We start from the raw sequence: 57,671 nt of genomic DNA on the forward strand, positions 1-57,671 counted from the left end.
TCAGAAATCGCCCAAACCGTAAAGTGGCTCATGGCCGACATGGAAAAAGCGGCCAAGCCCTTTGGCCGGGCCGTGACATCCGAGGTCATCGTCGGTTTCTGCCGCATGTGCCGCCCCTGCGAGGATGACTACAACGATGACATGCAAAGCGCCCTTTCGGCTCTTTCCGACTTGATTCACGGCGCAAAGGAGGCCTGATCCATGAGCAAGACGACACCTGACGGAATCATGTCATTATTCATGGAAGCGGCCACCAGGGTCAACAACCCGGTGCTTTAGGAGTGGAAGGCCGAAGGCAAAAAAGTGGTGGGCCACGTGTGCTCCCACGTGCCGGAGGAAGTGGTCACCGCTGCCGGGCTTTTACCATATCGCCTGCGCGGTATCGAAATCACCTCAACGGCCATAGGCGACACCTATTTCGGCCCCTTCATCTGCTCCTGTCCCAAGGCCATTCTGCAAAACGCCGGTGACGGGCGCTTAAACTTCCTGGACGGGGCGGTAATGGTGCAGGCCTGCGATTCCATGCGCAGGCTCGACGAATGCTGGCGCAAGGCCGCAGTTGAAAAAAGCGCCCACATGCCGGGCTTTTTCCACTACTTCGGCGTACCCCACAAGGTTACGGATTACAGCATCAAGTGGTTTGCCGAGGAGATCGAAAAATTCGCCGGTGAGATGGAAAAGCACTTCAACGTCGCCATCACCCCGGAGGCCCTTGAGAAGGCTGTTGCCGTACACAACGAGACAAGGAGCCTCCTGCTCAGGCTGGAGGATATCCGGTTCAAGGATGACCCGCCCCTTACGGGCAGCCAGGCAATGGCCATTGTTCTGGCCTCCACGGCCATGCCCAAGGAAACCTACAACGGGCTGTTGAAAACCCTTCTGGATCACCTCGAAGCCGCGCCCGGAATCAACCTTTCCGGCAAGCTGCGCATTCTTCTGGCAGGCTCGGTGGTGGACGATCTGGCCCTCATAGAAGCCATAGAGCACGAGGGCGCTTACGTTTCCGCCGACACCGTGTGCTTCGGAGCCCGCGCCAACCAGGGGGCGGTGGACGGGTCGGAAAGCGTCTGGCTGAGGCTCGCCCGGCATTATCTCAACGAGCAGTTCTGCCCCAGGATGTTCGGCTACACCAAGGACCGCTTCGACCTCATCCTCAAAAAATACGAGGATTCCAAGGCCGACGGCATCATTTTCCAGAACATACGGTTTTGCGACCTGCACGGCTCGGAAAACGGCCTTTTTGAAAAGCGCATGGAAAAGGGCGGGATACCGGCCATCCGAATAGAGCGGGAATACGGCTCCCTGGCCGACGAGGGGCGCGTCAGGATGCGGGTGGGGGCGTTTCTGGAAACCATAGCCAAGGGGGCTGGCAAGCAAGGAGGGCGTCATGCGTAAGGAACTCACCGAATACGGATACATAGAGGCCATCAACAGCATTCTGTCCCTGGCCCCCACGGTGGCCACCGGCACGAAAAAAGAGTACGAAAAACTCCTTGGCCGGATGCCTCACTTCAGGGACCTCATAGACGCCCTGATCAGCCTTGGCGAACCCGGAATCCTTTTCCTGGAAGCCTTTTCATCTTACACCACAATGGTTTTGAACGCCCACAAGGAGGGAAAAAAGCTATGCTTTTCCACCTTCTGCCAGTCACCCGTCATTTTTCACGCAATGGGCATAGTGCCCCAGGTGCTGGAAATACTCACGGTCTGCGGTACGCTGGTTCGCAAAAGCGCCATGGGCGAATTGATGGACGTGTGCATAGAAACGGGGTTCACCGAAACATCGTGCTCGTCCCAGCGCGGCTCCCTGGGGGCCTTTCTGGCCGGGATCGCAGAAAAGCCGGATTTCGTGTGCATCAACACGCCCGGCATCTGCGACACCAACGCGAATTCATTCTCGTTCGCTGCGGCCCACTTCAACATCCCCTTTTACCAGTTGAATTATCCGCCCACCCTCACGGACGAACGTTCGAGAACCTACCACAGGGCTGATTTCAAGAACATGATCGCTTTCCTCGAGGAGCAGACCGGAAACAAGCTGGATGTCAACCGCCTGCGCGAGCTCATGCTTGAAATGCGTAAACAAGACGAGCTCATCTGCGAGATACAGGACATGCAGCGCCTTATTCCGAGCCCGGTTCCCGGCATTTACAACCTTTTCATCTACGCCATACGCTTCACCCTGGCCGGCCTTCCCCAATGCACCAGGCTTTTGGAGGCCATGGTGAAAAAGGCCAAGGAAAACGCCAAGGCAGGCAAGCCCGGAAACGCCAGCGGCGTGGAAAACAAGCGCTGCCTCTTCATCTATATAGATCACTACGCGGCCAACCTGCCCCTGTTCAACTTCCTGGACGGCCTTGGAATAACGCATCTCGGCGGAATTCTGGACCGCTTCTACCAGGACGACGCCTTCTATTCCCAGGGCCAGGGCTACAAGACCGAAACCGAGACCCTGGATGCCATGATCGACTCCCTTGCCATGCAGAACAGCCGCCTTCCCATGGTGAAGCAGATTCGCGGCCCCTACGATTCCCCGGAAATGTGGCTGGAGGAAGTCACCAAGCTCGCCAAGGAACTCTCGGCTGATCTTACCATCTACTCAGGCACTCCGGGCTGCCGCAACACCTGGGGCATGGTGAAGCTCATCGTTTCAGACCTTGAAAAAATGGGCCTGCCGACCCATGTCATTGCAAGCGACGCCTTTGACGACCGGGTGGAGTCCTGGGAGGCCACGAGGCACCGCTTAGAGGAGTTCTTTGAGCTAAGGGGCTTGGCTTCCCCGTAGGTTGGGTGGTTCATGGCCAAAGGCCGGGGTTCACCCAACAGGAGCGCCGCGAATTATAAATGTTGGGTGAACCAGCGCTTGCGCGCTGAACCACCCAACCTACCGAAAGCACAGCGCCAACCCGTGTTGATATATCGGGATGCGTTGGGCAAGGGTAAAAAACACAAACCACAACCCTTTTGCTTTGAGGGAGAAAATATCATGATCACGGCAGGATGCGACGTAGGGTCGCTCACCAGCAAGGCCGTTGTGATGAAGGGAACCAGGATTCTGGGGCAGGCGGTAATAAGAAGCCGCACAAGGCCCGCCGAAACCGCCGAAAAGGTTCTTAATGAGGCTCTGGAAGCGGCCAAACTTTCCAGAAGCGACGTGGCGAAACTGGTCGGCACGGGCTACGGGCGCGAAAACATCACCTTCGTGGACGAGATTCATTCCGAAATAGTCTGCCACGCAACCGGCGCGCGTTACCTTGTGCCCACGGCCAACACCGTCATCGACATCGGCGGCCAGGACTGCAAGGCCATGCGGCTCGACGCGGAAGGAAACGTGGTGAAGTTCCTGGCCAACGACAAGTGCGCTGCCGGAACCGGCCGCTTCCTGGAAGTCATGGCCAAGGTCCTGAACGTGGACGTGTCCATGCTTGGCAAGCTCTCCGAGCACGCCAAGGTTCCCCTGACGCTTGCCTCCACCTGCACGGTCTGGGCCCAGGCGGACGTCATCAGCTACATCAACTCCGGCGAGTCCATCGAAGACATTGGTGCGGGAATCAACAACGCCATGGCCGGGCGCGTGGCCACCCTGGCCAACGCCGTCAGGGTGGAGCGCGAAATCTGCATGACGGGCGGAGTGGCCAAGAACACCGGCGTGGTCCGCGCCCTGGAAAAGCTGTTAGGCACCCGCATAGTGATTCCAAGGAAGGCCGACCCGCAGCTGGCCGGGGCCATTGGAGCAGCTTTGATCGCCCAAAAGAGCGCCGCCTGATCGAACACCCCCGCCCCTTTCCGCCTGAGTCCCACCAGGGGATGGAAGGGCCGCAAAAGATAACAGCCCATTGAAAAAGGGTGAAATGCACAGCCTGGATAAAAACGATGAAATGCAAGGAACGCGAGCAGCGCGGGGAGGAGTAGTACTTTTCGTACATGACGACCCGCGCTGCGAAGCGTGACGCAGCAGTTCGCGTTTTTGGACAGGCTGATAAAAGGAGCTAAACCATGCTGGTAGCAGGAATCGACGTAGGCTCCCTCACGGCCAAGGCCGTGGTGCTGGATAACGGAAAGATCGTGGCCAAGGCGGTTTCAAGGGTCACCCCCAAGCCCGCCGAAAGCGCGGAAAAAGCCCTGGAGCTGGCTATAAAGGAAAGCGGAATCAAAAAAAGCGAGATCGGCTTTTACGTGGCAACCGGCTACGGAAGAAAACAGATTCCCTTCGTTCATCAGGTGGCCAGCGAAATAGCCTGCCACGCAAGGGGAATCCACTTTCTTCTGCCCGAAGCCCGCGCAATAATCGACATAGGCGGACAGGACGCCAAGGCGGCCCGCGTCGACGAAAAAGGCGATGTTGTCCGCTACGCCTACAACGACAAGTGCGCGTCGGGAACCGGGCGTTTTCTGGAAGTCATGGCCGAGACCCTGGAAGTGGCCCTTGACGACTTCGGCGATCTCGCTCTTTCATCCGAAAACGAGGTGCGGATTTCCAACCAGTGCGTGGTTTTCGCGGAAACCGAGGTGGTGAGCCTGGTTAACCGGGGCGTGGAAACCGGGGCCATCATCAAGGGCCTTCACAACGCCCTGGCGGGCCGGGTGGCGTCTCTCGCCAAGAGCATCGGCATTGACGGCAAGGTCGCCTTCACGGGAGGGGTCGCCAAAAACAAGGGCGTGAAAAAGGCCCTAGAAATAGCCCTTGGAATAACGCTTCTCACCCCTTCCGAAGACCCCCAGTTGATGGGTGCGCTAGGGGCGGCGCTCATCGCGGCTGATGCTGCCTCGGGAAAATGACCACTTGAAAAAGGACAGAAAAGGCCGGAGGGCGACATGGGTCATCTGGTGGCACGGGACGTTTACAGGGACTTGGGCGAAAAGCTGGACAACCTCTGGGTGAGGGCCCCCCAAAAGGAGGTCTTCTTCGAGATTTTAAAGCACCTCTACAGCCCGGAGGAAGCCGAGGTCGTAATCGGGATGCCCTACACCTTCTCCACGGTGAAGCGCATCGCAAAGGCCGTTAAAATCCCCGAAGCGAAGCTCGCCGGCATCCTGGAAGGCCTTGCGTCCAAGGGGCTGGTGATGGACATTTTCTCGAACGGCGAGAAGGTTTACGTGCCCTCGCCCCTCGTTATCGGCCTTTTCGAGTTCACCATGATGCGCACGGACGGCAAGGTCGATTTCAAGCAGATGGCCTCCTTCTTCCATGATTACATGCAGGGCGACAGCGCGGTTTACGAGGCCAATTTCGGAAACGGGCAGATTACAAGCGTGATGCGGACGGTCCCCCACGGTCAAGCCATACACCCGGACACCTGCGTGGAGGTGCTGGATTACGAGAAGGCAGAGGCCCTGGTGGACGCCACCGACCGCTTCGCCATTGGCATCTGCTCCTGCCGCCACAAGAAGCATCACCTGAATGAAAAGCACTGCGACGTTCCCCTTGAAACCTGCACGTCATTCGGAATGGCGGCCGATTACATAATCCGCCACGGTTTCGGCAAGGAAGTCTCCAAGCAGCAGATGCTGGAAAACCTGAAAACCTCCCGCGAAATGGGGCTGGTGCTAAACGCCGACAACGTTCAGCGCAACATCCGCATGATCTGCCAGTGCTGCGGCTGCTGCTGCACGGTTTTGCAGGGAGTGAGCAAATTCGGCTATCCCAACACCATCGTAACCAGCCGCTTCATCGCAAAAATCGCCCAGGAGGAATGCATCGGCTGCGGAAAATGCGCAAAGGCCTGCCCCATCGGCGCGATCACCATGGAGGCGGCACCTTCCGGCGCGATGCTCAAAAGCGGCAAGAAAAAGAAGAAAGAGCCCAGGGTGAACGAGGAAATCTGCCTGGGTTGCGGGGTCTGCGCCCTGTCGTGCGACACGGCGGCACTGCGCCTGAAAAAGCGGGAACAGCGGGTGATTCAGCCCGAAACCACCTTCCACAGGCTCATGCTCCAGACCCTTGACCGGGGAACCATACAGAACCAGCTTTTCGACGACCCGTCAAGCCTCACCCACCAGGTTCTGCGGCCCATGCTGGGGGCCTTTTTCAAGCTCACGCCTGTCAAAAAGGCCCTGATGAGCGACATGCTGCGCTCAACCTTCCTCTCGGCCATGACAGCAGGGGCTAAACTTACCGGCAAGGGCTGGATGACGGAGCTTTGAACGGCCGACCACAAGCGCGAACTGCTGTGTCAAACTTCACCGGGCGCGGTGCGCACGTATCTCGATACGCTTACGCCCGCGCCCGGCTCGTTTTCCTTGCATTTCATCGCTTGTGATCGGCCTTACGCACCAGCCGGTTTCAAAGGCGATATCAAAGCGCTTGTTCAGCCTTGCTCTTTCCATTATCGAAGCCGCGTCCTGAAGGACTGAGAGCGATGAAATGCAAGGAAGGCAAGGCGGTAAGGAAGGACGCGTACTCCTGTACGCGACGCCCTTACCGGTGAAGCCTTACACAGCAGTTCGCGCTCTCAGTTCTTCAGGGGTCCCTGGCCCGTGGCTTCCAGGACCGCCTGCCATAGCCCGCCGTTGGGATTGATCTTCTTGTGTTTTCCGGCTGTTGCGTCAAGGGGAACGTGGACGAACTCGCCCTTCCAGAAGCCCGCCAGAAGCCGCGTCTTTCCGGCCATTCCCGCGTGAACGGCGTTTCTGGCCAGGGCAGAGCAGAACACCGTGTCGTTGGAGTTGGCGGGCAGGCTTCTTATCATGTAGCTGGGGTCGATGTATTTTAGGTTGATCTCGATTTTCTTTTTGGCGAAATGGGCGATGATCTCGTTTTTCAGATACCCGCCTATGTCCTGCAGCTTCTTGTTGCCGGAGGCGTCGCGGTTTTCCGGGGTGTCCGGGAAGAACCTCTGGCCAGCGCCCTCGGCCACAACGATCACCCCGTGGCCCCGGTGTGCGAGCCGCGCCTCCAGGGCCGCCAGAAGGCCGTGTTCGCCCGCCAGATCAAAGTCCGATTCCGGTATCAGGGCGAAATTTACGTCCTGCTGGGCCAGCACCGCCGTTGCGGCAATGAATCCCGCGTTCCGGCCCATGAGCTTCACGAGCCCTATTCCGTTGGGGAAGCCCTCGGCCTCGGTATGGGCGCTTCTTATGGCCGCCGTGGCCATTTCAACGGCGGTGTCGAAGCCGAAAGAGCGCTCCACCAGATAGATGTCGTTGTCTATGGTCTTGGGAATGGCCACCACGCCTATGTTGACCCCGCGCTTCTCTATCTCGTTGCAGATTTTTGTGGCGGCCATGATGGTGCCCTCGCCGCCGATTATGAAAAGAAGGCCGATGTTCTGGATTTCCAGGCAGTCCACGATCTTGCTGAAATCCTGGGCCCCCCGGCTGGAACCAAGGATGGTGCCGCCCATCTCGTGAATGGCGCGCACCCTGTCCGGCGTGAGGCTCACCAGCGGATAGCGGTATTCGGGGATGAACCCGGCAAGGCCGAATTTCACCCCGTAAACCGTGGGCACGTGGTACCTGTAGTGAAGCTCCAGGACTATTGACCGGATGATGTCGTTCAAGCCGGGGCAGAGCCCCCCGCAGGTGACGATAGCGCAGCGCAGCATGGCCGGGTTGAAGAAGATGTCTGCCCTGGGCCCGGCCTTTTCAAAGGACGCGGGAATCTTCCCGGCCCTCATGGTTTCGAGAACCTCGCCCGCGTCGATGTTCATGAGGATGCGGTCGGTATCCTTTACGAACAGTAATTCCCCGTCCTCCTTGCCGTCCCTGAAAAGGGGGGAGGGAATCTTCGCGGCCCCCAGGGTGTCGATGCCCGTGGGTATGGAGGGCTCGACAGACGGCTGGCCCGCTGTTTCCGGGTTCGGGGTTTTCACCGTGGCTTTTTTTGGCGCAGATTTGGCCTTGGGATTTTTGGTCGACGGCTGTTTCATCGGGCCTCCATAGATGTAAAAGGAACGGCCATCAGGCGCTCGCGCCGTTAAAGCGCACCTCGCCCTTACCCAGAATGTCGTGGAGATGAAGTATTCCAAGCACCTTGCGATCCTGGTCGGTCACGGCCAGAACCGTTATCAGGTGGTTTTCCATGAGGTTCAGGGCCTCCCCCGCCGGGTGGTCGGGAAGCACGGCCTTGGGGTCTATTGTCATGGCGTCGCTTGCAACGTGGCCGGCAAGGCTTTCGGATTTCAAGAGAAGCCGCCGCAAATCGCCGTCGGTAATTATACCGCAAAGGCGGAACCTGTCGTCCGTCACAAGAACCGCGCCAAGATCCATGCGATCCATTTCGGCAACCGCCTCGGTAAGTGGCGTGTCCATGGGCACCGCAGGCACCCGGTCGCCGGTGAGCATGAGCGAGGCCACCTTGGCCGAAAGGCGCTGCCCGAGCGCCCCGCCCGGGTGGAACTTCCGAAAATCCCTGGCCGTGAAGTGGTGTTTTTCGATCAGGACCACTGCGAGCGCGTCGCCCATGGCCATGAGGGCCGTGGTGCTGGACGTGGGGGCGAGGCCCAGGGGGCAGGCTTCGCGCTCGACTCCCACATCTATCACAAGGTCGCTCATGTTGGCCAGGGTGGAATCGGGCTTTCCGGTAAGGGCCGCCACCGGGCAGCCTATGCGACGAATGCTTGGGATCAGCACGTTCAGCTCGTCGGTTTCCCCGGAATTGGAGAGGGCCAGGAAAACGTCGTCCTTGCCCACCATGCCCAAATCCCCGTGAACCGCCTCCACCGGGTGAAGAAAGAGGCTGGGGGTTCCGGTGCTGTTCAAGGTGGCCACGATCTTGCGGCCCACGAGCCCCGATTTTCCGATGCCCGCCACCACCACCCTGCCCTTTGCGGCCAGAATCCACTCCACCAGGGTGACGAACTGCCCGTCCAGGCGGGCCGCCAGTCCGGCCACTCCGCTGGCCTCGGTTTCTATGACCTCCCTGGCCTTTTCCAGGATCATGTCTTTTGATTCCATAGATCAGGTAAACTCCTTCCCCTCTAACTTTGGCAGGTTCCGGTGATGAAATCAAGATTGATCAAACAGGGACCGGCCGGGCAGGGCTTGCTTCTTTTGATGACGGCGAAAAACCGGAACCTGCGACCGGGATGGCATGGGCGCGGGCATTTCGGGAAGGTTGCAGGTAGGCAATGATGAGGTTGCGTGTTTCAGATCTGCCCCGTGTGACGAGAAAACCTACCGGCTTGTAACCACCTCTTTACAACAAACGCAATATTTCGACATGGGGTTTGTCCATACGATGGGAACAAGCTCCCCGCCACTCAAACACCCCTTCCAGGTTCTTTAGGCTAACACTATTCCACTGCTGGTGCCTCGGGTTGCTCTGCGCTGTTTTTTGGCTACCTCATCAAATTCTAGTTCTACCTTTCCTGCTTTGGTGACACAAAGATTTTCACGCATACTTTCATCAAAATGCATTCGATAACGATCATACTTCTCTATAACGCCTGCTTTTTGGCAAATATAACTTAATGGATTCTCCAAGCGCTTTAAAAACACTGATGATAGGTCGCGATTATCACGTTCCAAAAGATATAGTAAGTCAAAGATACCATCGACCAAATCAACTATTGCACCTGGTGAAATCTCAGGCAATTTATGTGCTCGTTCTGCATTCATTCTTGTCAGTTGAAGTATTTCCTCAAGGATATCTCTATCAGGTCGCTGTGGTCTCTTTGTTCCATTATCATGTGTTGCCAAAATTTCAGATATCTGTTTTTCCAACTTTGGCCACCACATTTCAAATACGCTATCTAGAACTGAAGACTCCAATTTTGATTCACCTCCAGTGTTATTAATTACACCGATAAGCCTCTTAAAGTCTTCACGCATAAACCTAGTTGCCTGGAAACTTGTCAAAGGCCCTTTTACATCTGCAGTATCCAAGTTAAAAAGCAATGTACACACTCGTGATTTATCCAAGCACTTTGATAATGCACCAGATTCAAATAGTATCCACGGCTTATCAGTATTGTCCTGCGTCAGGCAAACAATTCCAATATTAGAAGTTTCCAACTCTTTACCAATTTCAGAATTCCATTTTGCCCCTTTTTCAATGTCATCAGGTGAAAAATAGGGTTTTACGTATTGCAAAGTTGCGGGGAGCCAATTGCGCAACGCCTCGCCGAGCTTCCTGCTCAAGTCACCACTCCAACTTATGAATACCTTGGTGGACATGTTTTTTTTCCTTGCGTAGGCTTGTGTTATTTAGGCAACGCCCTTGGTAAACCTCTTGTGCGTCGCACCCCGGCAACGAGTTGCCAGGGGCAACCACGGCATAGCCACGTTATAGTTAGTATATTTCTAATTGTGCTATTACCTACAATATCCCGACTATATATTGCAACCTTTTTAGAAAACTTACTGTGCATCTTATGGATTGCGGATGCGTTCCTGTAGGCAATGCTCGAAACGGGGCATTTCGACCTATATCGATTTTGCTTTGGGGGAGAGCAAGAAGGGAAATTCCGTGCCGACCGATCTTTTCCTGTGCTGTTGGGTGAAAACTCGCTTTGCGCGGAACCACCCAACCGAACTTCCGACTATGAATAGTATAAAGCACCAGACAGGTCACCCCGCGACGTTTTTGAGCACCCAGTCCAGGCCGAATTTGAGAAGGGCCGCGTCGTCGGTTTTGAGCTTCTTTTTCAGTGCGTCGGCCATGATCGAAGCGCCTCTGACATGCCTTCCTCGGCAAGGGCCTTTTCGTTTTCGGGGTCCAGCAGGGCGCACTGCTCTGCAAGGCTTTTGCTGCGGCCCAAAGCAAGACGCATTGCTATCGATTCCGCGACAACGCTGTCCAGGCTGGTATACCCGCCATTTTTCACAAGAGCCCCCAACTGCGCCACTGTTTCGTCATCCAGGCTTACCAGTATTTGTGTGGTTCCCATTCGGAGCCTCCTATCATTTCCATCCTACAGGCTCAATGAAAAAACCCATGATTCAAATTATAATGCCTGTAAGAAAAACAAGCAAGGCGGTCGCCACCAAGCAGGACAGCGGTAACTGGCCAAATATAACGCTGATATTTCCAATCATATCAAAAACCGGGCAGCCTGTCACCATTTCAGAATCCACTCCAGGCCGAACTTCAAAAGAGCCGCGTCGTCGGTCTTGAGCTTCTTTTTTTGGGCCTTATCGACGGAAAATCTTTTAAGAAAGGTGCTCTCGAACACGAAGGCCCGGAATTCGTCGATGTTGTAGGAGGCCATGAAGGCCATTTTCGCCCGCTTGTCAAAGGCTCCGGCGATTTTTGGGGGGGCCGATGAAAACCATCGCAGGAAATCCGCCCAGAGTCCGGTCATCTCGTAGTAAATCACCGCGTTCTGGTTATTGAGCCACTTTTCGACGGACCATTCCCTTTTTTCATGCCGTCCCTCGCAGAAATCCGGCGGGCGGAAAAGGTTTACCGGGGTGGATTTTCCGGTGGCCTCGTCAAAATCCATACCGTGCTCGGTGGGAAAGCTGCGGCAGGCCCAGGGCCGGTCCGGGTAGACCCCGCAGCCCTTTTCCGTCAGAAAGGGGCAGGTTTTTTCCGCGTTTTCGGCCATTGAGAGCAAAACCGACGGAAAGGATTCGCCGGGGCGAAGAACGATGTCGGCGTGGCGGTCGAGAAACTCGCCGGAGCTTATGCCGAGGTTTTTCCGAAGCCGTATGACATCGTATGGATAAAGGAAAAGATTGAGGTTCCTGCAGCAGAGGTTGAAGCAGGTTAATTCCGGCCTGCATTCAAAGCAGAAGGTGTCGCCGGGTTTCAATATTTTGCCGCCCCGGTTTTCCAGGTCTTGTTCGGAAATCTCCTTCATGGCTCCTCCAAGGGCGGGGCGAACATGGCTATGGTTTCGGCCACGCTCAGGCGAATTCTTCCGCTAAACGAAAGGGATGAGCGCAAATCCTTCTCCAGGGCCGCCAGACGGCGGTAAAATGGCGTGCGGTCAAGGGCGGGCTCTTGGGCTGCGGACGACCGCCGCCCGAAAATTTCGCAGCCCGGACCCTGTTGAACGATGCCGTGGGGAAGGGTCATTTTCCAGCTCAGCCCGTGCAGGCGGCAGATCATGGGCCGGTGCGCGTAGGCCGCGCAGCGCCCGTCAAAATTCAGTGGGCACCAGGCCCGAAAGGGGCCTTCTGTGTCGTTATGGATTTTCAGCGCCTCAAGCACATCCTGCGCCTTTTGAGCCGAAAGGCTTCTGGCATTTTCCGGCAGGCGGCAAAATCCGTCGTAAATGGCCAGAACCTCGGCCAGGGTGTGATGGTGAAACCAGGTCAAGCAACAGTTGTCTTCGCAGCCGGTGCAGGCAAAGCCCGTATCCGACGACGCCTTTTCGTAGGCCGCGTCCATTTCGGCAAAAAGGCCCCAAAGGGCGGCCCGGAATTCCGGCGGCTCCATTTTCGACAGGGCGGGGATATCCATTCAGCCCTCTCAGAAGCGCGGAGTGGGGAAAAAGAGCGATTTGTAGAGGTCCAGGGCGTAGCGGTCGGTCATTGAGGCTACGAGATCGCACACGCTCCGGCGGTCCGGCACGGCCTTTTCCGGTTCGGAAGAAAGCTCCAGATCGGCCAGGCAGCGCCTGAACTGGGCCACGTTTTCCCTGTCCAGAAGGTACAGGAATAGCTCCACCAGAATTTTTTTGGCCTTCACGAATTCGCTGTGGACCTTTGGGGAGCGGTACACGTTGTCGTAAAGAAAGCTGCGAAGCATCAGCATGGCCTCATCCACCGGCTTGGAAAACCTGAGGCAAAACGCGCCGGATTCCTCGCGTGACGTGAAAACAAGGTCGTGGATCATGGTGGTGACCCGCACGGAATGGCTGCTGCCAAGGGTTTCCACGCACCGGAGGGGAATCTGGTCAGGGCTTATAACCCTGCTTCGCACTGCGTCGTCCAGATCGTGGTTGAGATAGGCCATGACGTCGCTAAGCCTCACCACCGCGCCTTCCAGGGTGTGCGGCATTTCGCAGGCGTCCGTGGGCAGAATCGTACCGAAGCCCTTGGAGTGCTTCAGGATTCCGTCCCGCACCTCATATGACAGGTTGAGCCCCGCCCCCCGGTGCTCCAGAAGGTCCACCACCCGAAGGCTCTGCTCGTTGTGGGCGAAATCCTCCGAGAAGATTTCCTTCAAAGCCATTTCCCCGCCGTGGCCGAAGGGCGTGTGGCCAAGGTCGTGGCCCATGGCTATGGCCTCGGTTAAGTCCTCGTTCAGGCGCATGGCCCGCGCTATGGTGCGGGCTATCTCGGAAACCTCCAGGGTATGCGTGAGGCGCGTGCGGTAATGGTCGCCAAGGGGTGAAAGAAAGACCTGGGTCTTGTGCTTCAGCCTTCTAAATGCGTTGGAATAGACTATGCGATCGCGGTCGCGCTGAAAGGCTGTGCGCAGGAGGCAGGGCTCCTCGTGGCGTTTCCGGCCCTTTGAGTCGGCGCTGGCGCAGGCGAAGGGCGAGAGAAATGTCTTTTCCCTGGCCTCGAAATCCTCACGAATGGTCATCAAACACTGTCTCCCGATATACATTCATGTCCAATGCTACGGATTGCATACGGGGCGCTTTTTGTAAAGCGGGATTTCTTTACTTGGCGCGCGGAAAAGGTTATGGTGAACTGAACCTCACTTACGACAGATGATCAATATCAATGGACTCGCACGTCTACATCTTCGGAACACTGACCGACGTTCTTACGGGCGAAACCCTCACGGACACCCACGACGAACGTTATCGCCAGGAGCTCGCCCGCTTTCTTCTTGACGAAAAAGGATACCGGAAAGAAGGCCTTGAGCCCCGCGTCAGCATCCGTCTCGAAAACCTTGGGCGCTGCGCCGAGGTCCTGGTGGACATCGCGGCCAGGATGGACGGGCACATTCTCATGATCCTTCGCTACGGGCCGGGCTCCCTGGTCACCCGCGAACGCCCCGCCATTGCCGCCTCCCGCCTGGTTGCCCCGTATCAGGTCCCTGTGGTGGTGGTGACGAACGGAGAGGATGCGGAGATCATTGACGGACGAACGGGAAAAATTACGGGAAGCGGGCTTCCGGCCATTCCGTCAAGGGATGAACTGGCGGCCCTGGCGCAGGTTTTCATCCCCGTCCCCGTCAGTGAAAAACAGAAAGACGCCGAACGCAGGATACTTTTCACCTACGAGGCGGTGGGGGCGTGCAATTGTGATGACGGCGGCTGTAAAATCTGACCCGAAGGAGACGATCATGCTTCTTTCCCTGGGTGAAAAACTCGCCATGAACAACCCCATCCGGGCAGCCATCCAGCGCCATTACGAGGCTCGGCAGTTCCTCAAACTTGGCGGGCCGACAAAAGGCGCGAGAGCCCTTGAAATGGGCTGCGGCCAGGGAGTGGGTGCGGAAATCATTTTTGATGTTTTCGGTGCCGGAAAGGTTGACGCCTTTGATCTCGACCCGGACATGGTGGCCCGCGCACGGCGAAGACTTGCCCGCTTCGGGGACCGGGTGCGCCTTTTCACCGGCGACGCGGAGCGCATGGAGGCCGCAGACGCAAGCTACGACGCCGTGTTCGATTTCGGCATCATCCACCATGTTCCGGGCTGGAAAATGGCCGTGGCAGAGGCCTTCCGGGTGTTGAAGCCAGGCGGGCGGTTCTACACCGAGGAGGTTTACAGGCCCTTTACGGCCAATTTTCTGGTAAGGGCCGTTGCCGAGCATCCCCAAGAGGCCGAATTCACACACGACGAATACGGAAAAGCCCTTTCAGCGGCGGGCTTCAAAATAATCGGGCAGGAGCGCCTACTGTCCCTTTTCGGCTGGTTCGTGGCGCAAAAACCATGAACGGGGATTCAAAGGATGCCGGGTAAACTTTTCAGCGCGGAAGAAAGCGCCGGTCACGGCCATTTCATGGGCATGGCCATCAAACTCGCCGAAGAGGCGCTCGACCGGGGGGAGTTTCCGGTGGGCTGCGTACTGGTGCACGAAGGGCGCGTCGTGGCGGACGGACGCCGGGACGGCACCTCCTCCTGCCTTGCCAACGAGGTAGACCACGCCGAAATGGTGGCTCTTCGCAAGGTGGAGCCTCTTCTTGCACGAGGCCATGTTACAGCACCCGGTATTATCTGCTATTCCACCCTTGAACCCTGCCTTATGTGCTATGCATCGCTTCTGATTCACGGAATCACGAGAATGGTGTATGCTTACGAAGATGCAATGGGCGGCGGATGCGCCTGTGACCTCACGGTTCTGCCTCCTCTTTACAGCGGCATCAGCCCCGTGATCGCGCAGGGTGTCATGAGGCGCGAAAGCCTTGCCCTGTTTCAAAAATTCTGGTCGGACGAAAAAAATTCCTATCTTAAAGACTCCTTCCTGTGCCGCTACACCATGAATTTGCCACACTGACCCTGATGTCGATTTTCCCCTTTGGTGAAAATTTCAAAACTGCATCATTCCGTTCAAAAAGCTCTCACGGAAGTTTCGGATGACAAGCCGCCACAATCGGGCCTTTGTTTCATCCTGAAAATGCGCCGAATGGCGGGCGGGTTCCAATTCAATACACATCGTGCAATTCGAATTAGATTCCATTCATTACGGGGAGAAGGGTTTAGTTCCATTTTTCAAACTCCAGAACCGTTGGAGGAAGATTGCAGTATTTCTCCCTTCGGCCAGATTCTTTTAAAAAATGGAAAAAAACCATGCCCCGCTTAATATCGACTCGGATTTTTCCATTTCAGTCAGGCTTACGAAATTACCGTTTTATTTCCAAACAATGATTGAAAATTGTTGATTTACTGTTGACAATTCATTGCCGCAACGATTAATAATATATGGATGAAATGTTTTTCCCGGTTAATCTTATGTTCGGCAAACACATCATACTAGAAAGGAACCTTCCGATGGCGAAGACCCTCACTGAAATGGCTGCGGAAATCATTGCGGCAAAGGCGGCCCGCTCCGACATGAACCAGGACGCCCTTAACGACGCCCTTAACGCCACTTTCAACGCCCTTGCGCAACTGCGGAACAAGGAAGAATCCCAGGATCAGACCGAAACCGTTTCAGACGCCTCCGACGAGGAGATGGACGCCCTGGTGGAACTGCGCAAGACCCCCAAGCGCTCCATCCGCAAGAACAAGGTGATCTGCCTGGAATGCGGCCAGGAGTTCAAGCAGCTCACCAACGGGCATCTCAAGGAACATGGCCTGACCACCAAGGAATACCGCAAGAAGTGGGGCTTCACCGCCCGCCAGCCCCTAAGCTCCCAGAATCTTTCCGCCAAGCGCAGGAAGAGCGCCGAGGAGCGCGGCCTGGGCGAAAAGCTCAAGCTGGCCCGCCAGCAGAAGGCGGCAAACGCGGAATCCACCGGGAAAAAAGGCGGCAGGAAAAAGGCCTCCAAAAAATCCGAGTGATCCGGGTTTCAGCAGATCAATAGATCAAAAAACCTGTCCGGGGCTTCCCGGACAGGTTTTTTACTGCGCTCCAATTGTCCGCATCGTTGACAGAAAACGGGTATTTAAGGTATTAACGCGCCATGCAGGAATTATCGCAATACACCTTCAAGAATGAGGAGCCCTCCTGGTACGACAGGCCGAGGATTCTTGTGGGCCTGGTCCTGGCGCTCTCGTTCCTGTTTCATTTTTCCATTCTGGGTCTTCTTGCAAGCCTCTACACCAAGCCCGATTACCGGTCCATCTGGTGGGTTCCGACCCTTTTGGGCATTTTGAGCCTGACGCTTGTGGTGCGCCTCTGCCTTCATCTCTACCGGAATCATCTCCCCAAATCCATCGACAGTTAACTCACTGACTTTGCTGTGCGGGCGTTCGTGAGAAACGACCCTTGCCAGCCCCTTGGGCGGCTATTTCCCCAAAACGCTTTCGCCCGGCTGTACCACGCCTTTCGGCACGGGCAGCGTTCTTTCGCCTCCCAGGATATAGCCTCCGGCCAGCACCAGCGTCCCGCCGGTCATGAACGGCGCGTCATTTACAAGGAAGCGCACCGCACCCGTTACGTCGTCAAGGCCTCCCGTGCGGTTCAAAAGGGTGTGATCGAGTATCGCCCGCCTTTCATCCTCGGTCAGAATATCCCATCCCCTGGTTTCGGGACCGTGGCGGGTATCAAAAAAACCCAGCATGATCTCGTTGACCCGAACTTCCGGCGCTCCCATCCTGGCCCATGTGCGGGTGAGAACCGAAATCCCCGCGTTGGCGGAGGAATACCCCTCCGCGAATACCGGGGCCGCCGGGCCGCTGCGCCCCACTATTCCCGCGATGGACGAGACGTTCACGACACAGGCGTTTTCGCTTTTCCTCAAATGCGGAAGCGCAGCCTCGAAGGCCCACCGTTTGGCCCGAAGCGTTGTGGCGAACTCCAGGTCCCACTGCTCCTCGGTGTAGGGGCCGTGGACAGCGGGCCAGCCGCCTCGCTCGATGTTGTTGACGAGAACGTTGAGCCCCCCGAAACGCCTTGCAACGGAGTCCACTGTTTCCGCTATTTTTGCGGTCTCCCTCAGATCGGCCCGAAGGATGAGGAAGTCGTCCGTAACCGCCTTCAGGTCCCGTTCGAGGGCAGGAAGGAAACTTTCCCAGTCGTGCCAGATAACGGCCACCTTCGCGCCGCTCCGGGCCAGATCGAGCGCAATAGCCTTGCCCACGCCTTTTACGCCCCCAAGCACAAGGGCTCTTCCGCCTTGCATCTCCATAAACCGAAGCCCTCTATTAGGTTGACTTTATTCGGCAATTCGTGAGAGTCGGAGGATATTTCAAAAGGCTATCCCATATGGCTCGTTCAGTCAATGCCGGAAGGCCCGGCAAGGTCTTAAAAGCGCGGCGCGAAACAAAAAATCACCTTGACAAACCCCCGGTCCGATGGTTAATAGGGCTTTCTAGTTTTTCTGAATAGGTATTCAGTAAGCGTTATTAATTGAATGAACGTTGTTACGCGGCGGTAATGCCCGCGTTTTGATAGGACAGACCCATAAAAATTCTGGTCGGCGCCCATCCTGGCGGCCCAAAGCGGCTGGCGGGTTTCGTGAGTCAGCCAATAGGCTCATGGCGGATTTGACAGGGATTTCAAAAGGGTTTGTCCAAGGTTTTCGACCCCGGCGGGTATGCAGGCCCGCATGGGAAGGATGCGTATTTCAGGAATTTTCGTGTTGAAGGCGGGTGGGGCAACCTCCGCCGGAAGCATAACCAACAGCCGTAGCGAGCTATTGCGCGCGGCGAAAACCTCAAGGAGGAAGACCGTATGCCGAGTTTTGTCATTTATGAAAAATGCGACGGGTGCAAGGGCGGCGACAAGACCGCGTGCATGTACATCTGCCCCAACGACCTCATGGTGCTTGATCCCACCGCCATGAAGGCCTACAATCAGGAGCCCGATCAGTGCTGGGAATGCTTCTCCTGCGTAAAGATCTGCCCCCAGCAGGCCATCGAAGTTCGCGGCTATGTCGATTTCGTGCCCATGGGCTCCAACATCATGCCCCTTATGAGCTCCGAAGACGTGCTGTGGACCTGCAAGTTCAGAAACGGTCTCGTCAAGAGGTTCAAGTTCCCCATCCGCACCACCCCTGAAGGCCAGGCCAACGCCTATGCATCCCTCGTGGGCAAGGACATCGAATCCCAGCTTCTTTCCAACGAAGAGGCCGAGGGTTACGCCATTCCCCGCCCCAAGGCACTGGTGTAACGAGAGCGTGGCCGCCTTGGCGGCTTTCGGTTAAAAAGGTAAAAGACACCATTTTATATAGATTTCCCTGCGAACGAGGAGGATTACGCTATGGCTATTCCGAACAAACCCCTTGGCGAGCTCAAGGCTGACATCAATCCGGCTGTTGAAGAGCGCGAAGTGGACGTTCTCATCGTCGGCGGCGGCATGGCCGCCTGCGGCTCCGCTTTTGAAGTAAAAAAATGGAGCAAGGATCTCAAGGTTCTTCTTATCGACAAGGCCGCTCTCGAGCGCTCCGGCGCAGTGGCCCAGGGCCTTTCCGCCATCAACACCTACATCGGCGAAAACGCTCCCGACGACTACGTCCGCATGGTCCGCAACGACCTTATGGGCCTTGTTCGCGAAGACCTCATTTTCGACCTGGGCTGCCACGTTGACGACTCCGTCCATCTTTTCGAAGAATGGGGCCTCCCGGTCTGGAAAAAAGACGAAGCCGGCAAGAACCTGGACGGCAACAAGGGCCGCAAGATGGGCACCTTGAAGTCCGGCGCCAAGCCCGTCCGCACGGGCAAGTGGCAGATCATGATCAACGGCGAGTCCTACAAGCGCATCGTGTCCGAAGCCGCCAAGCTGGCCCTCGGCATGGACAACATCCTTGAGCGCGTTTTCATCGTCGAGCTTCTGCTTGACAAGAACGTCGAAAACCAAGTTGCAGGCGCTGTGGGCTTCTCCGTCCGCGAAAACAAAGTGTACATCATCAAGGCCAAGACCATGATGGTTGCATGCGGCGGCGCGGTCAACATCTACATGCCGCGTTCACAGTACGAAGGCAAGGGCCGCGCATGGTACCCCGTGTGGAACTCCGGCTCCACCTACTATCTGTGCGCCAAGGTGGGTGCGGAACTTTCCATGATGGAAAACCGTTTCACCCCGGCTCGCTTCAAGGACGGTTACGGCCCCGTGGGCGCGTGGTTCCTCCTGTTCAAGGCCAAGACCTTGAACGGCTTGGGCGAAAACTTCGCGGCCTCCGATGCAGCCAAGGCGGAGCTTGCCAAGTTTGCTCCCTACGGCACCGCAGCGGTCACCCCCACCTGTCTGCGTAACCACCTCATGCTGTTCGAAATGAAGGCTGGCCGTGGCCCCATCATGATGGACACCGTCACCGCCCTGGCCGATCTCGGCAAGACCATGGACAAGAAAGAGCTCAAGCATCTGGAAGCAGAAGCCTGGGAAGACTTCCTGGACATGACCTGCGGACAGGCCAACCTGTGGTGCGCCCAGGACTGCGAGCCCGAGAAGAAGAACTCCGAAGTCATGCCCACCGAACCTTACCTTCTGGGTTCCCACTCCGGTTGCTGCGGCCTGTGGGTCTCCGGTCCGGACTTCGACTGGGTCCCCGCTTCCTACAAGTGGGGCGACAAGGGCAAAGTGTACAACCGCATGACCACCGTCAAGGGTCTTTTCACCTCCGGTGACGGCGTCGGCTGCTCCGGCCACAAGTTCTCCTCCGGCTCCCATGCCGAAGGCCGCATGGCCATCAAGCAGTGCGTGCGTTACGCCTTTGATCATGCCGATTTCAAGCCCGAACTGGCCCTGACCAAGGAAGAGATCGTCGACCTGGTTTACAAGCCGGTCAAGCTGTACAACCAGTTCTGCGGCTACACCACCGCCCAGGACATCAACCCCAACTACATCAAGCCCGCCGGCATGGCCATGCGGCTGATGAAGGCCACCAACGAATACGGCGGCGGCTGGGCCACCTATTACCAGACCTCCTCCAAGGCCCTTGAGATCGTCATGGGTCTTCTGGAAGGAATGCGGGAAGACGCCGAGAAGATGGGCGCCGGCGACCTGCACGAACTCATGAGGGCCTGGGAAATGATCCACCGCATCTGGACCGTCGAGGCTCATCTTCGTCACATCCAGTTCCGTAAGGAAACCCGCTACCCCGGCTTCTACTATCAGGCCGACTATCCGGGCCAGGATGACGCCAACTGGTTCTGCTTCGTCAATTCCAAGTTCGATCCCAAGGCCAAAGCATGGGATACCTTCAAGAAGGAATACATCAAGCTCATCCCGTAACATCGGGGTGCGTTACGGCGTAAGGCCTTCATAGCAAGCCTCCAGGCGCCGTCAAAAGCGCCTGGAGGTTTTTATTGATGGAGCTTGAAAAATATCGGTCAAACATGCGCAACATGATGTGGCGTCTATTTTCTATACCCACACCATGCAGGCATTTTGGAAACATCACCGAATTTTTTTAAGGCGACATCCCCATTGAAGTTTGCGTGAATGGTCCGCTTTGCGCTTGGCACATGCCTTCCGGGCATGGGCGGGAACAAAAATCGATAGAGCGCACGAAAGACGTGTGCAAGGCGCAAAGCGGACCTTTTGCGGGACCGGGCAAAAGGTTTTACATTTTTCCAGCAAGGCATACGGCGCGGTTCCAGCGGGATCGCGCCGTAATGCTATAGGCGGATGGAGGAATTCCATGTCACACCACAACGAAGCGGCGAGCGCAGGCATCCTGGTTGTGGGAGGCGGCATCAGCGGACTCACTGCGGCCCTGGAAGCCGCCGAAGTCGGCCACGATGTCATCCTGGTGGAGAGCCAGCCTTCCCTTGGTGGGCGCGTGTCCCAGCTCAACCAGTATTTTCCCAAGCTCTGCCCGCCCACCTGCGGGCTTGAGATCAATTTCCGGCGGATAAAGGACAATCCCAGGATCAAGGTTTTAACCATGTCCAGCGTGTCCGGCGTTTCCGGCGAACCTGGCGCTTACACCGTAACGGTGAAAACGGCTCCCAGGTATGTGAACGAAAACTGCACCTGCTGCGGCGATTGCGCCAAGGCGTGCCTGACCGAAGTTTCCAACGATTTCAATTTCGGCATGGATTGCACAAAGGCCGCCTATCTGCCGCACCCCATGGCCTTTCCCCAGCGCTACGTGATCAGCCCCAAGCTCATCGGCACCGAAGACGCCAAGCGCGTCGCGGACGCCTGCCAGTACAACGCGGTTGATCTGGCCATGCAGGAAACCACCCGGGAAATCAAGGTGGGCTCCATTATCTGGGCCACCGGCTGGAAGCCTTACGACGCCAAAAAAATCGACAACTTGGGTTTTGGCCAGTACGACAACATCGTCACCAACATGATGATGGAGCGCATGGCCTCGGAATCCGGACCCACGGCGGGCAAAATTGTCCGCCCCTCGGACGGCACGGGTCCCGAAAGCGTCATTTTCGTGCAGTGCGCGGGCTCCCGCGACCGCAACCACCTTCCCTACTGCTCCTACATCTGCTGCATGGCCTCCCTAAAGCAGGCCACGTACATCCGCGAGCAGTATCCGGACGCCAAAATCACCATTTTCTATATCGACATGCGCGCGCCCGGCAACCGTTACGAGAAATTCTACAAGAAGATAAAGGCTGACAAGAACGTCTTCTTCGTAAAGGGCAAGGTTGCCGAGGTCTGCGAGGATCCGGCCACCAAAGACATTGTTGTGACGGCTGAAAACGCTGTTACGGGCGAGAAGATCAGGGAATCCGCCCAGCTCGTGGTCCTGGCCACCGGCATGCAGCCAACCGCCTCGGAATGCGCTCCCCCAGCTTCCGTGTGCGTTTCCGAGGAAGGGTTCATCGTCAACGATTTCGCCCGGGGTGGAATGTTTGCTGCGGGATGCGCGGCCAAACCCGCCGACGTGGTGTCGTCCAACCAGAACGCCACCGGCATGGCTTTGAAGGCCATTCAGACCCTGGCGAAGGCGTAGAGGAGGGAAACCCCATGACTAAGAAATTCGGTTTTTACATATGTTCGGGCTGCGGCATCGGCGACGCCGTCAATTGCAAGGAATTGATCGAAAACGTCCCGGAGGAGGAAGGCTACTCCAACTGCCACGTCCACCCTGCCTTTTGCGGCAAGGAAGGCGTTGACATAATCAAAAAGGACATCGCCGAAAAGGGCGTCAACGTGGTTGTAATCGGCGCCTGCTCCCGCCGGGTCAACTCCGATGTCTTCAAGTTCGACGGCTGCATCGTGGAAAGGGTCAACCTTCGGGAGCAGGTGGCCTGGGTCCACGGCAAGAGCGAAGGCGAAATCAACCACACCCAGATGATGGCGGAGGATTATCTCCGCATGGGCATGGTGAAGGGCGAAAAGATCGCCCTTCCCGAACCCTACAAGCTGGAGACCTTCTCCCGTAAGCTTTTGGTCATCGGCGGCGGCGTCACCGGCATGAGCGCGGCCCTGGACGCCGCGAAAACCGGTTACGAAGTTTGCATCGTGGAAAAGGAAGACGATCTGGGCGGCTGGGCAAGGAACGTAAGGAAGAGCCTGCCCACGGCCTACCCCTATCGTGAGACCACTTCAGGCCTCTCCGACGCCCTGGTGGCCAAGGTCAGGGCCGAAAAGCGGATCACCGTCAAGACGGCCTCCGTGGTTGCGCGCATCGCGGGCCAGCCCGGCGACTTCACCGTCACCATCAAAAAGCCCGGCGAGAAGATAGAGTTCGACGTTCCGTTCCCTCTGCCGACCGAGATGAAATGTGACGCAGCCGGCAAGGAACTGGATGCAGACGCCCTTCGGGTCAAGTACAACGAGTACAACGAAGGCAGGGTTGACATTTTAAAGTTCGACCCCAACGGCGAGAAGTTCGGCGCGGTGATCCTGGCTGCAGGATGGCGTCCGTACGAGCCCGCCGACGGCGAGTTCGCCAACCTGGGTTTCGGCAAAATCGCGGATGTTGTCACCAACGCGGCTTTCGAGAAAATGGCCAAGGCCGGAAAAATCGTGCGCCCCTCCGATGGCGCTCCGGCCAAGAACGTCGTTTTCATTCAAAATCCAGACGGAGCCGACGATTCCGACTTTCCCTACGCTTCGGCGGTAACGAGCCTGGTTTCACTGAAACAGGCCGGATACGTCACCGACGACTACGCGGACGGAAAGGCTTACATCTTCTATCAGCACATGCGCACACCGGGCCTTTGGGAGAATTACTACGAGGCGGCCCAGCAGAACCCGGCTCTTTTCATGTCAAAGGGTACCATAACCGGCGTGGAGAAAAGCGGAAACAGCCTGGTGGTTTCGGCCTCCGACACCCTTTTGGGCCCGAACGTCTCCGTGAAGGCCGATCTGGTGGTCCTGGCCTGCGGCATGGTTCCCGAAACCAAGTTCGACCCGGTGGTGAACCTCGCCTACCGCCAGGGACCCGGTTTCCGTGACATCGGGCTTTTCGACGGCTACTGCGATTCCAACTTCATCTGCTTTCCCTACGAAACCCAGCGCACCGGCATTTACGCGGCGGGCGGCATCCGCCGGGCCATGACCATGGAAGAGAGCATGGAAGACGCGACCGGAGCGGCCCTCAAAGCCATCCAGTGCGTGGAGTCGGTCAATCGAGGCGTGGCGGTTCATCCCCGCTCCGGCGACATGACCTTCCCCGACTTCTTCTTCCAGCGCTGCACCCAGTGCAAACGCTGCACCGAGGAATGCCCCTTCGGAGCCCTGGACGACGACGAAAAGGGCACCCCGAAGCCGAACCCGACGCGGTGCCGCCGCTGCGGAACCTGCATGGGCGCGTGCCCGGAACGCATCATCGGATTCGCCGATTACAGCATCGATTCCATCGGATCAATGGTCAAGTCCATTGGCGTTCCCAACGCCGACGAGTACGACGATCCGCCACTTCGCATCCTGGTCCTGATCTGCGAGAACGACGCCTACCCTGCCCTGGACATGGCCGGCCAGCTTCGCCTCAATTACAACCATCAGGTGCGCTTCGTGCCCGTAAGGTGCCTTGGCTCCGTGAACCTGGTATGGATCAAGGATGCGCTTTCCAAGGGCATGGACGGCGTCATGCTTCTGGGCTGCAAGCACGGCGACGACTACCAGTGTCATTTTGTCAAGGGCTCCGAGCTTGCCTCGGTGCGCATGATGAAAATCGGCGACGCGCTCCAGAGCCTGGCCCTGGAACCCGAACGTGTGGCACAGTACGAAGTGGCCATCGACGACTACAACAAGGTCCCCAAGATCATCAACGACTTTGTTGAGCAGGTGGAGGCTCTTGGGCCGAACCCGTTCAAGGGATTCTAGTTTAAGCCTGTCCAAAAACGCCTGCCACGGGGCGATGAACCCCGTGGCAGGATCAGCGTTTTTTGAAGGCGGTTTTCGACGGGTTACAAGAGTAAGGGTTTTGAACGGGCAAATCATCAGTCATAGCCCCAAGGAGAAAACAACATGAGCAACCAAGTGCTCGAACCGGATGTCGATTTTATCAGGGAAATCTCCCGCCGGGGCGGGGATACCCTGAAAAAATGCTACCAGTGCGCAACATGCTCAGTGGCCTGCCCCATTTCGCCGGACAACAAGCCCTTTCCCCGCAAGGAAATGATTGCGGCAAGCTGGGGACTTTCCGACAGGCTCACCGCAGACGTCGACGTGTGGCTCTGCCACCAGTGCGGCGACTGCTCGGCCAGGTGCCCCCGTGGGGCGAAACCCGGTGACGTTCTGGGCGCAATCCGTTCCTACGCCATTGAGAAGTATTCCAAGCCCTCATGGCTGGCAAAGGCCGTGAACGACCCCAAGAAACTTCCCACCCTCATCGGCATTCCGGTGGCGCTGTTTATAGTCATGGGCCTCATCGTCGGGCCGATACTCATGAAGATACTGGGCCCCATCCTGGACATCTTCTTCAAAAAGGCGGGCGATGCTTCAGCCAGCACCGTGAAACTTCTGGACTTCACCCCGGAACTTTTCCACGGCCACATCGCCCATGCGCAGTTTTTCTCGTCATGGCTCGTGGACATGATATTCGTCCCCACCATGACTTTCGCTGTGGTGGTTTTCGTCCTGGCCATGCGCAGTTTCGTGAAGGACATGCACGAAACCGCAGTGCGCGAGGGCAAGGTTGCCAACGCTGAATTTTCCTGGATCGGGCTCGCCAAGGCACTGCCCCGCGTGGTTCTTCCGATACTGAAGCACGAGAAGTTCACCGAGTGCTCGGAAAACCGCGTCCGCTCCACAAGCCACATGATGGTGCTTTACGGATTCATCGGCCTGTTCATAGTGACCGGCATCTTTTTCGTGGTGCTTTACGGCTCCATGCTTTTAACCGGTTATGAAGAAGCACTCCACGGCCCTTACAACGTGTATTGGAACCCCGTGAAGTGGCTGGCCAACGCGGCGGGAGTATGCCTTGTGATAGGCTCCCTTGCCATGATCAAGGAACGGCTTGGCAAGGACAAGGAAACCATGGGCAGCGCCTACCAGGACTGGTTTTTGCTGGGCCTGGTCCTGGCCTTGGGCGTCACCGGCCTTGGCGCTGAGATGACCCGTCTTGCAGGCGCGGCCTTCTTTACCTATGTGCTGTATTTTCTGCACCTTGTTTCGGTGTGGATGCTTTTCGCCTATGTTCCCTTTTCCAAGCTGGCGCATCTGGTCTACCGCACCCTGGCCATGACTTACGCCGAGTACGCCGGGCGCGAGAAGGCCTGTTAGTTTTCATTTCAGATTTTTTGCCGTTACGCGGGGCGGGCCTCTTAAAGGCCCGCCCTTCGGTGTTTGATCCGCCCCCATTCCCCCTTTGAATCCTTTTCACCCACGGAAATTAGGAGCACCCATGAAACCGTCCATAAAACGCCTGATTTTTTCGGTGGTGCTTGCCTGCGCCGGACTTTTGGCTGCGCTCCTCATTGTGGAAGCGGGCATGCGGCTTTTCAGCGGAACGCTTGAAAAGGATTCCACCCTGCCCACCAGGGTTTCCCTGTTCGATTTCGGAAACGTGCTGGCCAAAAAGCTCACCCTCATGCGGGACAGCTATCCCAAGCAGCACGACGCCGTTTTAGGCTGGGTTCCCAAGGCGGGCTATTCGGGCTCCGACAACATTTTGAGCAAGGAAATTAACATCGCCGCCAACACCGTCCGAACCAACGGAGCGGCCCGGCCTACATCAGGCTCCGCCATCCTCGTTACGGGCGATTCCTTCACCTTCGGCGATTCCGTAAACAACAACGAAACGTGGCCGTCGTATTTGGAGGAAATCCTCGCAAGGCGGGTGATCAACGGCGGGGTCTTCGGCTACGGCCTGGACCAGAGCTTTCTGCGGGCCAAAAGCCTTGCGGACGAGGTCTCGCCCGGCGTCATCGTTTTGGGCCTCATACCCGACGACATTCCCCGCATGGGTTTTTCCAAGTGGTACGGGGCCGAAAAACCGTATTTCGAAATAAGCGAGGGCCTTCTGGTTCTGAAAAACCAGCCGGTGCCCGACGTTCCCACCCAACTGGATGGCCTGGGTTTTGTCAAGAGCGTACTCGGGCATTTTTACACGGCGGATTACCTGATGCGGCGTATGGGAAAGGCCGAATGGTGGTACGCGGACAAGTTCAAAAGCATCCCCGTCAAAAACGACCTGCACGCCGTGTCCCGCCGCATTGTCGAAGGCTTTTACGAACTCGCCGTGCGCAAGGGATGCCGGGCGGCCATCGTCGTCCAGTACACCGAAGCGGATATCACCGATCCCAGAAGAGCCAACCGGAAAAGGATTTATCCCACCATTATTCACGCACGGGAAAAGGGAATTCCCGTCATCGATTTCTATCCGCTCTTGAAATCCATGCCGCCCGACCAGTTGAAAACCCTTTACCAGGGGCACATGACGGCTTCGGGCAACAAGTTCACCGCCAAGATGATCGCGGCGGCCCTGGCCTCGGAAGGCGTCATCCCAAACGCGTCGTTCCTGTCATCCGACGTGGACTTCTACCGACAGGTGGTGAGCCAGAACACGGATGACCTGGATAAGCTCGCCATGGCCAAGGACAACTTTCTGCGGGAGCTGGCCAACGACCCGACCAACCCCAGCAGGTACAACACGGTGGGGGTGCTTTACCTCAATCTCGGAGCCCTGGAATCTGCGGCTTTCTATTTCACCAAGGCGGTCACCCTTAATCCGACTTACGCGGAGGCGGTGAACAACCTGGGCATGGTGGCCATGTCCACCATGCATTTTGCCGATGCCGAGCAATTCTACCGCAAGGCCATGGAACTCGATACCAAGATATTCGAGCCCTATTACAACATGGCCTGCGCGAGAAGCCTTCAGAACGACCCGGACGGCGCGGCCATGTGGATTGAAAAGGCCATCCAGAAGGGTTTTGCCAGCAGGGAGCAGCTCGAAAACGACGGCGACCTGGAAAACGCCAGGAAAAGCGGCAAGTTCATGAAATTGATCGAATCGCTTCCCGCAAAATAGAATCCGGGGGCGCAAAAAAGGGGACGCCGAAAAATCGGCGTCCCCTTTTTTATTGCTTAAAACTTCAACCTGCCGGAATCCCTGTAAAGGAAATCCGGCAGGATCAAGCTGGTGCTACTGGCCCTTGCCGGTGGCCGCGCCGTGCAGCTTCACTTCCACCTTCTCGGTAAGGCCGGCATAGTATTCGCGGAGGATGTCGAGGACTTCTTCGCGGCCAAAATGGTCAACCACCTTGAGGCCTTCTGAGAGGCTCTTACGGAGCACCGTGCCGGAAAGCATGACGCGGTCTTCCTTGCTGTGCGGGCAGGTGCGGAGCGAGGCCATGCCGTCGCATTTGTGGCAATAGAAGGTCCAGTCGATCTTCAAGGGGGTGCAAAGAAGGTTCTTGCCGGGGTCGGTGCTCTTGGGCACCTTGTCGAAAATGGTCTGGGCTTCGAACATTCCGTAGAAGTCGCCAACGCCAGCGTGGTCGCGGCCAATGATCATGCGGGTGCAGCCATAGTTCTGGCGGAACGTGGCATGAAGAAGGGCTTCGCGGGGACCGGCGTAGCGCATGTCAAGCGGGTAGCCGCCCTGCACGACGTTTTTGGGCACGAAGTATTTTTCCACCAGGGTGTCGATGCACCTGACGCGGACTTCGGCCGGGATGTCGCCGGGCTTAAGATTGCCGACCAGTGAGTGAATGAACACGCCGTCGCAGACTTCCACCGCGATCTTGCAAAGATATTCGTGGGAGCGGTGCATGGGGTTGCGGAGCTGGAGGGCTGCAATTTCACGCCATCCGCGATCCTCGAAAATCTTGCGGCTTTCGGCGGGCTTCATGTAGACGCCGGCGTACTTCACCGGGTAGTCGCCTTCGGAAAGAACCCACACGGAACCGGCCAGATTGACGGGGCCCTGGCTCATGACCATCTGGACTCCCGGATGATCCTTTTCGGCGATCTTCCAGAAAGCCTCGGTGGTGGGGGTGCCTTCGCCCATGAAGGTCTTCTCGCACTCGTACTTCTTGTCGGCGTCGCTTACGGCGTACTTCTCGGAGACCTTCATGATGGCCATGATCTCGTCGCCTTCGGGATCGTACAGGGCGATTTCGTCGCCAACTGCTGCGGCGTCGGCTTCGGCCTGGGTCACGTCGAGGCACACCGGCACGGGCCAGAAGGTTCCGTCGGCCAGGGTGTAGTTGTCGAGAACGGATTTCCAGTCAGCCTTGCCCATGAAGCCGGACAGGGGTGAGAAGCCGCCGATGCCGATCATGATGAGATCGCCCTTAACGCGGCTGGAGATGGTGACCTTCTTCAGGCCGGCTGCCTTGACCTTGGCTTCTTCAAGGGCTTTTCCTTCCAAAAGGCGAATTGTGAGGCCGCGTCCGCCATGGGGCGGAATGAGGTTGGACGTCATGTGATGACTTCTCCTTATAATTGAGGTTCAATATGAGCGACCGGGATTATCGCCCGGACGCCAGACGATCGCTTGTATGTGGGTCTTCTATAATCAAGCGCCGAACCATATTATGTAAAAGCGCCCATTGTCAAGCATTTCATCAGTTCATCGGCTACCGCCGCCAAGGGACAAATGAGAGGGCATTCACCTTAAAAAAACTCGCCGCCAAGAAATTCCCTGAAGGTGCTCTTGATGCTTCTTATCTCGTCCCTCAGTTTCGCGGCCCGCTCAAAGGCCATTTCCCGTGCGGCCTGGCGCATTTCCTTTTCGAGCCCAGCCACCAGCCTTTTAATGTCTTCGGGGCTCGACGCAGAATCGGGAAGCGGAACCTCCTTGGGCACGGTTACGTAGTCGGCCTCGTAGACCGAGGCGAAGATCGATCCGATCTCCTTCTTGACGCTTTCCGGCGTTATGCCGTGCTCCTCGTTGTAGGCCTTCTGGAGCTTTCTGCGGCGCTCGGTCTCACCCATGGCCCTTTTCATGGAATCGGTGATCTTGTCAGCGTAGAGTATCACCTTGCCGGAAAGGTTCCGTGCGGCCCGGCCCGTGGTCTGGATGAGGCTTCGCTCCGAGCGCAGGAAACCCTCCTTGTCGGCGTCCAGGATGGCCACCAGCGAAACTTCCGGGATGTCCAGGCCCTCCCGGAGAAGGTTTATGCCCACCAGAACGTCGAAGCCCCCCAGGCGCAACTCGCGTATAATCTCCATGCGGGTTAAGGTGTCGATGTCCGAGTGAAGATAGCGCACCTTGACCCCAAGGCCCTTGTAGTATTCGCACAGGTCCTCGGCGCTTCTTTTGGTGAGGGTGGTCACGAGCACACGCTCCCCGGCTGTGGCCCTCAGGCGGATTTCCTCCAGAAGATCGTCCACCTGGTTTCCGGCGGGCCTGACCTCTATTTCCGGGTCGATGAGGCCCGTTGGCCGCACTATCTGCTCAACAACGGCCTCGGCCCTCTCCATCTCCCAGGCCGCCGGGGTGGCGGAAACAAGCACGGCCTGGCCCGCCTTTTGCCAGAATTCGTCGGCCATCAGGGGCCGGTTATCCAGGGCCGAGGGAAGCCGGAAGCCGTAGGCCGCAAGGGTTTCCTTCCGGGAGCGGTCGCCCCGGAACATGCCCTGAATCTGGGAAACCGTGATGTGGCTTTCATCCACGAACAGCAGGAAATCCTTGGGGAAATAGTCCACCAAAGTCGGAGGCGGCTCGCCAGGCTGGCGAGCCGTGAGGTGCCTTGAATAGTTTTCTATGCCAGTGCAGTAGCCAAGCTCCATCATCATCTCAACGTCGTAGTTGGTGCGCTCCTCTATGCGCTGGGCCTCGATGAGCTTCTGGTTGTCCCGGAAATGGCCGACGCGGATTTTGAGCTCGTCCAAAATGTCGTCAACCGCCCGCCTTAGGGTCTGGCGGGTTGTGGCGTAGTGGCTTGCGGGAAAGATCGCGGCCCGCTTCATGCTGCGCCTCACCACCCCGCGAAGGGGATCGATGGCTGAAATCGACTCGATCTCGTCGCCGAAAAACTCGATCCTTATGGCCTCGTCCTCCTCGTAGGCCGGGAAAACCTCCACCCGGTCCCCGCGCACCCGGAAGGTGCCCCGGTGAAAGTCCACGTCGTTGCGCTCGTACTGCATTCCCACCAGGCTTTTAAGCACCGCGTCCCGGCCCGGCTCGTCGCCCACGGCCATTTCGAGACGCATGGCCAGATAATCCTCCGGGGCCCCAAGTCCGTAGATGCACGAGACCGAGGCCACAACCAGCACGTCCCGGCGGGTGAGCACGCTTCTGGTGGCCGAGTGCCTTAGCTTGTCGATCATCTCGTTTATGGATGAATCTTTTTCGATGTAGGTGTCGGATGAGGGCATGTAGGCTTCGGGCTGGTAGTAATCGTAGTAGGAGACGAAGTACTCGACGGCGTTTTCCGGAAACAGGGACTTGAACTCGTTATAGAGCTGGGCCGCAAGGGTCTTGTTGGGGGCGATGACCAGCGCCGGGCGGCCCAGGCGGGCGATGACCTGGGCCATGGTGAAGGTCTTGCCACTTCCTGTGACGCCCAAAAGCACCTGAAAGCGCTTTCCGGCCCCGATGCCTTCACACAGGGCGTCGATTGCCTCCGGCTGGTCGCCCTTGGGGGAATACTCGCTTGTGAGTTTAAATTCGGACATTAAAATTCCCGAAACGCCTCGCTTGCGCCCCGCCTTCAGCGCCCCGCCGGAATGCCGCCGAACGAGGCGGCCTGCGCCTTAAGCCTCAACAGCATCGCGGCCAGAAGCGGCGAGCAGGCAAGGTCGCGGTCGTTTTTCCAGTCATAGGCCCAGTGGCCGTATTTTTCCCGGCATTGCCCGTGGTCCGAGCCCGGATGAAGCACCAGCTCCACCACGTCCTTTTCCGAAAACCGGGAAAGGATTTTCTCCAGCCGCTCCACGGTAAGGCCCCCTCCCGAATAGGTGAAGCCTATGGAGGGGATATCAACCCTCACGCCCCGGCTTGAATGAACCGAGCGCGAAAATCCTGAAACCGCCTTTACCATTCCGTACTGCAAAAGCCTTCCTGCTCCGGCGTCGAAACTTGCCGGGTCAGCCGGGCGCGAACGCAGAAAGGGGACTTTGAACCTCTCGCACAGAGACAGGCTCATGGAAAAAATTCCCGGCAGAAGATGCACGTACTGGTGGCTGTCCGCGTGGGTGATGGAAAGACCGGCGTCCCTTACGCGCTCCAACTGCGCCAAAAGCTCGAGGGCCAGGGCCTTTCTGCTCACAAGCCCCGAATAGAGCCCGGCGGCCAGGGCCGCGCGGGAGGGCAGCACCGGCCCCGAAAAAGCCCCACGGTAGATGGCGGAAACGCTCGTCAGCGCCGGTTCGTCGCAGAGGCAGAAATGGACGCCGATATCGAGACCGGGGCGAGTGCGCGCGTATTCCGCCGCCTCGTCAAAGGCCTCGCCGTTCGGGATAAGACTTGCGGAGCGAAGCAGCCCATCCTCGAAGGCCCGGATAACCCCCTGGTTCACGCCACAGGTTATGCCGAAATCATCGCCGTTGATTATGATTTTCATCTGGCCCGGCCCCGGCCCCTTCTCAGGGTGGCCACAAGAACACCCAGCACGCAAAAGCCTAAGAATATCCACCACAGGGCCTTTGTCCGCGTAAACCAGGATGCCTTGGCAACAACCGTCATCCTTGCGTCGGCCACCACCGTGTGATGCACGTAATCTTCATCGTATTCCACCACAAAGCAGGCGGGATAGGACGCGCCAACAAGGGCCGAGAGGTTAACCACCTCAAATTCCAGCTTTTTCTGCTCCTTGGAATCCAGCAGAAACACCAGGTCCCGGTCCCTTCCCGAAAACTCCCGGGGCAGGATGAGTCTCACCCGAAAATCCCTTGCCCGGTCCCCCGGATTTTCCATGTTCAAGCCCAAAACTGCCTTTTGGCTGATTTCCGCCGATTTGGCCTCCACCACCATGTCCGTTTTTATGTCCGGCTTGGTGTCGAAGGCCGCGCTGTGAAGGGCCGAAAAGGCGTAGCCGCTCTCGTCGTGGTAATCCACCATCAAAATGGCCGGAAAGCTGCCCTTGGGCATTTCCCCCATCTTTTGGAAGTAGGTGATGTTGATGGGTTTTTTGGGCAAGAGCCTTTGAATGGGATTCGAGGCCAGCCTCTTGTCCAGAATGGAAAGAAGGGCCGAAACGTCGTGGGCCGGGGCGTCCCCCTGGTTTTCCAGGTGAACCGTCACGGTGAAGGAATCCGGGTTGGCGTTGATGGTCATGGACATGGCAAGGCTGATGGTGGCGGCGAAAGAACCTTGAGCGGAAAAAGCCATCAGGATTATGGCCGCCGAAAGAATGGCGGCGGCGCGCCTCAGGGTTCCCATAAGCTCATCCCCTTTCCGCAAGGAAGGTTTCCAGGCTTTTCAAGTCCCCCACCGAATAAACCTTATGCGGCCCGTCCGCTGGCAGGACCTGTTTCGCAAGGCCCGCCAGCACGGTCTTGGGGCCGGACTCCACGAAAACGGACGCGCCGGCCTTGAAAAGGGCCGCCATGCCGTCCGCCCATTTTACCGGGCTCACCATCTGCACGGCCATTGCGCCCTCGATTTCCGCAGCGTCTTCGCTCAAGGCCCCTGTGACGTTCAGAGCCACCGGCATTTCCGGTTTTTTGAAGGAAAAGGCTGCGAGGTATTTTAGAAACTCCTTTTTGGCTTCGTCCATGAAGGGCGAATGCCAGGCCCCGGCCACCTTTAGGGCCACGGCCCGGCCCTTGTAAGACTTGCACCCGGTGCGGCAAAGCTCGGAAGCGCTTTCAACGCCTGCTTCGCTGCCGGTTATCACTATCTGCTTATCCGTATTGATGTTAGCCACCCACACAGGGCCTGATTTATAGGCCTGCTTCAGGACTTCCTCCACCTGGGAAAGGGAAAGCCCGACCAGGGCGGCCATAATCCCTTTTTTCCGAAGGGCTTGGCGATCCATGAAAAATGCCCGGCGCTCGACAAGCCGGAGGGTTTCCTCCTCCGTAAGGCAGCCCGCGCAGCAAAGGGCGCTGTATTCCCCAAGGCTGTGGCCAGCGGCGAAAGAGGGCGAAACCCCGTGTTTGCGAAGAACGGCGAGGCAGGCGAGATTGACCGCCGTTACGGCCATCTGGCAGTTGACGGTGCGGGTGAGCTCCTCCAGGGGGCCTTCAAAAGAGAGCTTGCGGATATTGGCCCTGGCAATGTCGTCGGCCATGTCGAAGATGTCGCGCACGTACATGAATTCGGAGAAAAACTCCTGTCCCATTCCCACGTACTGGGAGCCCTGGCCCGGAAACAGAAAGGCAATCTTGTCACTGGCCATTTTCGTCCTTTTCGTCTTCATCTAGTTGGAACATATCCCGGGCCGCGCCGATGTAGTCCCGCTTCTTGGCCTGCCTGTGGCCCTCGGATTTCAAAAACACGATGGGGCCGTGCACCACCTTGGCCATTATGGCGCGGGTGAGCCGGTCAATGGCTTCCCGTTCCTCATCCCCAAGGTTTTTGAGGCCCGGAAGGCTCTTTTGAAGTTCGGCAAGGCGCACGGCCTCCATGCGGTCGCACAGGGCCTTTATGGTGGGCACCACCTCCAGGGAATCGAACCACCTGCGATAGGAGATCACCGCCTCCTCCACGATGACCTCGGCCCGGGCGGCCTCCTTCATGCGCTCGGCCATGTTTTTTTCCACGACCCCCGCAAGGTCGTCCACATCGTAAACGTAGGCGTTGTCCAGCTTGTTTATGGAAGGATCGATGTCTCGCGGAACCGCTATGTCGATGAAAAAGAGGGGCCGGTTTTTTCGCGGCCTCATCACCGCCTTCACGTCGTCCTTTTTCAATACGTAACCGGGCGCGCCCGTGGAGCTGATGACGATGTCCGCAGTTTTAAGGGCCTCCCCTATTTCGGAAAAGCCGATGGCCGTGCCTCCGAAGCGCTCGGCCAGGGCCGCCGCCCGATCCAGGGTCCGGTTGGCCACCATGAGCTTTTCGGCCCGGTTGTGCATGAGATGCTCAACCGCAAGCTCGGCCATCTCGACCGCGCCTATCAGGAGCACCTTTTTTCCCGAAAGCTCGCCGAAAATCCTCTTGGCAAGCTCCACGGCGGCGAAGCTCACCGAAACCGCGTGGCCGCCTATTCCGGTTTCCTTCCTCACGCGCTTGGCGGTTGAAAAAGCCCTGTGCAAAAGGCGGTTCAGGACCACCCCTGATGACTGGGCCGCAACCGCCGCCCGGAAGCTCTTCTTCACCTGCCCCAGAATCTGCGGTTCGCCCACCACCATCGAATCGAGGCTTCCCGCCACCCGGAAAACGTGGCGGAAGGCGTCGTCCCCCTGGTACCTGTAGAGATAGGGGGCAAAATCGGAAAGAGGGATGTTCTTCACCCGGCAAAGGACATCAAGGGCGGCCTCTTCCAGGGCTTTCGCGTCCTCGCCCGCAAGCAGAACCTCCACCCGGTTGCAGGTGGAAAAGAGCACGGCCTCCGAGACCGCCGGATCGAGATTCAGTTCGGCAAGGGCCGCAGCCGTCTCCTGGTCGGAAAAGGCCAGGCGCTCGCGCACGTCAACCGGAGCTGTTTTGTGGCTTAAGCCTCTTAGGATGAGTTCCATGCCGCTACCCGAAAAACTGCCGGTGATGCCCGGACAGAAGCAGATTGACGCCGAAGAAGGTGAACAGCATCACCGCGACCCCGAAAATGGCCATCCAGGCGGCCCGCCTTCCCCGCCAGCCCACGGCAAGGCGCTCGTGAATGAGGGCTGCGTAGAGAAACCATGTGACCAGGCTCCACACCTCCTTGGGGTCGGCGCTCCACCACCTGCCCCACACGCTTTTTGCGTAAACGAAACCGGCGGCGAGCCCGGTGGTAAGCAAAATGAAGCCCACGGCCACGCAGGCGTAACCCATGCGGTCCAGGGTGTCCAGGGGCGGCATTCTGCGGAAAAAAAATCCCCGTTTCTTGTTCTTGATGGCCCGCTCGGTGAGAATGTAGGCCCCTCCCACAAGAGCCGCCAGCACAAAGGAGGCGTTGCCCAGAAAAACGGGGAAAACGTGGAGCATGGTCCAGGCGCTTTTCAAAAGCCTTGGGCTGGCGGCTGCGGTGTCCGGCAGAAAGAGCGAAACCAGCAAGGTTAACGCCGTTATGGGCGCGGCGGCGGCCCCAAGCACCGCGAGCTTATACCGCCACTCGAAAAAGACGAAAACAAGGGCTAAAGCCCAGGCCGAAAAACCCAGGCTCTGCCGAAGATTGGCCACGGGCAGCGCGCCCGATCCGGCAAGAACGGACAGCACCACAAGGGTCTGAATGATAAGGCCCGCAGTGAAAAACGTCGAGCCCATGCGCCTGAAAAAGGCGTCGTTTTTAACCAGAAAGCCGATGTAGCCAAAGGCTCCGGTCACGTAAGCCGCAAGGGCTATTATGATGTAAAAGTCCATAAGCCGGTCTCACACATCATCTTGTTTGATAAAGATTTCGGGGCAGAGGGAACACGAGTCAAACCCCGGCCCAAGCACCTTTTCGAGAACCGCGTTCGCGCATTCCCGGTCCTTCCGGCGCACTGCGTCCATGAGGTTTTCGTCGATCAGCCTCTCGAAAAGCCCCTTGTGCTCCTCAGGCGCGTGGGCCTCGGCAAGAAGAACCTTGCGGACCGCGCCCATGAGATCGAGAAAATCCCCGTATTCCGCTCCGAACTTCTCCTCCAGCTCTTTTCTCATGCGTTTGGCGAAGGCCGGGCTTTTTCCGGCGGTTGAAACTGCGATGACGAGGTCCTTGCGCCTCACCAGGGCCGGAAGCACGAAGGAGCACAGCTCCGGCCTGTCGGCGATGTTGTGGAGGACGCCCGCTTCCTCCGCATCGGCGGCAACCCGCCTGTTGGTGTCCTCGTTGTCGGTTGCGCAGACCACCAGGAAGGCCCCCGAAAGGTCATCATGTTCGTAGGCCCTGCGAAAAAGAACTATCTCGCTCTTCCCCGCCATTTCGTCAACCGCCGGACACGAGCCAAGGCTCACCACGGTGACCTTCGCCCCGCATTCCAGGAGGGTGGCGATTTTGCGCGAAGCCACCGCCCCGGCCCCAACCACGAGGCACTTGCGGCCAAAAACATCCAGATTTACCGGGTAATAGCGCATGGTGGTTCCGGTTACAGGGAAAGTTCCATAAGATCAGTCGCCACCGTCAGCGGCCCGGCCCAGGTCCTGCGGCACTGGGCGATAATATCCACGGCGTCGCATTCCGGGTAGATGTGGGTGAGAACAAGATGTCCCACGCCCGCTTCCGAAGCGATGCGACCGGTCAAAGACGGCGTTAAATGCCCCTCAACCTTCAACTCATCGGGAAGCGCCGCCTCGCAGATGAACATGTCGCATCCCCTGGTCAGTTCGACCAGGTTTTCGCAATAGTCCGTATCGCCGGAAATCACAAGGCTTTTGCCGCCCGCCTCCTCCACGCGGTAAGCGAGGCTTGCGGGCGTGTGGAGGACCGGCAGGGATTTCACGGTGACGCCGGAAAAATCGAGGGAGTCCGGCCCGTCCACTGAAAGCTCCCTTACGGCCAGGACGCCGGGCTCAAGCTCTATCCAGTGTCCGTAGGCGATTTTGAGGGCCTCGTAAAACCCGGAAAAGCCCTGGCCTGCGGCGACGCTGAAGGGCCTTCGGATTTCCCGCCCGTACTTGGCGGAAAATATCATGGGGACGAAATCCGCCGAGTGGTCCGGGTGAAGATGCGTGTAAAAATAGGCCGAAACGCGCCCCGGCTCGGTTCCGGCCTCCAGAAGCCGCCTTATGGTTCCGGGCCCGGTGTCGAAAACAAGGGTTTCCTCCCCTGCCCTCACCAGGACGGACGAGGCCGATCTTTCAAGGCGCGGCACGCATGTGCCGGAGCCAAGGATGGTGATTTTCACGGGTTACACCCCATTTCCAAAAATTTCCCGGTTACCTGCCAATCCGTCCGGAAAAGAGCTTTCTTTCACATATCCCCAATTGACAAGAAAAGGCAAGTGATTACCTTTGGTGCACGTATGATAACCCTTTAAAAACAATTTGAATACTTCCGCGAAAGCGGGGAAGGAAACGAGCCGTGCGCTTCGACAAGTTCACCATAAAGAGCCAGGAACTCATCCAGGCGGCGGTGTCCCTGGCCCAGGGCCGGGGTCACCAGGAAATCGAACCCGAACACATACTTTCCGCCATGCTGGCCGAGGGCGAGAGCGTGGCCCGGTCCATGTTCCGCAAGTTGGGCGTTTCGCCAAACGGCGTGGCCAACGAGGTGGAACGCGCCCTGGCCCGGCTTGTGAAGGTCTCAGGCGCGGGCTTCGACGGGTCGAGGCTATCCCGAAGGACCGGAAACGTGCTGGAAGCGGCCAGCGCCGAGGCGGCCAAGATGAAGGACGAGTACGTCTCCATCGAGCACGTTCTCGTGGCCATCGCCGAGGAAAAGGGCGGAGAGGCGTCCCGGATTCTCGCCGCCAACGGAATCAACCGTGAAAGTATCTTGAAGGTCCTTCTGGACATTCGGGGAACCCAGCGCATAACCGACCAGAATCCCGAGGAAAAATACCAGGCCCTTGAAAAATTCTCCCGCGACCTCACCCAGCTTGCGCGCCAGGGAAAGCTCGACCCGGTGATAGGCCGTGATGAGGAAATAAGGCGCGTGGTGCAGGTGCTCTCCCGCCGAACCAAGAACAACCCGGTTCTCATCGGCGAGCCCGGTGTTGGCAAAACCGCCATAGTGGAGGGCCTGGCCCAGCGCATAGCCCGCGGCGACGTGCCGGAAACCCTCAAGAACCGGCGGCTTGTCAGCCTTGACATGGGGGCCATGATCGCTGGAGCCAAGTTCCGGGGCGAATTCGAGGACCGGCTGAAGGCGGTGCTTAAGGAAGTCGAGGCCGCAGAAGGCGAGATCATCCTTTTCATCGACGAGCTTCACACCCTTGTGGGCGCGGGAGCCGCCGAGGGGGCCATGGACGCGGGAAACATGCTGAAACCCGCCCTCGCCCGGGGCACCCTCCGCTGCGTGGGCGCGACCACCCTCAACGAGTACCGCAAGTACATCGAAAAGGACGCGGCCCTTGAGCGCCGGTTTCAGCCCGTTATGGTGGTTGAGCCCACGGTGCCGGACACCATTTCCATCCTGAGGGGCTTGAAGGAAAAATACGAGGTCCACCACGGCGTTCGCATCACCGACGGGGCCATAGTGGCGGCGGCCACCCTTTCCAACCGCTACATCACCGACCGTTTTCTGCCCGACAAGGCCATTGATCTCATCGACGAGTGCGCGTCGAAACTCCGTATCGAAATCGACTCCATGCCCACGGAGATCGATCAGGTCCAGCGCCAGTTGACCCAGCTTGAGATAGAGCGCCAGGCACTCAAGAAGGAGAAGGACCAGTTAAGCCTCGACCGCATGGAGAAGCTGGTGGCGGAAATGGCCGAGCTTCGTGAGAAGATGGACGCCATGAAGGCCCACTGGCAGACCGAAAAGGACGTCATCGCCCAGATAAGGAAGATCAAGGAGGAGCAGGAGCAACTTGGCCAAGCCGAGGAGCAGGCCGAGCGCCGGGGCGACTACAACAAGGTGGCGGAACTGCGCTACGGCAAGTCCCTTGAGTTGTCTCGCGCCCTGGTGGAGGCCAACGAACGCCTGGCGTCCATCCAGAAGGACACCAAGATGCTGAAGGAAGAGGTGGACGACGAGGACGTGGCCGAGGTTGTCTCCCGCTGGACCGGCATCCCGGTTTCACGGATGCTGGAAAGCGAGAAGGAGAAGCTCCTTAAAATGGAGGAGCGCCTGGGCCTTCGGGTGGTTGGCCAGGCCGAGGCCATAGAGGCGGTGTCGGACGCCGTGCGCCGCGCCCGAAGCGGGCTCCAGGACGAAAACCGGCCCATAGGCAGCTTCATCTTCATGGGCCCCACGGGCGTTGGAAAAACCGAGCTGGCGAAAGCCCTGGCGGAGTTCATCTTCGACGACGAGCAGGCCATTGTGCGCATAGACATGAGCGAATACATGGAAAAGCACACCGTAAGCCGCCTGATCGGCGCGCCCCCCGGCTACGTGGGCTACGACGAGGGCGGGCAGCTCACCGAGGCCGTGCGCAGAAGGCCCTACGCCGTGATCCTCTTCGACGAGATCGAAAAGGCCCACCCGGACGTGTTTAACGTGATGCTCCAGGTGCTGGACGACGGACGCTTAACCGACGGCCACGGACGCACGGTGGATTTCACCAACAGCATAATCATCATGACCAGTAACGTGGGAAGCCGCTACATCACCGACCTGGGCCAGAGCGACCGGGCGGAGATGGAAAAGCGGGTGATGGAGGCCCTGCGGGCCACATTCAGGCCGGAGTTTTTAAACCGCGTGGACGAGACCGTCATCTTCCAGAGCCTTACCGGGGCCGAGCTTTCCAGGATAGTGGAAATTCAGACCCGGAGGCTCGTGGCAAGGCTCGCGGATCGGCAGATAGAACTAAAGCTGACGGACGCCGCAAAGGAGCTTCTGGGCAGGGAAGGCTTCGACCCCCAGTACGGGGCGCGCCCCCTGAAACGGGTGATCCAGAAACGCCTGGAAAACCCGCTTGCGGTATCCATACTGGAAGGAAACGCGCCGCCCCATTCCACGGTTACTGCGGATGAAAAAGACGGGGGCATCGTGTTCAGCGTTGCGGCCAACTGAATCTGAAACAACACGGCGCCACTTGATGATAGTCAGATGAAAGGCCCGCGCCCAGCTTGAAATTTCGGGGCGCGGGCCTTTTGAACTTTACTTGATGCCCATGGATTTCAAAAGCGCCGGATCGACCGCGCCTGTCTGGGAGAGCCCCTTCGATTTCTGGTATTCGGTTATGCCCTTCATGGTTATCGGGCCGAAAATGCCATCCACCTTGCTGCTGTAGAGGCCCATCGCCTTCAACTTGGTCTGGACCTCGCGGACCCAGCGGCGGCGCTCCTCCCAGGCTGATTCCCGCTTCTTTTTCATCTCCTTGTCGTCATCCGCCTCAACCGCCGGGGCGGCTTTTCTTTCAGCCTCGTAGCGGCGCAGATTTTCCTGCTGCTCCTTGTATGCCTTCTCAAGCTCCGCCGGTGTGGCCGCCGCCACCACCGGCTCTGCGGGCTTTGCCTGGGCTGTCGGCGCCTTCTTGCGGGGCGCCTTCACCATGGACGGCTTGACGGGCTTGCCTGCGCGGTAGGCGGCAAGGTAGCGCTGGACCTCTTCCAGAAGATCGGGAGGATAGAGCTTGCCAGAAAGGTCCTTGTAAACCCGCGAGGCGGCCTTTACTATGGCGGCCCTGTTTTCCGCCGAGACCTGCACCATTTCAAGCCCGTACTTCATCATTCCTTCAATGCTCTTTTCATTATCCTTGCGGACCCCTTGGCAAAATTGCCGGGTAACCTCGGCGCGGTCTTCGGCCAGGTTCTCCTTGTATTCATCCGTAAGGGCCTGGTAGGAGGATTCCTTGATAACCACAATGGCAGGCGCGTACCTGACCTTCAAGGCATTGATGTATTTGCAGCTTGTGTACATCTGGCTCGCTACCTGAAAGATGGCCGGGCCGATGTTGGCGTCGATGATGCCTGAACGGTATGAACTGTTGGCCTCGGTGGGCTGGATGACAAGCGGATTCGCTCCCAGGGACTTTAAGAAGCCCACTTCCAGGGGGCCGTACCAGGATTGAAATTTGGACTTCTTGAAGTCGTCTATCCTGTCGAACTTCCATTTCGAGGAGTAAATGTGCTCCATATCGGCGTCGCTCCACATGAGGAGATGGAAGCCGTTTTTTGCAAAGTAATAGGCGAAAGTGGGGTACATGACCTCGCGGATGTAGTCCACCTCGGCCCAGTTGTTGAAAAGAAAGGGCAGGCCCAGAACCGACATTTCCGGGCAGGCCTGGTTGGCCCCGTGGCCGGTGAGACCGGCTCCCTGAAGCTGGCCGATACGCATCTTGGCGAGGTATTCCTGGTCGTTTCCCATGACGCCGCCCCAATAAATTTTGAAGCGCACGGTGTCTTCCGTTGATTCCTTTACCCAGGGGGCCAGGATCGAATCCCACATGGCCGACCAGCCTATGCCTTTGGGGGCAAGCGTCGCCGCTTTCCATGTCGTGATTTGGGGATTCGCGGCCAGGGCGTCCCCCGCCGTGCAGACGCCAAGACCGAGCGAGCAGACGATTACGGCAACCATCCAAAATTTCTTCGATGACGACATGATCAGGCCCTCACTTATGTTTGGGTTGAATCAGCCACAGCAAAATGATCCTGATGCCCCGGCGAACAGGCCGGGAGCATCCGTCTATTATGGGGAGCAGGGTTTGATTCCTTCTATTGAACTGCCAATAACAATGGAGGTGCAGGCTTATAGTATTTCTCCCCCACTGCCAGATTCCCTTAACACGGAAAAGAACCATGCTTCGCTTTATAAAAACACGATTCACCAAGGCTTGCTGCAAAAACAGCGAGCGAAGCAACCAGATAGACAATCGGCAGGAAAGGAAGCGTTTTTGAATTGGACAGGCAAGCCATGCGGCTTGGCCCGATAATGCGAAATGGGCCGGAAGCTCACATGGCGGATTTTTTAAGGGAAAGACAACAGAGAGCTCCCACCCAACGGATTTCGCCATCCCGAAACAGGGTGTCGTGCGCCACGTCCAGAAAGGCCCGGTGAGCGTAAAAGGGCTCCTCGAAGGCGTGAAGCCAGAAGAGAAAAACCCGAAGCCTTCCGAATTCGGCGGCCATTTTTCGGATCACGTCTTTTGGTGTGTCGCTCACAAGGTCGTAGATGAGTGCCCTGCCGCCGGGTTTCAGAACCCTGTGAATTTCATTGAGCCCTTCAACCGGGGCCTTCCAGTGATGGAAGGAGCCGGTGCTGACCACGGCGTCGAAGGAATTGTCGGGAAAGGGCAGCCCGGAAGCATCACCCAGTACGATTTCAGGCGGCGGAAAAAGATGGGCCAGGTTTTTCGCGGCCCTTTCGACCATTGCCGGTGAGATGTCCAGCCCGGTTAGGCTCAGGGCCGGGGACAGAAGGCGGATCTGCTCCAACAGGAAACCCGGCCCGGTTCCCACGTCAAGGAGCCTGCCGGTCGGAACCTGCGTGATTATATCATGGGCGAGCTTTTTGTAATGCTCGGTAAAAAGGCCGGTTTTGCTCAGGCGGTTGTAAAGGACCGTTCCGATGAGCGGGATGCCTTCCGGATGGACTTTTTTCAGGAGCCTTCTGGAAAACGGAAGATAGCTCAAGTTACGCGCCTCCGCCATTCGGCAGTTTCGATCCATAATGTCAACCGCCCCGGACCGGTTCTCCGGGGCGGTTGACATGGAAGCCTATTTGACGCCCATGGATTTCAGCAGGGGCGGATCAACGGTCCCGGTCTGGCGAAGACCCTTGGACTTCTGGTATTCGTTTATGCCCTTCATGGTAAGGGGGCCGAAAATTCCATCAACCTTGCTGTTGTAAAAGCCCAGGGCCTTGAGTTTGGTCTGGACCTCACGAATCCTGCGGCGGCGCTCCTCCCACGCGGATTCGCGCTTCTTCCCCGCGTCCTTGTCCTCCTCGTCCGCCACGACAGGAGCCTTCTTCTTCTCCTCCGCCTGACGGCGCAGGTTTTCCTGCTGCTCCTTGTACGCCTTCTCGATTTCCTCCGCGCTGGCTGCGGCCACCACCGGCGCGGCGGGCTTGGCCTGTGCGGTCACGGCCTTTTTCCTGGGAGCCCTTACCATGGAAGGCTTGATGGGCTTGCCGGAGCGGTAGGAGGCAAGGTAGCGCTGGACTTCTTCAAGAAGGTCGGGCGGATAGAGCTTGCCGGACATGTCCTTGTAAATCCGCGAGGCGGCCTTCTGTATGGCCGCCTTGTTTTCAGCCGAAACGGTGACCATCTCCAGGCCGTATTTCAACATGCCTTCGATGGATTTTTCATTGTCCTTGCGCACCCCTATGCAAAAACGCTCGGTGACGTCTTCCCGGTCATCTTCGAGCCTGTCCTGGTATTCGTCGGAAAGGGCCTGCCAGGCGTTCAGTTTGACCGCAATGATCGCCGGGGCGTAGCGGGTTTTGAGCGGGTTGATGTACTTGCATGAGGTGTACATCTGGCTTCCGACCTGGTAGATGGCAGGTCCTATGTTGGCGTCTATGATGCCGGAGCGATACGCGCTGTTGGCCTCGGTTGGCTGAATGGCCACGGGGTTCGCGCCAAGAGCTTTCAGCATATTGCTTTCAAGAGGGCCGTACCAAGTCTGGAACTTGCTCTTCTTGAAATCGTCCAGCCGGTCGAACTTCCACTTGGAGGAATAAATCTGGTCAAAGTCGGCGTCTATCCACAAAAGAAGGCGGAATCCGTTCTGCTCGAAATAATACTGGAAGGAATTGAACATGACCTGCCGGATGTAGTCCACCTCGGCAAAATTGTTGAAAAGGAAGGGAAGTCCCAGAACGGCGAATTCCGGGCAGGCCAGGTTGGCCCCGTGGCCGGTGAGCCCGGCTCCCTGCAACTGGCCGATCTTCATTTTCTGTATATATTCGTGGTCGTTGCCCATTACGCCGCCCCAGAAAATCTTGAACCGCACGGTGTCGTCGGTGGACTCCTTCACCCAGGGCGACACGAGGTTCTCCCATTGCTGGGCCCAGCCGAGCCCCTTGGGAGCCAGGGTGGCGGTTTTCCATACCGTTACTTTTTCCGCCGCCAGGGCCTGGCCCGAAAGACCGAGGCCCAAAGCGACCGCAAATATTATGACCATGCAGATCCCGGCCTTTTTCGATGCCAACATAATTTGGCCCTCCTGAGTGTTAGGTAAGCTCGACGGAAAAAAACCGCCCATACCCGCAATTTCCGCCGATCATTACGGACGCCGCGCATCGGGCAAGAGCCACGAAAGCGGCTTCCACTTTTTAAATCATTTTCTCACAGCCGTTAATTTCAATACAACTAAATATTGTGAAAAATCTCACTCGCCTGCATTTTTGCACATATCCTTCCCCAAAAAAAAGGCTGTAACTTTCGGAGACAGTGCATTCTTCCCTGATTTCGGAAATATTTTCATATGCGCCCCCATGAAGCGCCTAAAAGCGTCACGCATCCACGCTCTCTGCTTGACACTGGCCGCTTATCCTTATACATTTGCATGATTATCGATACTATTACGGGGAGCAGGGTTTAATTCTATTTTCAAACTCCCAAAAGCGTCGGGGGAGTTGACTTGCAGTATTTCTCCCCTCGGCCAGATTCCCTTAAAAACGGAAAAGAACCATGCTCCGCTTAATATTTCATTGCCAGAACTTACCCGGATATTCTTAATGCGCCCAAGGCAAACCATTCGAGCGATCCTGATCGCCATCCTCCTTCTTCCCCTCCTGTCTGCCGCAGGATATTCGGCAGGAGCCCGGCACGCCCTTGTAATCGGGGTGAGTTCCCACGATTTCTGGCCCGCCCTTCCGGGCCCGGCCAGGGAGGCCGAAACCCTGGGCGGCCTTTTGATCGACTCATACGGATATGACCCCGACAAGGTCGTCATACTTACCGACTCATCTGGAACGCCTCCCACCGGGGAGGCCATAACGGGCCGCCTGGATGATTATTCCAAATCATTGGGCCCGGAGGACAGCCTCCTTGTCTTCTATTCGGGCCGGAGCGCCACCGACAACACGGGAGAAACCTACTGGATTCCCAAGGACGGAAGGAGCGAGTCACGAGTCGGCTGGCTGGGCTTTTCCGACCTCGTGAAAAAATACATCAACAAAGCCTCGACAACCGCGAAAAGCGTAATGGTCGTCTGCGACACCCCGGTTAAATCCTCCCTGACCGTTCAGAAGCCCAACCCTCTTTCATCCGAGGACCTGAGATACCCCGAAAAGGCCCTGGAGCTGGGCCGCAGAAAGGGCTGCCAGATAATCCATTCGGGCGCGCCCTACCGCCCCGGCGACGAATCCACCGACGGCATGGGCCTTTTGGCCTTCCGCCTCATCCGCGCCCTTACGGAAAACGACATGTCAACGGCTGACATGGAAACCCTGCTTTTTTCCCCGCATCTTCCGGCTTCGGGCATCGCCGGGCCGCCGCTTCTGAGAGGCAGGATAGCGTCATCGGCCGATGACGGAGGGCTCTTCGTCATGATCCGTTCCGGAAAGGCCGCGCCGGGAATTGCCCGTGCGCAAGCGCCGGAGGCCGTGCGGATTCCGGAGGTTGAGGCCGCCCCCAAAGGTGTGAAGATCGTTTCCGCCAGTGTAAGCCCGACCAAGGGGCCCAAGGACGGGCTCTACACCTTCACGGTCCAGACCGCCCAGCCAGCCTCCAGGGTCGTTTTGCACATAGGCTCGGAAAAGGCCCCCTTCAGGGGCTCCGGCCTCAGATGGACCCTGGAAAAGCGCCTTTCAAGGGCGGGAACCCTGAATTATTCCGTGACGGCGGCGGACAAGTCGGGAGCCTTCGGCCCGCCAAGGGACGGCTACGTCACCGTGGGCGCATGCCTTGTGAAGGTTACGCGCACGGCGGCGTCGCCCGGAATAGGCTATTCGGGAAGCGAGTTCACCATTTCCGCTCAGACCGACAGCCCCGCCTCCGCCGCCTTCCTGTGGCTCGACGGCGAAAAGGTCCCAATGACCGGCTCCGGCTCCTCGTGGCGGGTGTCGCGGGCGGTTTCGGGCGTGAGTTTCAAATCATACAGGATAACCGCGCTCGACCGTTACGGGGCCGAGTGCCCGCCTCTTTCGGGCAAGATCATGTTCATCAAGCCTCCGGGCGTCCCGGACGTGGCCTCCCTCTCGCTCAAGCCAAGGTCCGTGGCTCCGGGCGAGGCCTTCACCGTGGAGGTCCGCACCTCCGAGCCCGCCGCAAGGGTCACATTAAGGCTTGGCGACAAAGCCCTTTCCATGGAAGGCGGGCCCGTAAGCTGGAAGACCCGGTCAAGCTGGCCCGAACCGGGAAGCCTCGCCGTGTCGGCTGTGGCCGAAAACCAATCCGGGGTCAGGGGCGCTGCGCGGAACGACTCACTGACGGTTGCCAGGGCCGCCCCTTCGGCTCCCGTCACTGCCCCGTCCCGGCCATCCTATACGCCAGACCTCTCGGACCGCCCGGCCTCCCTTGAAAAGGCGTCGGCCAGACCCGAAACCGTGGGAGTGGATCAGCCTGTCCTCTTCACCGCCAGGGTTAGCGGCGCGGTCAGCAGGGTTGTGGTGTCCATCGAAGGCGTGGACCACGTCATGAGGGCGGAAAGCTCCTCCCTGTGGACCTTGAACAAGACCTTCCAGGCCTTTGGCCCGAAAAACTACACCGTAAAGGCCATCGGCAAGGATGGCCACGCCACCAACGAGGTGGCCGGTTCCATCATGGTCCAGGCCCCACTGGTGAGGGTGGTGCATTCCTTTTTGCAGCCCAACTCCATAAGGCCCGGCGGGGAACTCACCGTCATCGCCACCACCGACCGCGAGGCGGCCAGCGTGGAAATAACCCTTGGCGGCGTGGCCCAGACAATGGACGCCATGGACAGCTCCAGAAAAAAGTGGCGTTACTCCACCACCGCCCCGGACCCCATCGAAAAGGGTTACAAGATAGTGCTGAAGGCCAGGAACGAGGAAGGCAAGGTTGGCAAGGCCCTTACATGGACCTTGAACGAGTGACGGCCCTTCGGTTTTTCGGCTTCCGGCGCAAGTGTCAGCCTTTTGATAACGTTACAACTTTACGAGCGACAAAGTCATGAGCGACAAGACCATAGGAGAATACAAGGTCATCAAGCCTTTGGGGGAAGGCGGGTTCGGTATCGTTTACCAGGCCCGGTCCTCGGCCCCCAAAAGCCCGCTCGTGGCCATAAAGGTCTTGAACCGCGAAGCTTTGGGCAATGAAAAGGTGGTGAAGAAGTTCTTTCACGAGGCCATGATCCTGGCCCGCCTGGACCACCCCAACATAACCCGCCTTTTCGAGTTCTTCCCCGACCGCGAAGCCTACGCCATAGTCATGGAGTACGTGGAAGGGGTATCGCTCCGGGAGCTTCTTTCGAGCCAGCGCGGGGTTCTGCCCTTTGACCGGGCCATGGACATCTGCCGCCAGATTCTCGCAGCCTTCCAGTACGCCCACGAAAACGGAATCATCCACCGGGACATCAAGCCCGGAAACATAATGATCAACCCCAAGGGGCAGGTCAAGATCATGGATTTCGGGATCGCCAAGTACTCTTCGGTGGCGTCTTCCGAAACCAAGACCACCTGGAGATGGGGAGCGCCCCATTACATGGCCCCTGAGCGCTTCCACCAGGACGGCGCCATCGACATGCGCTCGGACATCTACTCCCTTGGAGTGGTGTTCTACGAGATATTCACCGGCCACAAGCCCTTCGAGTCGTCCGACACCATAAGGGTCATCTACTGCCACATTAACGAGCTGCCCAAGCCTTTCGACAACTACATCCAGGGCCTTCCCGAACACGTATCCAATGCCATATTCAAGGCCCTGGAAAAGGACCCCGAAAAGCGATTCACAAGCTGCCGCCAGTTCCTTCTGGCCATGGAGGGCAAGGACCCCGGCGATGTTCCGGACCCCCTGCCCAAAAGAGCCAACCACGAGGACGCAACCCTCATCGTGGGAGACGAGCTTGCGGCGGCCCTTGCGGCTTCGAGGGACGGGTCCCAATCCTGGACCAGCCGGGTCAAGGCCGGGCTTTCAAAGAATTACCGCTACCTTGTGGGGCTTTCGATCCTTCTCGTGGTTCTTGCCGTGGGGCTCGCCGTGGAGAAAAATTTCCTGGTGTTCAAGCGGGACGCGGGCGGCCAGGCCGATGTTGCTGCCATCTCCGGCCACAGGACCAATTCCAGCGGGCACCAGGAGGCAAGGCATCCTTTGGACAAAAAGATCATGGTGCTCATTCCGGGCTCCGAATTCACCATGGGCTCTGATCGATACGACGATGAAAAACCCGTTCAGAGGGTCAATCTCTCCGCTTTTTACATCGACAGGACGCCCGTGACCCGCAAGGAGTTCGCGCGGTTCGTATCGGAAACCAATTACGTTACGGACGCCGAAAAGGACGGGGCTGCCTTTGTGAGGATGAACCGGAAGTGGGAGAAGACGCCCGGCGCATCATGGAAAATGCCCGACGGCAAAACCGATCCCGGCGGTGACGGCGACAACCTGCCGGTAACCCAGGTTTCCCATAACGACGCCGCCGCCTACTGTGCCTGGGCCGGAAAAGAGCTTCCCACCGAGGCCCGATGGGAGAAGGCCGCCAGGGGAATCGACGGCGGAGTTTACCCCTGGGGCGACCAGGTTCCCGAAAACAGCTTCGCCCATTTCGACGATCCCAAGGGCCAGCCGGTCGCGGTGGGAAAGTTCGGCCAGAAGTCCCACAGCCCCTACGGGGTCTCGGACATGGCCGGAAACGTCTCCCAGTGGTGCTCCGACTGGTACGCCCCCGCAGTGCGCGAATACCGCGATCCCAGGGGCCCGGCATCGGGAACCGAGCGGGTGGTGAAGGGCGGAGCCTTCGTGGAAGGCCCGGACAGCCTGCGCTCCTCCAGCCGGGACCATTACGCCCCGAATTTCGCATCAAATCTCATCGGGTTCCGCTGCGCCTGCGAGAAGCTGGGCCAGTAAAACAGAAATAGCCGAACGCTTTTGAAACAGGGGGAGGAGCTTTTCTTCAAGTGCGCATCTGCTACGGAAATTGTTGAGAAAATAAGTAATTGCGGCCACATAAACTAGTAATAGTAAAATCGAAAATTTTTTAACGAACGCTTGCTCTTTTTTTTCCCGTCTGCTATGGGGTTGAATCAAAGCCTGTCCCTGTCGGCATGTTCCTTCGCCGACGCAAACACCCCTAAAAGTCTTAAGGAAATGACTCATGAAAAAGTTTGACGGAAAGCGCGTTTTCGTGACCGGCGCAGGAAGCGGCTTCGGTCGGGCCATCGGCCTGGAGTTCGCCCGCATGGGCTGGAAGGTGGGAATCGGCGACATCGCCATGGACCGGGCCGAGGAAACCAGGCAACTGGTGGACGCGGCGGGCGGAACCGGCCTTGTGATCAACTGCGACGTCACGAAGGCGGAAAATCTCCAAAAGGCGGCGGACCTTCTGCTTGCAAGCTGGGGCGGGGTCGACGTGGTGGTGAACAACGCGGGAGTCGCAGGCGCAGGCCGCATAGAGTGCATACCCGAAGACCAGTGGGACTGGATCATCGCCTTGAATTTAAAGAGCGTCATCTACGGCTGCAAGATTTTCACCCCCATAATGGAAAAGCAGGGAGGCGGCCACTTCATCAACATGGCATCCTCCGCAGGCATCGCCTGCCTGCCCGAAATGAGCTGCTACAACGTCACCAAGGCGGCTGTCATAAGCCTTTCCGAGACCCTTCGCACGGAGCTTGGGCCCAAGAACATCGGCGTCACCGTGGTGGCCCCCACCTTTTTCGCCTCCAACCTCATGGACAGCTTCCGCTCCACCGACGAGCGCCAGAGGAAGATGGCCAATAAGTTCTTCGAGCGGAGCAAGGCGACCGCCGAGCAGGTGGCTCATCACGCGGTGAAGACCATGATGAAGGACAGGCTCTACTCCATTTATCAGATGGACGGCAAGTTCGTGTGGCTCATGAAGCGCCTCTTTCCCGAAACCTATTACAACGTTATCCGCAAGGGCTACAGCAAAAAGTCCATAAAAAAGGCGATGGGGATGTGACGCCGCAACCATCGAAGAACCTCCGCCGATTCAGTACGGTTGTGGGCAGGGATATCCACAGGATCACCCTGCCCCTTCCGGGGCCGAGGCCGGGGCCGTCAAATGTTTATCTTTTCCTGGGCGACAACGTAACCCTCCTGGACACCGGCACGGCCCAGGCCGCAGGCAGGCTTTCCCGCGCCCTTTCCGAGCTTGGCCTCTCGTTTTCGGACATCGACCGCGTCGTTCTCACCCACGGCCACATAGACCATTACGGAAGTGCGGCGAAAATCGTGAGGGCCACGGGCGGCAAGGCCCAGGTTTTCGCCCACCGCGAGGACACTGACAGCATCCAGACCGGCCAGGAGGCCAAAAAGCGCACCACCGAACGGTTCCTGTCCCTCATGGGCGTACCGCTCCCGTTGCGGCTTTCCCTCATCTCGGTTTTCCTGGTTTTTCTCAAGATGGCGGAAACCGTGAAGGTCGACCGCTTTCTTGACGACGGCGACATGATCTATCTCGGAAACCACAAGGCCAGCGTTATGGCCACCCCCGGCCACACTCGCGGGTCTGTCTGCCTCTTCCTGGAACAGGACGGCCTCCTGTTCGCGGGAGACACCGTCCTTGCCCACATAACCCCCAACGCCCTGGCAATGGTGGAGGACGGCTGCGACATCCCCCGCCGGAGGGCCCAGGACGAGTTTTACAGGAGCCTCGCCCTTATCGAGGAAGTTTGCCCCAGGGTGGTGCACCCCGGCCATGGAAGGGCCATGGACGACCTTCCCGAAATCGCCTCCATGTACCGCACTCTTTTTTCAGAGCGCCAGGAAAAGATTCTGGACCTTTTGAATAACGGCGGCCAAACCGTGTGGGACGTGGCCCGGAAGCTATTTCCAGACATACGCCAGTTCAGTTACAGGTACGCCCTTGAGGCCTACCTTGCTGTGTCCGAGGTCTTCACCCACGCCCAGGAACTTGAAGCCCTGGAGAAAACGGCCCTGGTGCGGGCCGGAAACCGTATTCTCGTTCGGAAGGAACCATGAAACTCATAGAGATGGGAATGAACCTCGCGGGCGGAGCGGCGGATTCCGTTTTTCTCCTGCCTCCCTGGATATCCGGGCGCTTTGTTTTGAAAAGAAAAGTCTCCCGCGCCGATTACGAGGCGGAGCTCGATTTTTACATTTCAAAGGGCTTCACCAAGGACCCTGAGTCCTTTTTCGACAGGCCCGAAAACGCCCCCGAAACGGCCCTGGTGGAGGAAATCCCCTATTCCACCGGCTTTCGCAGAATTTTGGGCTTTCCTTCCGGCTACAAGACGAAAAACCCGCTGGTGGGGGAGCGCTACGCCAATTACATGCGCAACCGCACCGCCTACCTCGTTCACTGGACCCACGGCGACAGGCCGCGCAAAACAGTGCTCTGCCTTCACGGGCTCATGATGGCCGAGCCTCAGCGGGCCGAGAACATGTTCAAGGTGAAGGCCCTTTTCGACGCGGGCCTGGACGTGGCCCTCTGCGTGGCGCCCTTTCACTGGCTTCGGGCCTCCAAAAAGCCCGAAGGCAGGCAGCCGCCCATCCGGCCCCAGCACCCCGCCCTCACCTGCGAGTTCATAGGCCAGGCCATGAGGGACGTGCAGTCCTGCCTGCTTCTTCTTGAAAGCCTTGGAGCCTCGGAAATCGGCGTCATAGGCGCAAGCCTTGGGGGCTACCTTGGAGGGCTTTTGGCCTGCCTTTCCGACAAGCCCAAGTTCGTGGCCCTCATGGTTCCCGGAATCAATTTTCTGAAACCCCTTGGGCCGGATTCCTTTCCCATGTCCTTTCCCGTTGACCGGGCGCTTCGGAAAAAGGTCCACGAGGTCTTCACCTTTCATTCCCCTGCAAGGCTTTTGCCGCTTGTGCCGAGAGACGGCATCCTCATAGTGGCGTCCCAGGGCGACCGGCTGTGCCCGTTCGAGGCGGTGAAGGACCTGTGCGAAAAATGGGGAAACCCGCCGCATCGATTTTTGCCCGGCGGCCACTGGCTGGTTTTCGACGGAAAGGCTCGTGGGCGGGCCTGGTACGACCTTCTGATCCGCAAGGGTTTTCTTGAAAAAAGGGAAAGGGACGCATCATGCTGAAAAACAAAACCGTGTGGCAGGGCCTGATGGCGGGCTCCCTTGTGGTATGGGCCTTCATAATTTTCGGCCTTGTCTTTCCTTTTTCCGCCCCGGCCCTTAAAAACGCCTGGGTCATCCTGTTCCTGATCTGGGGCATAGCGCACCCTCTGGAACTCAAGTTTTCTTTGCCCATCGGCAAGGCCCACGGCCTTGGCTTCGGGCGCACGGTGGTGAAGACTCTGCTTTTCGGCTTCACCTGGTGGGTGGCCCTGAAATGGGGCGTGGTGGAGGATTGAGCGTGAAAAGGTTCCTGGCCCTGGTGGGAGCGTGGCTTCTTCTTTTTTCCGGCTGCGCCGGTTTCCGGCAGGCCCGGTCCTTTCCGTCCGAATTCCAGGTGACAGCCCTGTTTTCCGCTCCGGTGGAAAGCCAGGTAAAAGAGGTCCGCTTCGCGCCGGATCACAGGCGCTTTCTTGTTTTCATGCAAAATATGGACGGGCGCTTCGAAATGGCGGGCGAGGCTTCGGGCAGGTTCGACTGGGCGGGTTATTCCTCGGAAAGCCCTGACGGCGATTCCGACCCCTTCTTTAAGGCAGGCGGGGTTTCCTTCGTCATCAAGAACGCCGACGGCTACAGGCTCTTTCATCGCGGGCTTTCAGGCGCTCCCTTTGACGAGATTTCCTCCATCCGCCACACTGCTTCGGGCGCTGCCTACGCGGCCCGGAACAGGGAGGGCTGGTTTTTGGTCCAGGCCATTCCGGGCGAGGGCCGACTTTTTGAGGAAGCCCTGGGCCCCTTTGCAGGAAAGCCCGTGTTTGCCGCCGACGAGGGCTTCTTCGTCACGGTGGAGCCTGGGCCGGTGGTCAGGTTGGAAGGCCCCACGTTCAGCATTCCCTTTCCGCTTTCTGTGATGCAGGAAAACCTGGGGCTTTCCATAGGCGTTCCCGACCTGATCGCGGCTGCAAGCGGAGACGGAATCTTCGCTGTGGCCCTGGGTTCCTCGTCGGCGCTTCCGGGTGCGGTAAACGCCTTTGTCATAACGGTGCGCGAGGACCAGGAAAACCAGGCCGGTTTTTCGCCCTTTCCCGGTTTTGACCGCATGACGGGCCCACCGGTCATTTCCGCCGACGCCTCGCGCGCGGCCTTTGTTGCGGAAAAAGAGGGTAAGGCCCGCCTTGTGGTGGCTGACCTAAAAAAGCCTTCCTTCGGAATCGGGCCGGGTTTTGAGGGCATTGCCCACCCCGTGTTTTCGCCGAAAAACGCCGAAGGAGCCTGCGTTGTTTCGCTAAACGGAAAATTTCAGCTTTTGCGCGGGGAAAAGGCTGAAAGCGGGCTTTTCGATTTCATGGCCCACCCGGTCTTCAGCGCCGACGGAGATCATCTTGCCGTCATCGCAAAGAGGGGCGGAAAATGGTTCGTGGTCCTGGACGGCGTCGAACACGGCCCGGTCGACTGCGATAGCCTGGAAAACCCGGCCTTTACCGAAGGCGGAAAAAGCCTTCTTCTGAACGCGGTCATCGGAAGGCATCTTTACATGGTCACTTTGCAGGGGGGCGGCAAATGACAAAAGAGGTGATTATCGCAGGCGCCGGGCTGGCGGGGCTCACCGCCGCCATAACGCTTAAACGGCAGGGCCTTGACGTCACGGTTATCGAGGCGAAGAAAAAAATCGGCGGCGAGCATGCCTACGCGGATTCCTCCTACATCGATCCTTCCGACATAAAGCGCCGACTTGGAATCGACATTTCCGAAGCCCTGGAGCCCTGGCCCTTCACCCGCATATGGGCCTACGGCATGAAGCGCGAAATTCCGCATCCCAGGGGGGTTTCGGCCTTCACCATAGAGCGCGGCGGCGGGCAAAGCTCCCTGGAAAACGTAATGTACCGGCAGGCGGTGAAGGAAGGCGTCAAGGTAAACCTCGGCGAACGCCTTTCGGGAAAGGCTCTGCGCGGCCTTCCCCCAGGCTCCATAATCGCCACCGGCCTTGACATCGAAGCCTTCAGGGAGCTTGAAATCCCCCACAAGCCCTTTCTGGGCCACATGGCCACCGGCAAGGGAGCGCCACAGAGGCCCGGCGTGATAGTCTATTTCGATGATTTCTGCCGTGAGTTCGGATATTATTTCCAGGCCAGAAGCGCCGCCGGGGCCCTTGTCTTCAACGTGAACACGCCTCTTTCCGAACGGCAGAAGGCCGTGTTCAAAGAAAAACTTGAACGGCAGGACGGCATAGTTTTCGACAACTGGCACGACCGCTTAGGCGATTACGCGGCCTGGCCTCTTGGGGCCTGGGACAACCGGAGGCTTTTTCACGGCGACAAAATCCTGGCCGGGACCCTGGCTGGAGCCGTAAGCCCGGTCCTGGTTTTCGGGGTTCACGGGGCGCTTGTTTCGGGAAAAATCGCGGCCCTTGCTGTAACCGACAAAAAAGCCGCCCTGGACGCCTTTTCGTCCTTCATGCCCTGGCATTATTACTACCCCCAGTTTTTGTTCAGGAAAATGCGCGAAACCTTCCCCCACCGGGTGCTTTCGCCCATGATAAGGGGGGTCGTGGCCGCCTACCACCCGAAGCTTTTCCCATATCTCATGAAATTCGTCATGGAGCCGCCGGGACGAAGTGCTATGCGCCGGGGTTTGATGTAACAGGCTGGTAAAGCGAAGATTGTCCCCCCCCTTCGGAACAGGCGACTCAAACCATGACTCAACCGATAAGCCGTAACCTTGCCGCCTGCTCAGTTGCGGGCATACTGCTTTTCATCGCGGTGATGGCGGTTTACGCCCCGGTTGCTGGGCATTCCTTCATAAGCTACGATGACCCGCTTTACGTGGCCTCGTACCAGCCAATTCGGGAAGGCCTCACGGCAAGAAACATCGTCTGGGCCTTCGGCCCGGCCACTAAGCTTTCCAACTACTGGTCCCCAATGGTGTGGCTTAGCTTCATGGCCGATGCCGACGTTCATGGCCTTTCACCCGGAGGCGCGCACCTTTTTAACGCGCTTTTGCACGCGGCCAACGCGGTGCTTCTGTTTCTGGCCCTTCTCGCGCTCACGAAGAATTTCTGGCCGTCCCTTGTGGTGGCCGCCCTTTTCGCCCTTCATCCCCTTCGGGTGGAGTCCGTGGCGTGGGTGACCGAACGCAAGGACGTTTTAATGACGTTTTTCTGGATGCTCACCATGCTGGCCTACGCAGCTTACGCCAGAAAGCCCGGAATCAGGCCCTACCTCGCCGTGATCGTGTGTTTCCTGCTGGGCCTCGCGTCAAAGCCCATGATGGTCACCCTGCCCTTTGTCCTTCTTCTTCTCGATTACTGGCCCCTTCAAAGAATGCCCGATTTTTCGTCCTTTCTTCGCCTTGTGCGGGAAAAGCTGCCCCTTTTCGCACTTGCCGCAATTGTGGGAATCGCAGCCTTCGCCACACAGTCCAGTGAAGGCGGGCTCACCTCCCTTCACTCCATTTCCCTTGGCGTCCGCATCAAGAACGTGCTTCTGGCCTACGCGTTCTACATCGAAAAGAGCCTGTGGCCGACGGGCCTGGGAATTCTGTACCCCTACCCCGAAAATCCCGGACTGGCCGGGGCGGGCACAGCCCTTGCCCTGCTCCTAGGCCTTTCCACGCTTGCCCTGTTCTTCGTAAAAAAACGCCCCTTTCTGGCGGTCGGCTGGTTCTGGTACCTGGGAACGCTGGTTCCGGTGATCGGCCTTGCGGTGATAGGACCCCACAGCGTCGCGGACCGGTATTCCTACGTACCGTGCATCGGCCTTGTTGTCATGATGGTGTTTCTGGCATTCGATCTTTCTTCGCGCCCTTTGGCCCGGCTGGCGCTGATATCTGCGTGCATTCTGGCCTCGGCGGTCCTGGCGGTTTCGTCATCAAGGCAGGTGACCTACTGGAAGGACAGCGAAACCATCTACCGGCACACACTCTCCGCAACCACGGGCAACTGGGCCGTGCATCTGAATCTGGGCTCCCATCTGCTGGCCCGGAAAATGTATGAAAAGGCGATTTCGGAGTTCAACAGGGTGGAGGCCATAAGGCCCGGACTGGCCGAAACCCGGATGAACAGGGCAAGGGCCCTTTTGGGGCTGAACCGGCCCGACGAGGCCATGAAGGAATACGGCAAGGCCCTGCGCGAACACCCGAAAAATGCCGATATCTACGTCAATATAGGGCTCTTTTACTACGGAACGGGCCAAGCGGAAAAAGCTTTCGGGTATTTCCGGCAGGCAGTGGCCGCCGACCCCGATTCCGCTACGGCGAACAGGGAATACGCAGTGGCCCTTGCCATGAAGGGACTCCACGAGGCCGCCTTACGATATTTCAGCAAGGCCGTAAGGCTGAACCCGAACGACGGCGCGACGCATCTCAATTTCGGAATATCCCTTTTTCACGCAGGTCTTCTCAATGAAGCGCGGGAGGCGTTTAAGGAGGCGCTTTACCTCAACCCCGAAAGCCGTGACGCCAAAACCGGCCTGGATCAGCTAAACGCCATGCTGGAAGGCAAGGCCGGAAAATGAGGCGGATGGGGTTCAGGCAGGCTGGCGGCTTTTCGCATGGCCGGAAATTTGACACCCTCTCCGGCGGGTGCTATAGTTTATGAGATGCATCAGTTGCAGCACCCAATATGCGGGAGGAAAACCATGTTTGGAATCGGCGGAACCGAGTGGCTCGTCATCCTTGTGATCGTGATGATCGTTTTCGGCGCGGGCAAGCTCCCTGAGCTTGGAGCCGGAATCGGAAAGGGAATCAAGAATTTCAAGGAATCGGTGCGGGAAGAGGACAAGAAGGAGCCCGAAAAGCTCGACAAGGGCGATTCATAGGATTCACAGAAAGCCGTTCATCCTTCTTTCAAAAGAAAAGCCGAAACCCCGCACGGATGCAAGTCCCGGCGGGGTTTCGGCTTTTATGAAGGAGATGCGGAATCAGAACGGGATGTCGTCATCGTCCATGGGAGGCGGGCCGTAGTTGTCCTGGGCCGGGGGACCGGCGGGAGGATAGCCGCCCGAAGGCTTGGCCGCAGGCTTCTGCCAGCCGCCGCCCTGGGACGGGGAATCGCCCTTGGAACCAAGCATCCGCATTTCGTTGGCCACGATTTCGGTGGTGGTCTTCTTGTTGCCTTCCTTGTCTTCCCACTCGCGGGTCTGGATGCGGCCTTCGATGAACACCTGCTTGCCCTTGGTGAGGTACTGGGCGCAGATTTCGGCCAGTTTGCCCCAGACCACTATCCTGTGCCACTCGGTGCGGTCCTC

49 protein-coding genes (1 of these 49 running past the window's edge) are annotated in these 57,671 nt (G+C 58.1%); 28 read left to right on the plus strand and 21 right to left on the minus strand.

Annotation, left to right across the window (positions count from 1 at the left end; genetic code table 11):
* The 6 genes from HZB23_09540 to HZB23_09565 form a co-directional block, all read left to right on the plus strand.
* A partial coding sequence (locus HZB23_09540) for a hypothetical protein (GenBank protein ID MBI5844896.1) occupies positions 1-198 on the plus strand: 198 nt, incomplete at its 5' end.
* A gap of 105 nt (positions 199-303) precedes the next feature.
* Complete coding sequence (locus HZB23_09545) at positions 304-1,395, plus strand: 2-hydroxyacyl-CoA dehydratase (protein MBI5844897.1); 1,092 nt, start codon at positions 304-306, stop codon at positions 1,393-1,395.
* Entirely contained in the window at positions 1,388-2,785 is a 1,398-nt protein-coding gene (locus tag HZB23_09550; GenBank protein MBI5844898.1) for a 2-hydroxyacyl-CoA dehydratase, read from the plus strand. The genes HZB23_09545 and HZB23_09550 overlap by 8 nt, the downstream gene beginning before the upstream one ends.
* A 201-nt stretch (positions 2,786-2,986) precedes the next feature.
* Positions 2,987-3,766 carry a 2-hydroxyglutaryl-CoA dehydratase gene (locus HZB23_09555; protein MBI5844899.1) on the plus strand — a complete coding sequence of 260 codons (780 nt, stop codon included), beginning with the start codon at positions 2,987-2,989 and terminating at the stop codon, positions 3,764-3,766.
* Between the two features lie 230 nt (positions 3,767-3,996).
* Complete coding sequence (locus HZB23_09560; protein MBI5844900.1) at positions 3,997-4,779, plus strand: 2-hydroxyglutaryl-CoA dehydratase; 783 nt, start codon at positions 3,997-3,999, stop codon at positions 4,777-4,779.
* A 36-nt stretch (positions 4,780-4,815) separates the two neighbouring features.
* Positions 4,816-6,144 carry a 4Fe-4S dicluster domain-containing protein gene (locus HZB23_09565; GenBank protein MBI5844901.1) on the plus strand — a complete coding sequence of 443 codons (1,329 nt, stop codon included), beginning with the start codon at positions 4,816-4,818 and terminating at the stop codon, positions 6,142-6,144.
* 308 nt (positions 6,145-6,452) lie between these two features.
* On the opposite strand, the gene HZB23_09570 is transcribed toward HZB23_09565, so the two are convergent.
* The 7 genes from HZB23_09570 to HZB23_09600 all read right to left on the minus strand — a co-directional run bounded on the left by HZB23_09570 (position 6,453) and on the right by HZB23_09600 (position 13,420).
* Positions 6,453-7,868, minus strand: a complete 1,416-nt coding sequence (locus tag HZB23_09570) for an ATP-dependent 6-phosphofructokinase (protein MBI5844902.1) — start codon at positions 7,866-7,868, stop codon at positions 6,453-6,455.
* Between the two features lie 31 nt (positions 7,869-7,899).
* The gene (locus HZB23_09575) at positions 7,900-8,880 is read right to left on the minus strand and encodes a KpsF/GutQ family sugar-phosphate isomerase (protein MBI5844903.1); all 981 of its coding nucleotides are present in this window, start codon (positions 8,878-8,880) and stop codon (positions 7,900-7,902) included.
* Positions 8,881-9,222: 342 nt separating this feature from the next.
* Positions 9,223-10,116 carry a toll/interleukin-1 receptor domain-containing protein gene (locus tag HZB23_09580; GenBank protein MBI5844904.1) on the minus strand — a complete coding sequence of 298 codons (894 nt, stop codon included), beginning with the start codon at positions 10,114-10,116 and terminating at the stop codon, positions 9,223-9,225.
* A 470-nt stretch (positions 10,117-10,586) separates the two neighbouring features.
* Positions 10,587-10,829, minus strand: coding sequence for a hypothetical protein (locus HZB23_09585; protein ID MBI5844905.1), 243 nt, complete (start codon positions 10,827-10,829; stop codon positions 10,587-10,589).
* 168 nt (positions 10,830-10,997) lie between these two features.
* Positions 10,998-11,744 (minus strand): YkgJ family cysteine cluster protein, encoded by a 747-nt coding sequence (locus HZB23_09590; protein ID MBI5844906.1) that lies wholly within the window; start codon positions 11,742-11,744, stop codon positions 10,998-11,000.
* On the minus strand, positions 11,741-12,349 hold the full coding sequence (locus HZB23_09595; protein MBI5844907.1) for a YkgJ family cysteine cluster protein: 609 nt from the start codon (positions 12,347-12,349) through the stop codon (positions 11,741-11,743). Before HZB23_09595 ends, HZB23_09590 begins: the two co-directional genes overlap by 4 nt.
* Before the next feature lie 9 nt (positions 12,350-12,358).
* Positions 12,359-13,420 (minus strand): deoxyguanosinetriphosphate triphosphohydrolase, encoded by a 1,062-nt coding sequence (locus HZB23_09600; protein MBI5844908.1) that lies wholly within the window; start codon positions 13,418-13,420, stop codon positions 12,359-12,361.
* Positions 13,421-13,563: 143 nt separating this feature from the next.
* Here HZB23_09600 and HZB23_09605 point away from each other — a divergent pair, with 143 nt between their 5' ends.
* The 5 genes from HZB23_09605 (at position 13,564) to HZB23_09625 (ending at position 16,679) form a co-directional block, all read left to right on the plus strand.
* On the plus strand, positions 13,564-14,115 hold the full coding sequence (locus HZB23_09605; protein MBI5844909.1) for a type I restriction enzyme HsdR N-terminal domain-containing protein: 552 nt from the start codon (positions 13,564-13,566) through the stop codon (positions 14,113-14,115).
* 16 nt (positions 14,116-14,131) lie between these two features.
* Positions 14,132-14,725, plus strand: coding sequence for a class I SAM-dependent methyltransferase (locus HZB23_09610; GenBank protein ID MBI5844910.1), 594 nt, complete (start codon positions 14,132-14,134; stop codon positions 14,723-14,725).
* A gap of 15 nt (positions 14,726-14,740) precedes the next feature.
* Entirely contained in the window at positions 14,741-15,286 is a 546-nt protein-coding gene (locus HZB23_09615; GenBank protein ID MBI5844911.1) for a nucleoside deaminase, read from the plus strand.
* A 494-nt stretch (positions 15,287-15,780) separates the two neighbouring features.
* A complete protein-coding gene (locus tag HZB23_09620) occupies positions 15,781-16,293 on the plus strand; it encodes a MucR family transcriptional regulator (protein ID MBI5844912.1) in 513 nt (170 codons plus the stop codon).
* A 122-nt stretch (positions 16,294-16,415) separates the two neighbouring features.
* On the plus strand, positions 16,416-16,679 hold the full coding sequence (locus HZB23_09625; GenBank protein MBI5844913.1) for a hypothetical protein: 264 nt from the start codon (positions 16,416-16,418) through the stop codon (positions 16,677-16,679).
* 60 nt (positions 16,680-16,739) lie between these two features.
* Here HZB23_09625 and HZB23_09630 read toward each other — a convergent pair whose 3' ends face one another.
* Complete coding sequence (locus tag HZB23_09630; protein ID MBI5844914.1) at positions 16,740-17,582, minus strand: SDR family oxidoreductase; 843 nt, start codon at positions 17,580-17,582, stop codon at positions 16,740-16,742.
* Positions 17,583-18,127: 545 nt separating this feature from the next.
* On the opposite strand from HZB23_09630, the gene aprB reads away from it, so the two are divergent.
* The 6 genes from aprB to HZB23_09660 all read left to right on the plus strand — a co-directional run bounded on the left by aprB (position 18,128) and on the right by HZB23_09660 (position 27,785).
* Positions 18,128-18,565 carry an adenylyl-sulfate reductase subunit beta gene (gene aprB, locus HZB23_09635; protein ID MBI5844915.1) on the plus strand — a complete coding sequence of 146 codons (438 nt, stop codon included), beginning with the start codon at positions 18,128-18,130 and terminating at the stop codon, positions 18,563-18,565.
* Between the two features lie 90 nt (positions 18,566-18,655).
* The gene (locus tag HZB23_09640; GenBank protein ID MBI5844916.1) at positions 18,656-20,626 is read left to right on the plus strand and encodes an adenylyl-sulfate reductase subunit alpha; all 1,971 of its coding nucleotides are present in this window, start codon (positions 18,656-18,658) and stop codon (positions 20,624-20,626) included.
* 409 nt (positions 20,627-21,035) lie between these two features.
* Positions 21,036-22,310, plus strand: coding sequence for a CoB--CoM heterodisulfide reductase iron-sulfur subunit A family protein (locus HZB23_09645; protein MBI5844917.1), 1,275 nt, complete (start codon positions 21,036-21,038; stop codon positions 22,308-22,310).
* A gap of 14 nt (positions 22,311-22,324) precedes the next feature.
* Positions 22,325-24,631: an FAD-dependent oxidoreductase gene (locus HZB23_09650; protein ID MBI5844918.1), complete on the plus strand. Its 2,307-nt coding sequence runs from the start codon at positions 22,325-22,327 to the stop codon at positions 24,629-24,631.
* Positions 24,632-24,775: 144 nt separating this feature from the next.
* The gene (gene qmoC / locus HZB23_09655; GenBank protein ID MBI5844919.1) at positions 24,776-26,035 is read left to right on the plus strand and encodes a quinone-interacting membrane-bound oxidoreductase complex subunit QmoC; all 1,260 of its coding nucleotides are present in this window, start codon (positions 24,776-24,778) and stop codon (positions 26,033-26,035) included.
* A gap of 121 nt (positions 26,036-26,156) precedes the next feature.
* The gene (locus HZB23_09660; GenBank protein MBI5844920.1) at positions 26,157-27,785 is read left to right on the plus strand and encodes a hypothetical protein; all 1,629 of its coding nucleotides are present in this window, start codon (positions 26,157-26,159) and stop codon (positions 27,783-27,785) included.
* A gap of 114 nt (positions 27,786-27,899) precedes the next feature.
* Here the strand turns inward: HZB23_09660 and sat are convergent, their stop codons facing one another.
* The 9 genes from sat to HZB23_09705 all read right to left on the minus strand — a co-directional run bounded on the left by sat (position 27,900) and on the right by HZB23_09705 (position 37,615).
* Positions 27,900-29,183: a sulfate adenylyltransferase gene (gene sat / locus HZB23_09665; GenBank protein ID MBI5844921.1), complete on the minus strand. Its 1,284-nt coding sequence runs from the start codon at positions 29,181-29,183 to the stop codon at positions 27,900-27,902.
* Positions 29,184-29,374: 191 nt separating this feature from the next.
* A complete protein-coding gene (gene uvrB / locus HZB23_09670) occupies positions 29,375-31,381 on the minus strand; it encodes an excinuclease ABC subunit UvrB (GenBank protein ID MBI5844922.1) in 2,007 nt (668 codons plus the stop codon).
* Positions 31,382-31,416: 35 nt separating this feature from the next.
* Entirely contained in the window at positions 31,417-32,268 is an 852-nt protein-coding gene (locus HZB23_09675) for a ChbG/HpnK family deacetylase (protein ID MBI5844923.1), read from the minus strand.
* Positions 32,265-33,086, minus strand: a complete 822-nt coding sequence (locus tag HZB23_09680) for a hypothetical protein (protein ID MBI5844924.1) — start codon at positions 33,084-33,086, stop codon at positions 32,265-32,267. Before HZB23_09680 ends, HZB23_09675 begins: the two co-directional genes overlap by 4 nt.
* A gap of 4 nt (positions 33,087-33,090) precedes the next feature.
* Entirely contained in the window at positions 33,091-34,047 is a 957-nt protein-coding gene (gene fabD / locus HZB23_09685) for an ACP S-malonyltransferase (protein MBI5844925.1), read from the minus strand.
* Positions 34,037-35,329 (minus strand): glutamyl-tRNA reductase, encoded by a 1,293-nt coding sequence (locus HZB23_09690; protein ID MBI5844926.1) that lies wholly within the window; start codon positions 35,327-35,329, stop codon positions 34,037-34,039. The genes fabD and HZB23_09690 overlap by 11 nt, the downstream gene beginning before the upstream one ends.
* Before the next feature lie 4 nt (positions 35,330-35,333).
* Complete coding sequence (gene ccsB / locus HZB23_09695; protein ID MBI5844927.1) at positions 35,334-36,152, minus strand: c-type cytochrome biogenesis protein CcsB; 819 nt, start codon at positions 36,150-36,152, stop codon at positions 35,334-35,336.
* Positions 36,153-36,161: 9 nt separating this feature from the next.
* On the minus strand, positions 36,162-36,845 hold the full coding sequence (locus HZB23_09700; GenBank protein MBI5844928.1) for a bifunctional precorrin-2 dehydrogenase/sirohydrochlorin ferrochelatase: 684 nt from the start codon (positions 36,843-36,845) through the stop codon (positions 36,162-36,164).
* Positions 36,846-36,856: 11 nt separating this feature from the next.
* Positions 36,857-37,615 carry an MBL fold metallo-hydrolase gene (locus HZB23_09705; GenBank protein ID MBI5844929.1) on the minus strand — a complete coding sequence of 253 codons (759 nt, stop codon included), beginning with the start codon at positions 37,613-37,615 and terminating at the stop codon, positions 36,857-36,859.
* A 176-nt stretch (positions 37,616-37,791) separates the two neighbouring features.
* On the opposite strand from HZB23_09705, the gene clpB reads away from it, so the two are divergent.
* On the plus strand, positions 37,792-40,386 hold the full coding sequence (gene clpB, locus HZB23_09710) for an ATP-dependent chaperone ClpB (GenBank protein ID MBI5844930.1): 2,595 nt from the start codon (positions 37,792-37,794) through the stop codon (positions 40,384-40,386).
* Positions 40,387-40,473: 87 nt separating this feature from the next.
* Here the strand turns inward: clpB and dctP (HZB23_09715) are convergent, their stop codons facing one another.
* The 3 genes from dctP (HZB23_09715) to dctP (HZB23_09725) form a co-directional block, all read right to left on the minus strand.
* Positions 40,474-41,892, minus strand: a complete 1,419-nt coding sequence (dctP, locus tag HZB23_09715) for a TRAP transporter substrate-binding protein DctP (protein ID MBI5844931.1) — start codon at positions 41,890-41,892, stop codon at positions 40,474-40,476.
* A 374-nt stretch (positions 41,893-42,266) separates the two neighbouring features.
* Complete coding sequence (locus HZB23_09720) at positions 42,267-42,947, minus strand: class I SAM-dependent methyltransferase (GenBank protein MBI5844932.1); 681 nt, start codon at positions 42,945-42,947, stop codon at positions 42,267-42,269.
* A gap of 84 nt (positions 42,948-43,031) precedes the next feature.
* Positions 43,032-44,471, minus strand: coding sequence for a TRAP transporter substrate-binding protein DctP (dctP, locus tag HZB23_09725; protein ID MBI5844933.1), 1,440 nt, complete (start codon positions 44,469-44,471; stop codon positions 43,032-43,034).
* Between the two features lie 526 nt (positions 44,472-44,997).
* Between dctP (HZB23_09725) and HZB23_09730 the strand changes: the two genes are divergently transcribed.
* The 10 genes from HZB23_09730 to HZB23_09775 all read left to right on the plus strand — a co-directional run bounded on the left by HZB23_09730 (position 44,998) and on the right by HZB23_09775 (position 57,242).
* On the plus strand, positions 44,998-47,316 hold the full coding sequence (locus HZB23_09730; protein MBI5844934.1) for a caspase family protein: 2,319 nt from the start codon (positions 44,998-45,000) through the stop codon (positions 47,314-47,316).
* A gap of 76 nt (positions 47,317-47,392) precedes the next feature.
* Positions 47,393-49,282: an SUMF1/EgtB/PvdO family nonheme iron enzyme gene (locus tag HZB23_09735; GenBank protein MBI5844935.1), complete on the plus strand. Its 1,890-nt coding sequence runs from the start codon at positions 47,393-47,395 to the stop codon at positions 49,280-49,282.
* Positions 49,283-49,529: 247 nt separating this feature from the next.
* Positions 49,530-50,357 (plus strand): SDR family oxidoreductase, encoded by an 828-nt coding sequence (locus HZB23_09740; protein ID MBI5844936.1) that lies wholly within the window; start codon positions 49,530-49,532, stop codon positions 50,355-50,357.
* Positions 50,354-51,379, plus strand: coding sequence for an MBL fold metallo-hydrolase (locus HZB23_09745; GenBank protein MBI5844937.1), 1,026 nt, complete (start codon positions 50,354-50,356; stop codon positions 51,377-51,379). The genes HZB23_09740 and HZB23_09745 overlap by 4 nt, the downstream gene beginning before the upstream one ends.
* Complete coding sequence (locus HZB23_09750; GenBank protein ID MBI5844938.1) at positions 51,376-52,452, plus strand: hypothetical protein; 1,077 nt, start codon at positions 51,376-51,378, stop codon at positions 52,450-52,452. Before HZB23_09745 ends, HZB23_09750 begins: the two co-directional genes overlap by 4 nt.
* Positions 52,446-52,727: a hypothetical protein gene (locus HZB23_09755; protein ID MBI5844939.1), complete on the plus strand. Its 282-nt coding sequence runs from the start codon at positions 52,446-52,448 to the stop codon at positions 52,725-52,727. The genes HZB23_09750 and HZB23_09755 overlap by 7 nt, the downstream gene beginning before the upstream one ends.
* 2 nt (positions 52,728-52,729) lie before the next feature.
* Positions 52,730-53,992, plus strand: a complete 1,263-nt coding sequence (locus HZB23_09760; protein MBI5844940.1) for a hypothetical protein — start codon at positions 52,730-52,732, stop codon at positions 53,990-53,992.
* Positions 53,989-55,068: an FAD-binding protein gene (locus tag HZB23_09765; protein MBI5844941.1), complete on the plus strand. Its 1,080-nt coding sequence runs from the start codon at positions 53,989-53,991 to the stop codon at positions 55,066-55,068. Before HZB23_09760 ends, HZB23_09765 begins: the two co-directional genes overlap by 4 nt.
* A 53-nt stretch (positions 55,069-55,121) precedes the next feature.
* Positions 55,122-56,939, plus strand: coding sequence for a tetratricopeptide repeat protein (locus HZB23_09770; protein ID MBI5844942.1), 1,818 nt, complete (start codon positions 55,122-55,124; stop codon positions 56,937-56,939).
* A 123-nt stretch (positions 56,940-57,062) separates the two neighbouring features.
* Positions 57,063-57,242: a twin-arginine translocase TatA/TatE family subunit gene (locus tag HZB23_09775; protein MBI5844943.1), complete on the plus strand. Its 180-nt coding sequence runs from the start codon at positions 57,063-57,065 to the stop codon at positions 57,240-57,242.
* 102 nt (positions 57,243-57,344) lie between these two features.
* On the opposite strand, the gene HZB23_09780 is transcribed toward HZB23_09775, so the two are convergent.
* Positions 57,345-57,671, minus strand: the 3' portion of a protein-coding gene (locus HZB23_09780) for a single-stranded DNA-binding protein (protein ID MBI5844944.1). 126 nt of this gene lie beyond the right edge of the window; only the last 327 of its 453 coding nucleotides appear in the window; its start codon lies off the right edge, out of view; it ends in the stop codon at positions 57,345-57,347.

The organism is Deltaproteobacteria bacterium (assembly GCA_016235345.1).
Lineage (GTDB): Bacteria > Desulfobacterota > Desulfobacteria > Desulfobacterales > Desulfatibacillaceae > JACRLG01.

Excerpts from the sequence above, each read along its gene's own strand:
- HZB23_09615 (MBI5844911.1), top strand. The coding sequence starts at position 14,741 with ATGCCGGGTAAACTTTTCAGCGCGGAAGAAAGCGCCGGTCACGGCCAT.
- HZB23_09630 (MBI5844914.1), bottom strand. The coding sequence starts at position 17,582 with ATGGAGATGCAAGGCGGAAGAGCCCTTGTGCTTGGGGGCGTAAAAGGC.
- aprB (MBI5844915.1), top strand. The coding sequence starts at position 18,128 with ATGCCGAGTTTTGTCATTTATGAAAAATGCGACGGGTGCAAGGGCGGC.
- HZB23_09560 (MBI5844900.1), top strand. The coding sequence starts at position 3,997 with ATGCTGGTAGCAGGAATCGACGTAGGCTCCCTCACGGCCAAGGCCGTG.
- HZB23_09700 (MBI5844928.1), bottom strand. The coding sequence starts at position 36,845 with ATGCGCTATTACCCGGTAAATCTGGATGTTTTTGGCCGCAAGTGCCTC.
- HZB23_09660 (MBI5844920.1), top strand. The coding sequence starts at position 26,157 with ATGAAACCGTCCATAAAACGCCTGATTTTTTCGGTGGTGCTTGCCTGC.
- qmoC (MBI5844919.1), top strand. The coding sequence starts at position 24,776 with ATGAGCAACCAAGTGCTCGAACCGGATGTCGATTTTATCAGGGAAATC.
- HZB23_09770 (MBI5844942.1), top strand. The coding sequence starts at position 55,122 with ATGACTCAACCGATAAGCCGTAACCTTGCCGCCTGCTCAGTTGCGGGC.
- HZB23_09730 (MBI5844934.1), top strand. The coding sequence starts at position 44,998 with ATGCGCCCAAGGCAAACCATTCGAGCGATCCTGATCGCCATCCTCCTT.
- HZB23_09595 (MBI5844907.1), bottom strand. The coding sequence starts at position 12,349 with ATGGATATCCCCGCCCTGTCGAAAATGGAGCCGCCGGAATTCCGGGCC.
- ccsB (MBI5844927.1), bottom strand. The coding sequence starts at position 36,152 with ATGGACTTTTACATCATAATAGCCCTTGCGGCTTACGTGACCGGAGCC.
- HZB23_09675 (MBI5844923.1), bottom strand. The coding sequence starts at position 32,268 with ATGAAAATCATAATCAACGGCGATGATTTCGGCATAACCTGTGGCGTG.
- HZB23_09650 (MBI5844918.1), top strand. The coding sequence starts at position 22,325 with ATGACTAAGAAATTCGGTTTTTACATATGTTCGGGCTGCGGCATCGGC.
- HZB23_09555 (MBI5844899.1), top strand. The coding sequence starts at position 2,987 with ATGATCACGGCAGGATGCGACGTAGGGTCGCTCACCAGCAAGGCCGTT.
- fabD (MBI5844925.1), bottom strand. The coding sequence starts at position 34,047 with ATGGCCAGTGACAAGATTGCCTTTCTGTTTCCGGGCCAGGGCTCCCAG.
- sat (MBI5844921.1), bottom strand. The coding sequence starts at position 29,183 with ATGACGTCCAACCTCATTCCGCCCCATGGCGGACGCGGCCTCACAATT.
- dctP (MBI5844933.1), bottom strand. The coding sequence starts at position 44,471 with ATGTTGGCATCGAAAAAGGCCGGGATCTGCATGGTCATAATATTTGCG.
- HZB23_09645 (MBI5844917.1), top strand. The coding sequence starts at position 21,036 with ATGTCACACCACAACGAAGCGGCGAGCGCAGGCATCCTGGTTGTGGGA.
- HZB23_09575 (MBI5844903.1), bottom strand. The coding sequence starts at position 8,880 with ATGATCCTGGAAAAGGCCAGGGAGGTCATAGAAACCGAGGCCAGCGGA.
- HZB23_09550 (MBI5844898.1), top strand. The coding sequence starts at position 1,388 with ATGCGTAAGGAACTCACCGAATACGGATACATAGAGGCCATCAACAGC.
- HZB23_09600 (MBI5844908.1), bottom strand. The coding sequence starts at position 13,420 with ATGACCATTCGTGAGGATTTCGAGGCCAGGGAAAAGACATTTCTCTCG.
- HZB23_09605 (MBI5844909.1), top strand. The coding sequence starts at position 13,564 with ATGGACTCGCACGTCTACATCTTCGGAACACTGACCGACGTTCTTACG.
- HZB23_09620 (MBI5844912.1), top strand. The coding sequence starts at position 15,781 with ATGGCGAAGACCCTCACTGAAATGGCTGCGGAAATCATTGCGGCAAAG.
- HZB23_09735 (MBI5844935.1), top strand. The coding sequence starts at position 47,393 with ATGAGCGACAAGACCATAGGAGAATACAAGGTCATCAAGCCTTTGGGG.
- HZB23_09565 (MBI5844901.1), top strand. The coding sequence starts at position 4,816 with ATGGGTCATCTGGTGGCACGGGACGTTTACAGGGACTTGGGCGAAAAG.
- uvrB (MBI5844922.1), bottom strand. The coding sequence starts at position 31,381 with ATGTCCGAATTTAAACTCACAAGCGAGTATTCCCCCAAGGGCGACCAG.
- HZB23_09610 (MBI5844910.1), top strand. The coding sequence starts at position 14,132 with ATGCTTCTTTCCCTGGGTGAAAAACTCGCCATGAACAACCCCATCCGG.
- HZB23_09585 (MBI5844905.1), bottom strand. The coding sequence starts at position 10,829 with ATGGGAACCACACAAATACTGGTAAGCCTGGATGACGAAACAGTGGCG.
- HZB23_09640 (MBI5844916.1), top strand. The coding sequence starts at position 18,656 with ATGGCTATTCCGAACAAACCCCTTGGCGAGCTCAAGGCTGACATCAAT.
- dctP (MBI5844931.1), bottom strand. The coding sequence starts at position 41,892 with ATGGTTGCCGTAATCGTCTGCTCGCTCGGTCTTGGCGTCTGCACGGCG.
- HZB23_09755 (MBI5844939.1), top strand. The coding sequence starts at position 52,446 with ATGCTGAAAAACAAAACCGTGTGGCAGGGCCTGATGGCGGGCTCCCTT.
- HZB23_09570 (MBI5844902.1), bottom strand. The coding sequence starts at position 7,868 with ATGAAACAGCCGTCGACCAAAAATCCCAAGGCCAAATCTGCGCCAAAA.
- HZB23_09765 (MBI5844941.1), top strand. The coding sequence starts at position 53,989 with ATGACAAAAGAGGTGATTATCGCAGGCGCCGGGCTGGCGGGGCTCACC.
- HZB23_09690 (MBI5844926.1), bottom strand. The coding sequence starts at position 35,329 with ATGGAACTCATCCTAAGAGGCTTAAGCCACAAAACAGCTCCGGTTGAC.
- HZB23_09625 (MBI5844913.1), top strand. The coding sequence starts at position 16,416 with ATGCAGGAATTATCGCAATACACCTTCAAGAATGAGGAGCCCTCCTGG.
- HZB23_09750 (MBI5844938.1), top strand. The coding sequence starts at position 51,376 with ATGAAACTCATAGAGATGGGAATGAACCTCGCGGGCGGAGCGGCGGAT.
- HZB23_09580 (MBI5844904.1), bottom strand. The coding sequence starts at position 10,116 with ATGTCCACCAAGGTATTCATAAGTTGGAGTGGTGACTTGAGCAGGAAG.
- HZB23_09740 (MBI5844936.1), top strand. The coding sequence starts at position 49,530 with ATGAAAAAGTTTGACGGAAAGCGCGTTTTCGTGACCGGCGCAGGAAGC.
- HZB23_09680 (MBI5844924.1), bottom strand. The coding sequence starts at position 33,086 with ATGGGAACCCTGAGGCGCGCCGCCGCCATTCTTTCGGCGGCCATAATC.
- HZB23_09775 (MBI5844943.1), top strand. The coding sequence starts at position 57,063 with ATGTTTGGAATCGGCGGAACCGAGTGGCTCGTCATCCTTGTGATCGTG.
- HZB23_09590 (MBI5844906.1), bottom strand. The coding sequence starts at position 11,744 with ATGAAGGAGATTTCCGAACAAGACCTGGAAAACCGGGGCGGCAAAATA.